Origin of the sequence: Levilinea saccharolytica (genome assembly GCF_001306035.1) — a bacterium.
In the GTDB taxonomy this organism is placed as follows: Bacteria; Chloroflexota; Anaerolineae; order Anaerolineales; family Anaerolineaceae; genus Levilinea; species Levilinea saccharolytica.
Map to the genome: position 1 here is coordinate 57,672 of NZ_LGCM01000002.1, position 57,004 is coordinate 114,675.

General features: G+C 61.0%; 51 protein-coding genes, 1 tRNA gene and 1 other RNA gene (2 of these 53 only partly in view). 36 read left to right on the forward strand and 17 right to left on the reverse strand.

The annotated features are described in order from the left end of the window. Positions 1-350, forward strand: the end of a protein-coding gene (locus tag ADN01_RS00300; protein ID WP_062417981.1) for a long-chain-fatty-acid--CoA ligase. Its footprint begins 1,327 nt before the window's first position; 350 of the gene's 1,677 nt are visible here — the last part of the coding sequence; its start codon lies beyond the left edge, outside the window; it ends in the stop codon at positions 348-350. Here ADN01_RS00300 and ADN01_RS00305 read toward each other — a convergent pair. Then, positions 347-2,326, reverse strand: coding sequence for a sensor domain-containing diguanylate cyclase (locus ADN01_RS00305; protein WP_062417982.1), 1,980 nt, complete (start codon positions 2,324-2,326; stop codon positions 347-349). The genes ADN01_RS00300 and ADN01_RS00305 overlap by 4 nt on opposite strands. A gap of 135 nt (positions 2,327-2,461) precedes the next feature. Between ADN01_RS00305 and ADN01_RS00310 the strand changes: the two genes are divergently transcribed. After that, a complete protein-coding gene (locus ADN01_RS00310; protein WP_082142734.1) occupies positions 2,462-4,345 on the forward strand; it encodes a peptide ABC transporter substrate-binding protein in 1,884 nt (627 codons plus the stop codon). Positions 4,346-4,415: 70 nt separating this feature from the next. Here the strand turns inward: ADN01_RS00310 and ADN01_RS19840 are convergent, their stop codons facing one another. Both ADN01_RS19840 and ADN01_RS00320 read right to left on the reverse strand, forming a co-directional pair. Next, positions 4,416-5,057 carry a PH domain-containing protein gene (locus tag ADN01_RS19840; RefSeq protein ID WP_062417984.1) on the reverse strand — a complete coding sequence of 214 codons (642 nt, stop codon included), beginning with the start codon at positions 5,055-5,057 and terminating at the stop codon, positions 4,416-4,418. 164 nt (positions 5,058-5,221) lie between these two features. Then, positions 5,222-5,803 (reverse strand): FKBP-type peptidyl-prolyl cis-trans isomerase, encoded by a 582-nt coding sequence (locus ADN01_RS00320; RefSeq protein WP_201778601.1) that lies wholly within the window; start codon positions 5,801-5,803, stop codon positions 5,222-5,224. A gap of 104 nt (positions 5,804-5,907) precedes the next feature. On the opposite strand from ADN01_RS00320, the gene ADN01_RS00325 reads away from it, so the two are divergent. Continuing rightward, the gene (locus ADN01_RS00325; RefSeq protein WP_062417985.1) at positions 5,908-6,624 is read left to right on the forward strand and encodes a histidine phosphatase family protein; all 717 of its coding nucleotides are present in this window, start codon (positions 5,908-5,910) and stop codon (positions 6,622-6,624) included. Between the two features lie 3 nt (positions 6,625-6,627). On the opposite strand, the gene ADN01_RS00330 is transcribed toward ADN01_RS00325, so the two are convergent. From ADN01_RS00330 to ADN01_RS00355, 6 genes are read right to left on the reverse strand one after another with little or no spacing between them, the layout of a single operon-like run. After that, on the reverse strand, positions 6,628-7,326 hold the full coding sequence (locus ADN01_RS00330; protein WP_062417986.1) for a hypothetical protein: 699 nt from the start codon (positions 7,324-7,326) through the stop codon (positions 6,628-6,630). Continuing rightward, entirely contained in the window at positions 7,323-8,426 is a 1,104-nt protein-coding gene (locus ADN01_RS00335) for a hypothetical protein (RefSeq protein WP_062417987.1), read from the reverse strand. The genes ADN01_RS00330 and ADN01_RS00335 overlap by 4 nt, the downstream gene beginning before the upstream one ends. 35 nt (positions 8,427-8,461) lie before the next feature. Then, positions 8,462-8,677 (reverse strand): hypothetical protein, encoded by a 216-nt coding sequence (locus ADN01_RS00340; protein ID WP_062417988.1) that lies wholly within the window; start codon positions 8,675-8,677, stop codon positions 8,462-8,464. 21 nt (positions 8,678-8,698) lie between these two features. Continuing rightward, positions 8,699-8,920 carry a hypothetical protein gene (locus ADN01_RS00345; RefSeq protein ID WP_062417989.1) on the reverse strand — a complete coding sequence of 74 codons (222 nt, stop codon included), beginning with the start codon at positions 8,918-8,920 and terminating at the stop codon, positions 8,699-8,701. A 22-nt stretch (positions 8,921-8,942) separates the two neighbouring features. Further along, entirely contained in the window at positions 8,943-10,181 is a 1,239-nt protein-coding gene (ftsZ, locus tag ADN01_RS00350) for a cell division protein FtsZ (RefSeq protein ID WP_082142735.1), read from the reverse strand. 3 nt (positions 10,182-10,184) lie between these two features. Beyond that, on the reverse strand, positions 10,185-11,555 hold the full coding sequence (locus ADN01_RS00355; protein ID WP_082142736.1) for a hypothetical protein: 1,371 nt from the start codon (positions 11,553-11,555) through the stop codon (positions 10,185-10,187). A 96-nt stretch (positions 11,556-11,651) separates the two neighbouring features. On the opposite strand from ADN01_RS00355, the gene ADN01_RS00360 reads away from it, so the two are divergent. Then, positions 11,652-12,566: an SDR family oxidoreductase gene (locus ADN01_RS00360; RefSeq protein WP_062417991.1), complete on the forward strand. Its 915-nt coding sequence runs from the start codon at positions 11,652-11,654 to the stop codon at positions 12,564-12,566. 7 nt (positions 12,567-12,573) lie between these two features. Continuing rightward, positions 12,574-13,983, forward strand: a complete 1,410-nt coding sequence (locus ADN01_RS00365) for a DUF3536 domain-containing protein (RefSeq protein ID WP_062417992.1) — start codon at positions 12,574-12,576, stop codon at positions 13,981-13,983. A gap of 50 nt (positions 13,984-14,033) precedes the next feature. On the opposite strand, the gene ADN01_RS00370 is transcribed toward ADN01_RS00365, so the two are convergent. Together ADN01_RS00370 and ADN01_RS00375 are read right to left on the reverse strand one after the other, a co-directional pair. After that, entirely contained in the window at positions 14,034-17,495 is a 3,462-nt protein-coding gene (locus tag ADN01_RS00370; protein WP_062417993.1) for an alpha-amylase family glycosyl hydrolase, read from the reverse strand. A 106-nt stretch (positions 17,496-17,601) separates the two neighbouring features. Beyond that, a complete protein-coding gene (locus tag ADN01_RS00375) occupies positions 17,602-18,354 on the reverse strand; it encodes a DeoR/GlpR family DNA-binding transcription regulator (RefSeq protein WP_062417994.1) in 753 nt (250 codons plus the stop codon). 126 nt (positions 18,355-18,480) lie between these two features. On the opposite strand from ADN01_RS00375, the gene ADN01_RS00380 reads away from it, so the two are divergent. Genes ADN01_RS00380 through ADN01_RS00390 form a run of 3 tightly spaced genes read left to right on the forward strand, consistent with a single transcriptional unit; the run spans position 18,481 to position 21,340 of the window. Further along, positions 18,481-19,674 carry an MFS transporter gene (locus ADN01_RS00380; RefSeq protein WP_062417995.1) on the forward strand — a complete coding sequence of 398 codons (1,194 nt, stop codon included), beginning with the start codon at positions 18,481-18,483 and terminating at the stop codon, positions 19,672-19,674. Positions 19,675-19,688: 14 nt separating this feature from the next. Further along, positions 19,689-20,351, forward strand: coding sequence for an HAD family hydrolase (locus ADN01_RS00385; protein WP_062417996.1), 663 nt, complete (start codon positions 19,689-19,691; stop codon positions 20,349-20,351). Positions 20,352-20,353: 2 nt separating this feature from the next. Beyond that, complete coding sequence (locus ADN01_RS00390) at positions 20,354-21,340, forward strand: pyruvate kinase (RefSeq protein ID WP_062417997.1); 987 nt, start codon at positions 20,354-20,356, stop codon at positions 21,338-21,340. A gap of 38 nt (positions 21,341-21,378) precedes the next feature. Here ADN01_RS00390 and ssrA read toward each other — a convergent pair. Then, positions 21,379-21,774, reverse strand: a transfer-messenger RNA (tmRNA) gene (ssrA, locus tag ADN01_RS00395). 95 nt (positions 21,775-21,869) lie between these two features. Between ssrA and ADN01_RS00400 the strand changes: the two genes are divergently transcribed. The 5 genes from ADN01_RS00400 (at position 21,870) to ADN01_RS00420 (ending at position 27,944) form a co-directional block, all read left to right on the forward strand. Beyond that, complete coding sequence (locus ADN01_RS00400; RefSeq protein WP_062417998.1) at positions 21,870-22,802, forward strand: magnesium transporter CorA family protein; 933 nt, start codon at positions 21,870-21,872, stop codon at positions 22,800-22,802. 132 nt (positions 22,803-22,934) lie between these two features. Continuing rightward, positions 22,935-23,615 (forward strand): ABC transporter ATP-binding protein, encoded by a 681-nt coding sequence (locus ADN01_RS00405; RefSeq protein ID WP_062417999.1) that lies wholly within the window; start codon positions 22,935-22,937, stop codon positions 23,613-23,615. After that, positions 23,612-26,182 carry an FtsX-like permease family protein gene (locus tag ADN01_RS00410; RefSeq protein ID WP_075070828.1) on the forward strand — a complete coding sequence of 857 codons (2,571 nt, stop codon included), beginning with the start codon at positions 23,612-23,614 and terminating at the stop codon, positions 26,180-26,182. The genes ADN01_RS00405 and ADN01_RS00410 overlap by 4 nt, the downstream gene beginning before the upstream one ends. A gap of 9 nt (positions 26,183-26,191) precedes the next feature. Next, entirely contained in the window at positions 26,192-27,340 is a 1,149-nt protein-coding gene (locus tag ADN01_RS00415) for a lipocalin-like domain-containing protein (protein WP_062418001.1), read from the forward strand. Between the two features lie 184 nt (positions 27,341-27,524). After that, a complete protein-coding gene (locus ADN01_RS00420) occupies positions 27,525-27,944 on the forward strand; it encodes a DUF1801 domain-containing protein (protein WP_062418002.1) in 420 nt (139 codons plus the stop codon). A 142-nt stretch (positions 27,945-28,086) separates the two neighbouring features. Here ADN01_RS00420 and ADN01_RS00425 read toward each other — a convergent pair. Next, positions 28,087-28,160: transfer RNA gene (locus tag ADN01_RS00425), tRNA-Val, on the reverse strand. Positions 28,161-28,250: 90 nt separating this feature from the next. Between ADN01_RS00425 and ADN01_RS00430 the strand changes: the two genes are divergently transcribed. The 3 genes from ADN01_RS00430 to ADN01_RS00440 all read left to right on the forward strand — a co-directional run bounded on the left by ADN01_RS00430 (position 28,251) and on the right by ADN01_RS00440 (position 31,041). Next, entirely contained in the window at positions 28,251-29,024 is a 774-nt protein-coding gene (locus ADN01_RS00430; protein WP_062418003.1) for a fumarylacetoacetate hydrolase family protein, read from the forward strand. Positions 29,025-29,437: 413 nt separating this feature from the next. Then, positions 29,438-30,205, forward strand: coding sequence for a response regulator transcription factor (locus ADN01_RS00435; RefSeq protein ID WP_062418004.1), 768 nt, complete (start codon positions 29,438-29,440; stop codon positions 30,203-30,205). Positions 30,206-30,288: 83 nt separating this feature from the next. After that, positions 30,289-31,041, forward strand: a complete 753-nt coding sequence (locus ADN01_RS00440; RefSeq protein ID WP_160318342.1) for a sortase — start codon at positions 30,289-30,291, stop codon at positions 31,039-31,041. A 120-nt stretch (positions 31,042-31,161) separates the two neighbouring features. Here the strand turns inward: ADN01_RS00440 and ADN01_RS00445 are convergent, their stop codons facing one another. Beyond that, the gene (locus ADN01_RS00445) at positions 31,162-31,863 is read right to left on the reverse strand and encodes a hypothetical protein (protein ID WP_062418006.1); all 702 of its coding nucleotides are present in this window, start codon (positions 31,861-31,863) and stop codon (positions 31,162-31,164) included. A 239-nt stretch (positions 31,864-32,102) separates the two neighbouring features. Here ADN01_RS00445 and ADN01_RS00450 point away from each other — a divergent pair, with 239 nt between their 5' ends. The 10 genes from ADN01_RS00450 to ADN01_RS00495 all read left to right on the forward strand — a co-directional run bounded on the left by ADN01_RS00450 (position 32,103) and on the right by ADN01_RS00495 (position 41,776). Further along, positions 32,103-32,858, forward strand: a complete 756-nt coding sequence (locus tag ADN01_RS00450) for a YebC/PmpR family DNA-binding transcriptional regulator (RefSeq protein WP_062418007.1) — start codon at positions 32,103-32,105, stop codon at positions 32,856-32,858. Between the two features lie 4 nt (positions 32,859-32,862). Next, on the forward strand, positions 32,863-33,354 hold the full coding sequence (gene ruvC, locus ADN01_RS00455; RefSeq protein ID WP_062418008.1) for a crossover junction endodeoxyribonuclease RuvC: 492 nt from the start codon (positions 32,863-32,865) through the stop codon (positions 33,352-33,354). A gap of 12 nt (positions 33,355-33,366) precedes the next feature. Then, the gene (locus ADN01_RS00460; RefSeq protein WP_062418009.1) at positions 33,367-34,182 is read left to right on the forward strand and encodes a TrmH family RNA methyltransferase; all 816 of its coding nucleotides are present in this window, start codon (positions 33,367-33,369) and stop codon (positions 34,180-34,182) included. Further along, positions 34,179-34,754, forward strand: coding sequence for a Holliday junction branch migration protein RuvA (gene ruvA / locus ADN01_RS00465; RefSeq protein ID WP_062418010.1), 576 nt, complete (start codon positions 34,179-34,181; stop codon positions 34,752-34,754). Before ADN01_RS00460 ends, ruvA begins: the two co-directional genes overlap by 4 nt. A gap of 236 nt (positions 34,755-34,990) precedes the next feature. Continuing rightward, positions 34,991-35,914: a hypothetical protein gene (locus ADN01_RS00470; protein WP_062418011.1), complete on the forward strand. Its 924-nt coding sequence runs from the start codon at positions 34,991-34,993 to the stop codon at positions 35,912-35,914. Positions 35,915-35,979: 65 nt separating this feature from the next. Continuing rightward, positions 35,980-36,918: a GNAT family N-acetyltransferase gene (locus tag ADN01_RS00475; protein ID WP_062418012.1), complete on the forward strand. Its 939-nt coding sequence runs from the start codon at positions 35,980-35,982 to the stop codon at positions 36,916-36,918. A gap of 105 nt (positions 36,919-37,023) precedes the next feature. Beyond that, complete coding sequence (locus tag ADN01_RS00480; RefSeq protein ID WP_062418013.1) at positions 37,024-38,400, forward strand: phenylacetate--CoA ligase family protein; 1,377 nt, start codon at positions 37,024-37,026, stop codon at positions 38,398-38,400. A gap of 11 nt (positions 38,401-38,411) precedes the next feature. Continuing rightward, positions 38,412-39,377 carry a carbon-nitrogen hydrolase family protein gene (locus ADN01_RS00485; protein ID WP_160318343.1) on the forward strand — a complete coding sequence of 322 codons (966 nt, stop codon included), beginning with the start codon at positions 38,412-38,414 and terminating at the stop codon, positions 39,375-39,377. After that, positions 39,374-41,446 (forward strand): C45 family peptidase, encoded by a 2,073-nt coding sequence (locus ADN01_RS00490; RefSeq protein WP_062418015.1) that lies wholly within the window; start codon positions 39,374-39,376, stop codon positions 41,444-41,446. Before ADN01_RS00485 ends, ADN01_RS00490 begins: the two co-directional genes overlap by 4 nt. Before the next feature lie 27 nt (positions 41,447-41,473). Beyond that, positions 41,474-41,776: an antibiotic biosynthesis monooxygenase family protein gene (locus tag ADN01_RS00495; RefSeq protein ID WP_062418016.1), complete on the forward strand. Its 303-nt coding sequence runs from the start codon at positions 41,474-41,476 to the stop codon at positions 41,774-41,776. A gap of 74 nt (positions 41,777-41,850) precedes the next feature. Here ADN01_RS00495 and ADN01_RS00500 read toward each other — a convergent pair whose 3' ends face one another. Then, on the reverse strand, positions 41,851-42,756 hold the full coding sequence (locus tag ADN01_RS00500) for an alpha/beta hydrolase (RefSeq protein WP_062418017.1): 906 nt from the start codon (positions 42,754-42,756) through the stop codon (positions 41,851-41,853). Positions 42,757-42,795: 39 nt separating this feature from the next. Further along, on the reverse strand, positions 42,796-43,227 hold the full coding sequence (locus ADN01_RS00505) for a DUF2087 domain-containing protein (protein ID WP_062418018.1): 432 nt from the start codon (positions 43,225-43,227) through the stop codon (positions 42,796-42,798). A 332-nt stretch (positions 43,228-43,559) separates the two neighbouring features. Here ADN01_RS00505 and ADN01_RS00510 point away from each other — a divergent pair, with 332 nt between their 5' ends. From ADN01_RS00510 to ADN01_RS00555, 10 genes are all read left to right on the forward strand, one after another. Beyond that, positions 43,560-44,414: a hypothetical protein gene (locus ADN01_RS00510; RefSeq protein ID WP_062418019.1), complete on the forward strand. Its 855-nt coding sequence runs from the start codon at positions 43,560-43,562 to the stop codon at positions 44,412-44,414. A gap of 108 nt (positions 44,415-44,522) precedes the next feature. Continuing rightward, positions 44,523-45,452 (forward strand): GNAT family N-acetyltransferase, encoded by a 930-nt coding sequence (locus ADN01_RS00515; RefSeq protein ID WP_062418020.1) that lies wholly within the window; start codon positions 44,523-44,525, stop codon positions 45,450-45,452. Positions 45,453-45,473: 21 nt separating this feature from the next. Then, complete coding sequence (locus ADN01_RS00520; protein WP_062418021.1) at positions 45,474-45,857, forward strand: VOC family protein; 384 nt, start codon at positions 45,474-45,476, stop codon at positions 45,855-45,857. 12 nt (positions 45,858-45,869) lie between these two features. Then, positions 45,870-49,904, forward strand: coding sequence for a sensor histidine kinase (locus ADN01_RS00525; RefSeq protein ID WP_062418022.1), 4,035 nt, complete (start codon positions 45,870-45,872; stop codon positions 49,902-49,904). Positions 49,905-49,964: 60 nt separating this feature from the next. Continuing rightward, positions 49,965-50,594: a response regulator gene (locus tag ADN01_RS00530; RefSeq protein ID WP_062418023.1), complete on the forward strand. Its 630-nt coding sequence runs from the start codon at positions 49,965-49,967 to the stop codon at positions 50,592-50,594. 165 nt (positions 50,595-50,759) lie between these two features. After that, positions 50,760-51,155 (forward strand): helix-turn-helix domain-containing protein, encoded by a 396-nt coding sequence (locus tag ADN01_RS00535; RefSeq protein ID WP_062418024.1) that lies wholly within the window; start codon positions 50,760-50,762, stop codon positions 51,153-51,155. A gap of 102 nt (positions 51,156-51,257) precedes the next feature. Continuing rightward, a complete protein-coding gene (locus tag ADN01_RS00540; RefSeq protein WP_062418025.1) occupies positions 51,258-52,136 on the forward strand; it encodes an ABC transporter ATP-binding protein in 879 nt (292 codons plus the stop codon). Continuing rightward, a complete protein-coding gene (locus ADN01_RS00545; protein WP_062418026.1) occupies positions 52,133-53,698 on the forward strand; it encodes an ABC transporter permease in 1,566 nt (521 codons plus the stop codon). The genes ADN01_RS00540 and ADN01_RS00545 overlap by 4 nt, the downstream gene beginning before the upstream one ends. Positions 53,699-53,706: 8 nt before the next feature. After that, positions 53,707-55,245, forward strand: a complete 1,539-nt coding sequence (locus ADN01_RS00550; RefSeq protein ID WP_062418027.1) for an ABC transporter permease subunit — start codon at positions 53,707-53,709, stop codon at positions 55,243-55,245. 202 nt (positions 55,246-55,447) lie between these two features. Further along, positions 55,448-55,777 (forward strand): hypothetical protein, encoded by a 330-nt coding sequence (locus ADN01_RS00555; protein WP_147239023.1) that lies wholly within the window; start codon positions 55,448-55,450, stop codon positions 55,775-55,777. 98 nt (positions 55,778-55,875) lie between these two features. Here the strand turns inward: ADN01_RS00555 and ADN01_RS00560 are convergent, their stop codons facing one another. Then, positions 55,876-57,004: the 3' portion of an MFS transporter gene (locus tag ADN01_RS00560; RefSeq protein ID WP_062418029.1), read on the reverse strand. Its footprint extends 194 nt past the window's final position; the window shows 1,129 of its 1,323 coding nt (coding positions 195-1,323); the start codon falls outside the window, past its right edge; it ends in the stop codon at positions 55,876-55,878.

Here is a 57,004-nt window from a genome sequence, read left to right on the forward strand (position 1 = left end):
ATTTTTACCTGGTGGACCGCAAGAAGGATCTGATCAAGGTGGGCGGCCTGCAGGTTTGGCCGCGCGAGGTGGAAGAGGTGCTGGCGGAACACCCGGCGGTGAGCGAAGCCGCCGCGGCGGGCGTGCCGCACCCCATGCGCGGTGAGGTGGTGAAGGCCTGGGTAGTGCTGAGGGCGGGGGCCGCGGCCAGCGCAGAGGAACTGCGCGAATGGTGTGAGCAGCGCCTGGCATCGTTTAAGACCCCGGTAGAAATTGCTTTTCGTGAGCGGCTGCCGCGCACGCTGGTGGGCAAGCTGCTGCGGCGCGAATTGGTGCGCGAACACCTGGAAGCAGCGGACCAGAAGGTTTAGCCAGTGGTCTCTGAGGGGGCGGAATCGGAGGTGAGGATGGGCATCCACACCTGGGTGCGGTTTCGTCCCAGGGTCTTGGCTTGATACAGGGCCTGGTCCGCGCGCTTGATGAGATCGTCAATGAGCCAGGCGTTTTCATCGCTGCTGGCTACCCCCAGGCTGACGCGCACCTGTACCGGCCCTTCGCTGGTGATCACCTGGGCGGGCACAATGGATTGGCGGATGCGCTCGGCGATGAGTTGAGCTTGTTCCAGGGGGGTTTCGGGCAGCAGGATGATAAATTCCTCGCCGCCAAAGCGCGCCAGAAGATCGGCGGCGCGTAAGTTCTCCTGACAGGCGGCGATGACGAAGCGCAGCACCTGATCCCCGGCGGTATGGCCGAAGGAATCGTTGATCTGTTTGAAATGATCCAGATCCATCATGATCAAGCTGACCGCGTGGCGGTAGCGTTGGGCGCGCTGACATTCCTGAGCAGCCTGATCCAGAAAATAGCGGCGGTTGTAGGCCCCGGTCAGCGGATCGGTGATAGCCAGACGGTGAACCTCTTCGAAGAGGCGGGCGCGTTCGATGGCCACAGCAAAGGGAGCGCACAAAGACTGCACGCGGGTGATATCTTCGGCTGAGAACGGCAGCGAACGCGGACGCATGAGGTTGAGCAGCCCCAGGGGACGGTCGCCGGTCTGGATGGGGAAGGTCATATGCGACCAGTTTTCTGGCTGGTCGGGGAAGAGATGCCGCAGCAAGGCGCAGGATTCCACCAGATAAGGCGGAACAGGGGTGCCGTTATGGAAATTTTCCGACAGGTGGGTGTGGCTGCATGCGCATAGGTGTTCATCGCGGATGTGGGGCGTCAGACCTTCGGGCAGGACGGCTGCCAGAGTGGGGTTTTGGTTGACCTGAAAGAGGATCACCCAGACGGCGTCGGCTTGAAATTGGATTCGAATGACGCCGAGCCCCTCTTGCAGGGTCTGGTTTAAGGTGGCAGCATGGTTGAGCACCGAGGAAAGCGACTGCAGGCTTTGCAGCTCGCTGAGGCGGTTCTCGGCCAGATTGCGGCTGATGCGTTCCATATCCGTCAGGGCCTGGCGCTTGGCTACCTCACTTTTCAGGGTGATGTTGGTTTGGGCGATCTGGCGGCTTTGGGTGAGCAGACGGTAGACCAGGAACGATATAAAAATGGATGAAAGCAGGGCAACGGCCAGGCCGGGGTAGTAACCGGGGGAGGTTTTCCAGCCTGCGGAAGGGGCGGCCGAAAGAGTGAACTGAAGGTTGTTGACTGTGAAGATGTGGCGAATGGGGTTTTGCAGGCGGGTGGGGGAAACGGCGTCCACCAGGCCGCTGTAGGGGGTGAGCTGATCTTCAAAAGTCAGTTCATAGTTCAACCCGTGCTCGCGCAGGTTGGCCAGGCTGCCCACTTGAGTCAGGTCAGAAAAATCAAGGGTGATGAGGACAAACCCCCAAAAATATTCTTGCTGGTCGGGGGTGAGCAAATAGACCGGCTGCCAGCCCATGATGCCAGATTGGCCTGCAGAGGTGCGCACGGGGGCGGAGAGGATCATGCGGTGTTCGTCGCGGGCGGTGCGGGCGGTTTGGGCGTAGGCGGGATGTTCAAACACGTTGATTCCCATGAAACTCTGGCCGCTGTCGGGGTTATAGGCCTGCGAGACCAGCCCGCCGGGGGCCAGATAAATGGAATCAATCCCGCTGTAGATTTTGGTCATGTTTTCGGACAGGGAGGAAAACCCAGGTACCACGCCGTTATTTTGATGGATGAGCATGGAGAGGGCCAAACCCGCCGAAAGGGATCGGTTGATTTGCAGCTGAATCTGGCTGCCGTGAACCTCCAGCAGCTGCTGGAAATCTTTGTTTTGCTCAGCGTGATAGGTGGCCTCCAGAAGCTGCACCACTAGGATCATGGATCCCATGAGGATCAACAAGAGCAAAGCGGTGGCGATATATATAGTACGCTTCTTCATCAAGCAGCCATCCGATCGGCGGGGAGTCATTACCGCGTAATTGGGTCTGAATCGTTATTCATTATGCCATAAGGCAAGGGTAAAAAACAACTGGCAGTTTGGCGGTGGGGGTAGGGAAGCAAGTATAATTGGCCTATGGCTCGTCGAACCCGATGGATTCTTGTGCTGCTCGGCCTAACCGCGCTGGGACTATGCGTTGGCCTGGGTTGGTGGGCTGCGCGTTCGCCCTGGGGGGCCAGAGCGGCAGCCTGGGTGATTTCTCCCACGCCCACGCCCCTGCCCACCTGGACACCCCTACCGACGCAGACTCCCACCCCCACGCGCCAGCCGCCGGTGCGGCTGGACACGGCCACGCCAGCTGCACCCCCAACGCTCTCGCCGCAGGAGTCCAACCGTCTGCGGTTGGCGATGGACCCCGGCGGCGGGGTGGTGATTGATCCGGCCTGGGTGGCGCTGAACAACCACGCCAATGGGCTGCAAATCGTGGAAGAGACCCTGCCCGGGCTGACGCGCATCAACGAGCAGACGGCGCAGTTGGAGCCGGGGATCGCACAGGCCTGGAACGTGTCGCCGGATGGGCTGGTGTACACCTTCTTCCTGCGGGGGGATGTGGCCTGGGTGCGTTGGGATGCCAGCCGCAATCAGGCGTTTCCGGTGGAAGACTGCAACGGCCAGCAGCGTTTTTTGCGGGCGGAGGACTTTCGTTACGGTATTTTGCGCACGTTGAAGGCCGATACGCGCTCGGAAGCGGCCAGCCTATTGGTGAATTTGATCGAAGGGGCAGATTTATACCATCAGGGGGTGGTGGAAGAGGATTACCCGCGCATCAAGGTGCTGGACGATTTGACCCTGGAGGTGCGTTTTACCGAACCCGGCTCACATTACGCTTTGCTGATGGGGTTGGCAATGGTGCGGGCGCAGCCGCGCTGGCTGATTGAGGGGGACGACTGTCACAACGCCAATCCGCAGCAGTGGACCGAAGCGGCGTATTTCCAATCCTACGGGCCGTACTTGCTGAAAGAGTGGGTGACCAACACGCGCATCACGCTGATTGAAAATCCCTACTGGCCGGGACAGGATAATATCCCCAAGCCGCGCATCAGCCAGTTGGAATGGACGGCGATGGATGGGCAGGCGGCGCTGGCGGCTTACCAGCGCGGAGAGATGGACGTGGTCAGCGTGCCGCCGGATGCGGTGGCGGCTGTGCGCGGCGACCCTGAGCTGAGCGCGCAGGCGGGCAGCGCACCAGAGCTGTGTACCACCTACCTGGCCTTTAATTCACAGGCGGCGGTGGTGAAAGACCGGCGCGTGCGGCGGGCGCTCTCTTTGGCTCTCGACCGGCCGGCGCTGACGGCAAAATTCCTGGACGGCTTAGCCGACCCGGCTTTTTGGTTCAGCACGCCCGGCCTGGTGGGGGCGCCTGCCAGCCCAGAGATGTTCCCCGACCTGGGGGTGCGCTTTGATCCGCAGGCCGCTCAGGATGAACTGGCCGGGTATTTGCGAGAATTTGCCCTGCAGCCCGAGGGGGTGGACCTGACGCTGACCTTCCCAGAGGGAGAAACCCAGCGCAAAATTGCCGAGGGACTAGCGGAACAGTGGCAGCAGGTGCTGGGCGTGCGGGTGAAGCTGGACGAAAAGCCGCTGAAGGACTTTCGCGCGGCTGTGGCAGGAGTGCCCGCGCCGCAGATGTGGCGGGGGCTGCACTGTTACCAGTACCCGGATGCCAATGACTTCATCAAAGAAGAGTTTGGCATTGGCGGAGCGGTGAACCCCAACTTTACCGGCATTCAATACTACAACCCGGCTTTTGAGAACGCGCTGAGCGACGCTGCCCGCGAGCTGGATGGGCTGAGGCGCATGGAAGCCTTCGCCGCTGCCGAGCATGTGCTGGTGGATGAAGACGCGGTGGTGATTCCGCTTTTCTGGCATAAGCGCACCATGCTGACCCAACCGTATGTGTGGCGCACGCTGTCGGTGATCGGCGGGCTGGAACACTATGAAAAGTGGGGTTTTCAGTAACGGCGATAAAAAAGAAACGAACCGCAGACGGATGGACGCCTGCGGTTCGCGGTGGTAAGGTGGGGGTAGGTTAGAGCCGCCGCAGCAGATCGGCTTTTTTGGCCTGGAATTCTTCTTCTGTGACCCAACCCTTGTCGCGCATAGTACCCAGACGTTCAATGAGGGCTGGAATATCTTCGCGCGGCGCGGCAGCCGCCGCGGGGCGCAGATTTTCACCGCTGTCCAACTTGCCTTTGGCGTTGAGCATGACGGTTTTAAAGCGGATGGGATCGCCTATTTTGGTAAAACGGTTGACGCCCAGCTCGCTGGCGGTGAGGATTTCGACATCGCCGTAGTTGAAGATGCGCCCAAAGAAGGACTGCACCATTTTGACGTCATTGACCTTTTCCAGCGAAGAATCGGTGACATTTTTATTGATCACGCCGAAAATTTGGATGACGCGGCGGTTGGTGACGATATATTGGTGGTTGTACCAGATGATCACATCCCGCGTCAGGCTGACCAGGGGGATGATGACCAGGAAATAGCCCAGGGCGAAGAGCGGGTTGGGCAGCACGGCCAGCTGAATGCCGGTGAAGACGAGGATGATGACCAATGCCAGGACAATTTCCAAAAAGATTTCCTGGATGAGGCGGAACCAGTGTTGGTGAGTAACCAGCAGGATTTTCTCGTTTTCGCCGAGGAGCTGTTTTAAGTAGGTTTCAAGGGGCATGGCGGCTGCCTTTCACAAGCCAGGGATGTGTGAAACTACGGTCTAGTATATCCAGGCGCGCAGCAAAGGGCAAGACTTTGCCGCCGCAGGATTTGCAGGGCAGCAAAAAGGGCCTGGCATGTGCGGCCAGACCCTGATGTGAAATCACAAGTGAAAACGAAGGGTTACTTCTGATCCTCGTCTTCTTCTTCCTCTTCTTCCCACTCGCCTTCTTCGTCGTCGAAGTAGTCTTCGTCGAGGAGTTCATCGTCAAAGTCGCTGCCGTGCACATGGCCGTGGGCCAGTTCTTCTTCGGTAGCGGCGCGCAAATCCACGACTTTCACCGAGAAATGCAGGTCTTTGCCAGCCAGGGGGTGGTTGAAGTCGAGGCGCACCGAATCGGCGCTGACTTCCACAATGCGCGCGTCCATGATATCGCCGTCCATATCCTTGACCTGAAGCTGGATGTCCACTTCCAGGGGGATATCCGCGGGGAACTGGTCGCGGGGGATGTTGACGACGGCCTCGGGATCCACGGTGCCGTAGGCGTCTGCGGCAGCCACATCCACCTCTTTGCTGTCGCCGATGGTCATGCCGTAGATCTGGCGTTCCAGGCCGGGGATGACGTTCTGGTGGCCGACCAGGAATTCCAAAGGCTCGCCCTCTTCCGAAGAATCCATGATCTCATTTTCCACGGTCAAGGTATAATCCAGGCTAACGACCACATCGTCCGCCACAACAGTAGGTTTGGTTTGATTTGTGCTCACGTTCTCTCCTTATTAATTATGGACGGACTGCGCCGCGCCAAACAAGCGCTTGATTATAACATGGAACCCTAAAAACTGGCGGCGACATTACGCGAGGAGACCTTATGCAGCTGTATTTTATTCGTCACGCGCAATCCAACAACAACCTGCTGTTCTTGCAAACGGGCGAATCGAAGGGACGCAACGAAGACCCTGAGCTGAGCCGCCTGGGGCAAGAACAGGCGCGGCGGCTGGCGGCTTTTTACGCGGCTTTGCCGGTGGGCAGAGAACTCGGCCCCGAGGAGCGCGGTGAGCACGTGGGCTTTACCCACCTGTATTCCAGCCTGATGGTGCGGGCCATTGAGACCGGCCTGGCGCTGTCGCGCGCCGTGGGGGTGCCGCTGGTGGGGTTAAAGGATTTGCACGAAGCAGGGGGGATCTATCTGGATGATTTTGACACAGGGGAGCGCAACGGGCTGCCAGGGAAGAGCCCACAGGAATTGGCAGAGCGCTTTCCGGAGGTGATTTTGCCGGAGGACTTGAACCCACAGGGCTGGTGGAACCGCCCTTTTGAGGCTCGCGAGGAGCGCTTGGGGCGTGCGCAGCGGCTGTTGGATTTGCTCCTGGAGCGGCACGGCGGCACGGAGGACCGCGTGGTGGTGGTGAGCCACGCTGGCTTTTACAATGTGTTCATGCATTTGGTGTTAGGTCTCAATGGGCAGGAGGATTTCTGGTTTGCTCTGAACAACACCGGCGTCACCCGGCTGGATTTTTACGCGGATGAAAGGCGGGTGGCCTATATGAACCGGTTGTGCCATCTGCCGGTGGATCTGGTGAGCTGAGGTTCAGGGGTGAATTTTGCAGCGAGGGGATTGATCGGAGAGGTGATGCCACAACCCCAAGGCGGAGCTCAGATCCACAGAGGTGACGAAATGATCTGAGGTCAGCAAGTCCCAATCAAATGCGCGCGGGCGGTCCTGGGCCGGGATGCTGAGCATATCGCAGATGCCGTTAAGCAGGCTGCGGTCCTGGTCCAGGTGGGCGATGTCACGCGGGGATTCGGGGGTTTGGGAGGTAAAGGCGGCGTTCTCACCCAGCGCCCAGCGGTAGAGGGCCGTGCCAGACTTGTTGTCGAAGATCAGCCAGGCATCCCAGGGGATTTCATTCTCCTGCAGCGCGTTTAAAAAGCCGAGCCTCGGCTGATGGTCGGCGTTGAGGCTGAAATTCTTCTGCAAATCGCGGGCCAAGCTAAGATCTTTTTGGCTGGGGAAGAGGGGTTTGAAGGTGAGGGAGGGCTGTTTTTTCAGCAGGATGATGCTGTACCACACGGAGACCAGACGAGGAGAGGAATCGCGCAGGTCGTTCACCTGAATGATCACCAGGTTGGTGCGCTCCTGAACGCTGGCAGAGGAAGTGGCTTTGGGGGGCAGGGGGGTAGTGGCCGCGGCGGAAGGGCCGCCGAGGCGCAAGGCCAGAAGACCGCCCAACGAGGCGCACACGAAACAGAAGACGAGCAGGACAAAAATGCGAATTTTTGAACTCATGGATCTCGCGGTTGTTTCTCAATGACCCCTTTTTTAATGCGGCCGTGTCGGGCGGCGGCCGCTTCGGGTGCATTGAGGGCAACCCATGAGCGCAGATCCTGGTAAAACGGATGGTATTCGTGCGCGCTGGATAACAACGCCAGGTCTTGGGGAGCATTTGGATCGGCAGTCAGGCTGTGAAAGATGATGACATCCATATAGACCTGAGCATGCGCGAGAACAATGGCTTCCTTCAGCCAGGCGGCCTGGGCACTTTGCCCCTCTCCTGCACCTTCGGACGATTCTATTCTACCAGAAGGTGGGGAAATGCGGGTGATCCACAAGCGTCCATTTTTGTGTTCGTATTGGATCATGATGCGGCGTACATCTTCATAATGACGCAGTTGGAAGGGCTCTTCGTCTTGGGGAATGTCATCCGGGCGGCCTTGCAGATGGGGGTAACGCAGGCTGATGACGGGGAACTGGCGGCCCAAACCCGTGTCGTACATGGCGGAGAGGAAGGTTAGATCGGAGAGATTCTGATTTTGATCGCTGGCAGCCACGGGAACCAAGCCGCCCGCCACCAGCATGGGGGCAGGATCGAGCGATTGGAGCACCGGTTTGAGGACGGCCAGCAGTTCCACATAGGCCTGGGGGTTGGGCGCAGCACCCCAGCCCGCGGCGGTGTTGGCGGCGGGGAAGATTTCGTAGGCGCGAATTTCCTCTGGGTAGCGCTGTACGAGAGCTTCAACCAGCGAACGCACGGCCTGCGCGTCGGGGCCTTTGTCGGTGCGTGCCCAGTCGGGGGCGTTGGTGAGGGACAGCAGCAGGTAAAAATGACCCTGGCGCGCCGCGTTCGCGGCTCGGTCGAGGGCGGCCCAATCGGGCGGTTCATTGGCCGCGGGCATGAAGGCGGCCCAATCCAATTCCACTGCCACCCAATCCAGGCCCAGATCGCCCGCCACCCAGGCGGCAGCTTCCAGATCAGAGCTGTTGAGATGCGCGAACCCCCCCAGACGACCCCCTTTTTGTTCGCCTTCGGCGGAAGCCCGCAGGGTAAGCCCTGTGAGCGCCGCGACCGCCAGGCAAAACAGAACGAGAATTTTCCAGTGGAAACGCATACCAAACCTCCGATCTACAGTCATAAGTGAGATGTCTATTTCGGCCAGAATACCAATATGAGCACAAAGCCGCTTAAAAAGCTGGCTAACCCCGCGAAGGTGAACAGCACGGCGGTGCCAAAAACGCGGCCGTCTTTCCAGGCGCGGTAGAACTTGGGCAGCCATTGACGCACCTGCCGGTTGTTGGATAGGGTGAGAATGATCCAGTTCCAAAAGGCGAGATTGAAGGTTTTCCAGGTTTGACTGAGCATGGCTTGACACTCCTGAGGGAACTAGCTGCGAGAGGTGGTTGTTTTGGTGATTTTTCCGGCGGCGTCCACGATGACCCGCACGGTGTGCGACAGGCTGCGGCCGTCCGGCAGGCTGGCTTTGGCTCGAAAGGTCAGCGAGGACTGCTGATTGGGGTAGGGGCTGACCTTGGGCCGTGCCCCTTTGACTTCGGGGAACTGGCGGTAGACCTGGGCGCAAATGCGGTCGAGCAGGGCAGAATCCATAGGGTGACCTCTGGGCAGCGGCTTAGCGGCGGCGGCGCATGAAGGCGGGCAGATCGAGATTGGCCGCGGAGGCCGGCAGCGGAACGGGGGAGACATCCTCTGGCTCGGGGGTGAAAGGGATCACCGTGCGGCGGGGCAGGGGCTGGGCTTCGGCTGGGTGCACTGCTGGTGCAGAGACGGCTGCTGTTTCGCGTGCGGCGGGCTGGGCGGCGGCTTTGGGGCGCAGCATGGCAGGGTCTACCGGTGTGGCGCCCAGACCGGTGATGATGAGGATCACCTGGGTGCGGTCGCCCATGTTCTCGTCCAGGATCACCCCGGGGATGAGATCACAGTGATTTCCGGTTTCAGCCTGCAGATAGGAAAGGGCTTCGGCAATTTCCTGAAAGGACAGCCCGCGCCCGGCGGTGAAATTGGCGATCATGCCGGTGGCGTGGCCGATGTAGGCGGACTCGAGCAGGGGGTGATTGAGGGCGTTCTGCACGGCTTTGAGGGCTTTGGAGGGGCCTTCGCCGATGCCGATGGAGAGCATGGAGCCGCCGCCCATCTGCATCATCTGGCGCACATGGGCAAAATCAATGTTGATCAGGCCGGTCTGGGTGATGAGCTCGGTGATGCCCTGAATGCCCTGGCGCAGGATGTCATCTGCCAGGCGGAAGGCCAGATCAAGGGACAGGTTCCCGGCGATGGTGAGCAGACGGTCGTTGGGGACAGTGATGAGGGTGTGGGTGTGGGGGCGCAGGCGGGCCAGCCCATCGCGGGCATTGACCTGGCGCCGGCCGATTTCAAAAGAGAAGGGGGTGGAGACCACGCCCACGGTGACGATGCCCATCTCTTTTGCAATTTGGGCCGCCACGGGGATGGAGCCGGTTCCGGTTCCGCCGCCCATGCCGGCGGTGAGGAAGACCATATCCGCGCCTTCGAGGGCTTTTTTGATCTCGCGGGCGCTTTCTTCGGCGGCAGCGTGGCCGACCTCGGGGTTGCCGCCTGCACCCAAGCCGCGGGTGTAAGCCGGGCCGAGCTGCAGGCGGGTGGGGGCCAGCGAGTTGCGCAGCGCCTGGGCATCGGTGTTGGCTGCGATGAAATCAATGCCGGTCAGGCCAAGTTCGATCATCCGGTTAACGGCGTTGGAACCAGCGCCGCCCAACCCCATGACTTTAATGATGGGCTGGTGAGGGGCTTGCAGGGCGGGAGCGGGCGCAGGGGCGGCGGTAGGATTGGCATGAAACGGGGGTTTGAAAGCGGAAGATTGGGTAGGATACATGGGTCACCTCTCTGCCAAGAAGGTTGCAATACTCGTGCCATCAGGCGCGATTCGATCCACCCGGCTGCCGGTTTGGCGCAAACGATCCAGAGCTTCTTCGGGGATGCTTTGCGGGTCGCTGAGCACGGTGACGCGGGCGGCCAGGGCGGCTTCGGCCAGGGAAAAGCCCACGGTGGGACGGAATTTCTTGATGAGCGGCTGAAGGGCGTTGAGCTGCCAATCGGCCACCCCCCATTCGTAGGTGGGCAGCAGCAGGTAATGTTGGATGGGGTGCTGCATGGGCGGAGGAGCTTCACCTTCGGGCAGGTCTTTGCGCTGGGATTGGCTGCGCGGAGCGGGGGCCGGGGCTGGCTGGCGGCGCGACTGCCAGGTTTGCAGAGCGGCGGCGGCAGGCAGGGCAGGCCGGTTTTGGGGGAACCAGGCGTAGGCATCCAGGGGAGAGGCGGCATCGGCCGACAGAAGCCAGAAACAGCAGGCCGCCACCTCATCCGGCAAGGGTTCCAGCGGCGTCTGCGAGTCGCCGGGTTCGGTGGGGGTTTCGCGGGCGGCCAGGCGTGCCAGAGCCAGGTGGATGCGGGTGTGTTGGGCGGCGGCAGGCTCGCCATCCGTGGGGGCGGCGGAGAGACCGGCTTGCAGCAGGAAGATGGGGGCGGCTTTTTCGGTGACGGCCTGGTGGACAGCCAGATACCAATCGAAGATGCGGAAGCCGCGCTGGTCGGGGGTTTTGCTGCTGGCGTAAGCATGCGCCTGGGGCCAACGCTCTGGCCCGCCTGCGCCCCAGTTCAGCGGACGGTTGCCCGCCCAGGCATAGGCCGAAAGGGCCAGGGCCGAAAGCAGGGCTTTGCGCTGGCGGCGCTGGAGGGACTCGAGGGACAGACGCAGGAAGGCCAGATCCCAGTAATCGCCGCCGGGGGTGAGCGGGGGGAAGACGGGAGTCAGGCCGCAGGATTGAGCCTGTTCGGCCAGAGGGATGAAACGGTCGAGAAAAGTTTCCACCAGATCCCCTTGGGCCCAGGCAGCGGCTGGCCAGGAAGCGCGCGTGTTGGGCCGGTCGTAGAAGATCACGGTGCGCACGCCCCAACGGGCATAGGCCGTCAGCAGAGGGGACAGATCGGTTGGGTCGGTTTTTTCGTGTAGGGATAAAGGGAAATGGACGATGGGCTCGATTCCGGCGGCGGTCAGGGCGGTGATGAAGGCTTCGGGGATGGCGTGAGACCCCTGGGATTGCAGCACTATCCACCCGGCCCCCAGGGACTGCAGGCGGGGCAGCCAGGTGTGCAGGTCGGATTCGCGGTAGTGGAGCGTATCGGGGAAATAATGGAAGCCGATGCGGTTGGAACGTTTGGGGGGGAGAGGGGGGAGAGTATTCGTCATATCGCCGGGTCCATTCCACATTTTGTAAGGGTTTTGCAAGATAGGAGCAAGACTCATGCCAGCCTACAGCGGGCTTCCTCTGCTATAATCAACCCCATGATTTTGGTCACCGGTGGAACGGGCTTTGTGGGACGCGCTTTGGTGCGGCAATTGGTGAATATGGGCCATTCGGTTCGCCTGCTGCTGCGCCCCTCGGCGCAGTCTCCCAGTTTGCCTCGGGGGGTGCCGGTGGAGGTGGCCATGAGCAGTCTGCGCGATGAGCGTGGATTGCGGGCAGCCATGAAGGGGGTGCGGGTGGTGTACCACCTGGCGGGGGCTGAGCGCCTGGGGCTGCGCGCGGATCTGGAGGGGGTGGATGTGGAAGGGGCGCAGAATGTGGCGGCCACCGCGGCCCAGGCAGGGGTGGAGCGTATTTTTTATCTGAGCCATTTGGGGGCGGATCGGGCTTCGGCCTACCCGGTGCTGAAGGCCAAGGCGCTGGCTGAAGGCTTGATCCAGGCTTCGGGTGTGCCTTACACCATTTTTCGGTCGGCGCATATCTACGGCCCTGGGGATCAATTTACCACTTCGCTGGCTGGGCTGCTGCGGCTGTCCCCCCTGGTATTCTTCATGCCGGGGGACGGGAGCAGCCTGCTGCAGCCGATTTGGATTGAAGATTTGATCACCTGCCTGACCCTGTCTTTGAGCCTGCCGGAAACGACCAACCATTCGTACGAAATTGGGGGGGCGGAGTACTTCAGCTTTCGGCAGGTGGTGGAAAAGGTGATGGCGGTGACGGGGCTGCGGCGCTATATCCTGGATGTGACCCCGGCTTACCTGCGCTCTGTGGCGGTTTTTTTGGAACAAAGTTTGCCCAGCTTCCCCATTTCGCTGTATTGGTTCGACACTCTGGCGTCGGACCGCATCTGCGGGTTGGATACATTGCCTCGTCAGTTTGGACTGATGCCTTCGCGCATGGGGCAAAATTTAGATTATTTGGTTTCGGGCGGGAAAAAACGCAGAAAAGGATGATGCAAACATGACGGATCTGGCAGTGTGCGTGCACGGACATTTTTATCAACCCCCGCGGGAAGATCCGCTGACGGGTGAAATTCCGCTGGAACCCGGCGCCGCGCCGTACCGCAACTGGAATGAGCGTATTCACGCCCAGTGTTACCGCCCCAACGCGGAACTGGGCAATTTTGAACGGATCAGCTTTAACCTGGGACCGACCCTGGCGCAGTGGATGGCAGAGGAAGACCCGCAGACCCTGGCGCTGATTGTGCAGCAGGAACGCAGCAATTTTCTGCGCTACGGCGTAGGCAACGGTATGGCGCAGTCGTACCACCACACGATTTTGCCGCTGGCCCAACGGCGGGATAAGGTGACGCAGGTGCGCTGGGGGGTGGAGGATTTTAAATACCGCTTTGGGCATGTGCCCCTGGGGCTGTGGATGCCGGAGGCCGGGGTGGATATGGAAACGCTGGAAGTGCTGGCCGAGTGCGGCGTGCAATTCACCATTCTGGCCCCCTGGCAGGCGCGTCAGGTCGTGGATAACCGCTGGCCGTACCGCGTGGCGCTGCCGGGCGGGCAGCACATGGCGGTGTTCTTTTATGATCAGGAATTGAGCATGCGGGTCAGCTTTGACCCGGGGGCCACAGTGAACGGGGACAGCTTTTTGCTCAGCCGCCTGCTGCCGCGCTTTGACCCCAATTTGGAGCGGGACCAGATATTGACCATCGCTTCGGATGGGGAGCTTTACGGCCATCACCAGCCGTTTCGCGACAAATTTCTGCAATATTTACTGACCGGTGCGATGGAACGCACCGCGGTGCAGGCTGTGTACCCGGCCCTGTGGCTCAAAAAATTCCCGCCGCAGACCGAAGTGGAAATTGTGGACGGCACCTCGTGGAGCTGCCACCACGGCATTCTGCGCTGGAGCGGGGACTGCGCCTGCACTCCGCACGCGGATTGGAAAGCGCCGCTGCGCCAGGGGCTAGACCGCCTGGCGGCGATGATTGACGAGCAGTACGAATCGGCTCTGCGGCCGTGGGGGGTGGACCCCTGGGAATTGCGCCACCGCTACATTCATGTGCTGCTGGGGCAAACGACGGTACGCGATCTGGCGGGGGAGATGGCGCGGCGCACGCTGACTGAGGAAGAGGCGCACAAGGTGGAGCTGCTGCTGCAAGCCCAGAATGAACGCCAGCGCATGTTCGCCTCCTGCGGGTGGTTTTTTGACGATTTTGACCGGATTGAGCCGCGCAACAACGTTTCTTACGCGGCCCAGGCGGTATGGATTACCTATCTGGCGACGGGAGTGGATTTGAGCCGTCCGGCGGCAGATCTTTTGGCGCCGGTGCGCAGTTGGCGTTCGGGACTGCGGGCGGATACGGTCTTTCAGCATACACTGGAACGCCACCGCATCAGCCAATGGGCAGCGGATTAAAATGAAAACGGGCGCGGCACACTGCCGCGCCCGTCTGTGTTGGTTGGGGGTTACTTTTGAACCGCGGACAGTAGGGCTGCCACCTGGTAACCGGAAGTTTCTTCGGCGGCTTCCAATTGGTGCAGGATGTCGTGCACGCTGAGAATGCGCTCGACAAATTGGCTGGCGGTGGCCTGCGGATCGGCGCTGGCATCCAGCACGGCCAATAAGCCCATCCATTGGATGAATTCCACAAACGATTCATGGTTGAACCACAAGACATCCTGATAGCGGTTGACGCCCAGGAAGGACTGCACATTGGGGTCCGACAGCCAGGATTCCAGGATCTGCGCCAGGGGCTGATGACCGGTGCGTTCGAACCAACCTTGCTGATGGGTGAGCAGGGAGAGGGCCAGCACCAGGCGGTTGGCCCGCTCGGGGGCCACGCCCAGTTCTTTGTAGGTTTCTGAGAGGATGCGACCCAACTGCCATTCTTCGAACCAGCTCAAGCTTTGGGAGATGCTGTCGGGGCCGGGGATCATCTGCCCCAGGCCGCGTACGAAGACCCAGGAGAACAAGCCTAGCCAACCGGTGGGCTCTTCGATGAGGCCGCTTTGCAGAGCCTGAACCGCGGCGGTGTAGCGGCGCGAACCGGGCAGGGGGTAGCGGGTGGTGAGGATGGGCAGGTGCAGCAGGGTGTCCAACTGGGCGCGCAGCTCTTGCTGAATGGCGGCGCGGCCGGCATCCTGACCGGTGAGATGGGCGATGCCGTCCAGGAGGTGATCCATCTTCTGCGCTGCCACGGCGAACAGATCCTGGGGCAGCTGGGCGTCTTTAACCGTCAGGCGCTGCTGGTACAGGTAGTCCAGATAAGCAGGGTGGGCGATCTGACGGAAGGGGGTCTGCACCGGCTGGAGCAGCAAGGTTTCCAGGGCTTCTTCGATGCTGGGCACGCCGCGGCCTTGAAGGGCTGCGCACAGGTGCTGATAAGAGTGGTGGGCGTTGTCCTGCACCTCGCGGAAATCCATGAAGACGTGCGCCTGGTAGGCGTGCAGGTCCAGATAAAGGCCCTGGGTTTGCACCTCGCGGCTGGGGCGGATGAACTCCAGGTTGGTGACCGAGTCGCGGAAGAGGACGTAGCTGTTGGCGCCGCCGCGCAGGTTCAGGCCTTCGTACAGGCTGCGCTGCACCACGCGGCGTTCGCTGCCCTGCTTTTCAGCGGTGGCGGCGGACATGCGGATCCAGCCCTGGGTGGAGGCGAAGCGGTTGTGATACACCACTAGAGCGCGTTCGCCGCCCAGGCCGTTGGAATAGGCGTAGACGTCTTCGTTGACGCCGCCGGAGGTGAAGAAATCGTAGAGCAGGAAGTGGTCGATGCCCGCGAACAGGGCGCGGCGGTGGAGCAGGGGGAAGATTTCGCGCTCGTGGCGAGCCACCAGGTGGGGGTCTACGGCCTCTTCCCAGTAAGCCCGGCGGAATTCCATGCCGTATTTTTCCGAAAAGCCTTCCACCTGGCCGTGGCCGAACATGGGCAGGCCGGGGAGGGTGGCGAGCATGATGCAGGTTCCGAAGTATTTATCACCTTTGCCAAACTGATCTACCGCGGTGCGCTCATCGGGGTTGTTCATGAAGTTGACGAAGCGCTTGAGGATTTCCGGCTCAAATTCGAGGGTGTTCTTCATGATGGTGCGGTACTTGGCGTTGTCTTCGTTGCGCAGCAGGTTCATGAAGGCGCTGTTGTAGACGCGGTGCATGCCCAGGGTGCGCACGAAATAGCCTTCCATCAGCCAGAACGCCTCTGCCAGCAGCAGGGTGTCGGGGGCTTCCACGGCGGCGCGATCCACCACCTCGCGCCAGAATTCGATCGGCATGAGGGCATCAAACTGCGCGCGGGTGAGGCCGTGTTCGGCGCGGGAGGGGATATCGCCGCCGGAGCCGGGTTCGGGGAACCACAGGCGCTGATAATGCTTCTTGGCCAGGGTCATGGCAGCGTCGAAGCGGATGATGGGGAACTTGCGGGCCACATCCAGAATGGTCTGGATGATGGCTTCACGCACTTCGGGGTTGAGGTAGTTCAACTGGGCGGTGTCGTTCCAGGGCATGCTGGTTCCATCGTTGCCGTGGTACATGAAGCGGGTCTGGCCGCTGGAACGATCGTGCCATTTAAAGACCACCGAGGCGTCTGTACGGTCAAAATAATGATCCTCCAGCTGAATTTCGATGCGCGGATCGGGCGACAGGTCGGGGCCGTTGAAGGAGTAGGAGGGGAAGGGGGAATAATCCAGCGAGACGAAGCGGTCGGGGTGGTAGAGCACCCAGTTGGAGTCGATACCCATGTGGTTGGGGACCATGTCGCTGGCCAGGCGGATACCGCGCTGCCAGGCGCGGTCGCGCAGGCTGCGGTAGGCGTCCTCACCGCCCAGATCGGCGGCGATGGAATAAGAAGATAAGGAATAGGCCGAGGCGATGGCTTCAGGGTTGCCGCACAACTGCTTAATGCGCGCGGAAGCCTGACTGCGTTCCCACAGGCCGATGAGCCACAGGCCGGTGAACCCATAGCGGGCCAGACGGTCGAGTTCTTCATCGGGGATTTGATCGAGGGTGTGGATGGGACGCTTGTAGGTTTTGGAGAGCTGGTCGAGCCACACGTAAGAATTTTTGGCCAGGAGCACCAGGCGGGGCATCCATTCGCGGTCGGGGCTGAAGCGCTCGGCCTCCAGTTCCGCGGCGGAGCGGTCGTAGAGGGGGATGGGGATGGGGCCGGGGCCGAAACCGGCGAAAGACAGCTTTTCTTCTTCTTTCACCAGGTCGAGGCTGGAAAGCAGGCGGTAAAGATAGCGCCCCAAAAGCTCACCCCAGCGGGTGCGGATGAACTCCAACTGGCCGGTGAGGGAATGGGGCACGGCCACGGCGGGGGCGCGCAGCATGTCGATCAGATTCTGCTGGTCGGGGCCGAAGGGAGGCTGGGCATCAAAGAAGGCATGCAGCTCCTGCAGGATGGGCAGGTAGGCGCTTTCGCCTTGCAGGTTCTGGTCGTTGAACAGCTCTTCGTACTCGCTCATGGCGGGATTCTTGTTGGCCACCCACAGCATGAGCATCTCTTCGAGGGCCAGGACTGCATTGGGCTGGCCTTCGCTTTCGCCCTGCAAGTCCTCTTCGGCGCTGACTTCGCGGCGGTACACCGCCACCGGGGGAAATTCCTGGTTGAACTTCAGCAGGGTTTGGTGCACCGTCTGCGCGCCGAAACGTGCGTTGAGATGTTCGAGGGCCTGGCGCATCACCGTGGGGTTGACCTGGCGGCGGTAGAGGGCCATGACGTGGTGCAGGATTTCGTCAATGAGGCCCATAGCGTTGATCTGCCCGGCGAGCACGGCGCGTTCGGGGAAGTGGATCAGGTCGCGGCGCTGGTTCATCTTCTGCGCAAACAGGCGGGCGGCATGAAAATTAGCAAAGAGAACGCTGCCTCTCAACGAAAACAGCGATTGATCCAGTTGATAGCGGTCGCGTGCTTGTCGGGAAATATGGAATTCCATGCCGTCCCTCCGGGAAATTGGTTTGGCTTAACCAGCATGAGCCCTGCCTGATTTGATTATATCAGAGGGCTTTGACACTGCACGCAGAAAACGGCGGGCTTTTTCCTTAGCGGATGACTTCGATCCCCAGGGCCTGATAGGGGGCAACGACCTCATCGGGCACATCCGCGTCGGTGAGGATGGCGGCCAGGTCTTGAATGGGGGCCACTAGGAAATGCGTGACCGTGCCCAACTTTTCAGCGGAGGCCAGGGCCACCACCTCGGCGGCATTGGCGATCATCACACGCTGCACATAGGATTCTTCCAGGTTGTTATTGGTGACGCCGTTTTCGGGATGGAGGCTGCACACGCCCAACATGCACAGATCGGCGCGCATGCGCTGGAGGGTTTCCACCGTGTCGGCGCCGATCGTCACCAGGGAGTATTTATCCAGGCGTCCGCCGACCAGGATGACCTCGACGCCGGGGTGATCGGCCAGGGCAGCCGCGGCGGCGGGGTTGTGGGTGATGATGGTGGCCTGCAGGGTGGGAGGCAGGGCCGCGGCCAGCTGGGTGTTGGTGGTGCCGCCGCCCAGGAAGACGACCATGCCGGGTTGGATGAGGGCGGCGGCCTTATGGGCGATGGCCACTTTGGCAGGCGAGAGGGACCGCTGGCGGTTGGCGTAACTGGTTTCGGCGGGGGAGCGGGGCAGGGCGCCGCCGTGCACGCGCTGCAGCAGCCCTTCGGCGGCCAGCTCGCGCAGATCGCGGCGGATGGTATCTTCGGAAGTGTTCAACTCCTCGCTGAGCGATTTGGCCAGGACGCGGCCGTCGCGCTTGAGCTGGTTGAGAATATACGTGCGGCGTTCCGCGGTTAGCATGAGGACACCTCGCTGGGTAGGGCTGCGGTTAATTGCATGAAATCCCTTGACAATGCACGATAATCAACATAAACTCATGATATATACGTATTTTACACGAAATTGCACGAATGACAAGGATTTTTTATGGGCCAACGTTTTGTGCGGGACTCAATCACCTGGTTATGCTATCTGCTGTTGGGCTATTATGCCTATTTGATGGACATTTTGGGGCCGGTGACGCCCTATTTACGGGATGAACTGCATGCCAGCTACACCCTGGCCAGCCTGCATTTCAGCGCCTTCGCGGTGGGGATGTTGGGGGCGGGGCTGGCGGCGGAGCGGGTGCTGCGCCGCCTGGGCCCGCTGGCGACCATCTGGCTGGGGGCGGCCGGCATGGGCACGGCGGCTTTGGGCCTGGCGCTGGGGCGGAGTCCCTGGGTGACGATTGGGGCGGCGCTGGTGATGGGTTTTTTGGGGTCGCTGACCCTCACCACCATCCCGGGGCTGCTTTCGGCGCGCTACGGCGAACAGCGGGCCATCGCGCTGACCGAGCTGAACGTGGCCGGCAGCCTGGCGGGGATGGCGGCGCCTTTTGCTGTGGGGTTATTGGCGCGAACCGCCTGGGGCTGGCGGGCGGCTGTGCTGGCGGCACCGGTGCTGCTGCTGGGGCTCTGGCTGGGGCTGCGCGGCAAAACCCAGGGGGCTGCGCCGCTTCCGGCCAAGGGCGCAGCTGTGCGCCGCAGTTTGCCGGGGGCATTTTGGCTGGCGTGGGTGCTGATTTTTCTGGTGGTTTCGGTGGAGTTCTGCATGGTGTATTGGGGGGCGAACTTTATGGAACAGGTGGTGGGGCTGAATCGCGCGGACGCGGCCCTGACCGGCACGCTGTATTTGGGCGCCATGCTGCTGGGGCGCTGGCTGGGCAGCCGCATGCTGCGCTGGGCGGCTCCACGCTGGATGTTTTTGGGATCGCTGGCCGCGGCGGCGGCGGGCTTTGGACTGTTCATCGGCGGGGGGACGGCACCTGCCCTGGCGGGTTTCTTCCTGACCGGGCTGGGCGTGGCCAACCTGTACCCACTGGCCTTGTCCTCGGCCCTGGCGGCGGCCGGTGAGGCGGCAGATCAGGGCAGCGCGCGGGCCGCGCTGGCCTCCGGCACGGCCATTTTGGGGCTGCCGCTGCTCTTGGGGGCACTGGCCGACGCGCTGGACCTGCGCACGGCTTTCTGGCTGGTACCGCTGCTGCTTTGCACAGCCCTGGGCCTGTTTGTTTATATTCAACGGCAAAACTACCCCCGGCCTTCTCTGGAAGGTGTAAAATTGGGGGCTGGCAGCAGTAAATGAGACGAGAGGTGAATATGAAGGTACGCGGTGTTTTATTTGATATTGACGGGACGTTGGTGGATTCGTTGGAGCTGTGTTTGCGCGCGTTTCAGGTGGCTTTGCAGGAACTGACCGGCGAATGGCTGCCCGCGCCGCAGATTACGCGGTATTTTGGGGTGAGCGAAGAAGGTATTTTGGACCGTATGGTGCCGCATTTTCCCCAGGCGGAAACGGTGTATTTTCGCGTGTTTGAGGATTTGCACCAGGATCTGCGCGAGGTCTTTCCGGGGATGCGGGAACTATTGACCCGCTTACAGCAGGCGGGCGTCCCGATGGGGGTGGTGACTGGCAAGGGCGCGCGCGGGGCAGAAATTGCCCTGAAGGCGCTGGGCTTGCAGGACTTTTTCCCGGTGGTTGAGGCCGGCAGCCGCCTGCAGGCGGATAAGCCCACCTCCATGCACCTGGCTCTGGCGCGGCTGGGGCTGCGCGCGGAGGAGTGCGCTTATATCGGCGACACGGTGTACGACATGCAGTCGGCAGCGGCGGTGGGCATGCTTCCGGTGGGGGCGGCCTGGGCCAAAACTACCAATTTGCGCGCTGAAGAGCCTGGCGAAGCGCGGGTGATCTTCACGCGGCTGGCGGATTTTTACGCCTGGGCGGAGGAGACCCTGTGTCCTGAAGCGGTGGCGGGAGATTAGGCATGAATTACGAGATTATCGCGTCCCTGGGCCCGGCCAGCGCCGCGCCCGAAACCTGGCGGGCGATGACCGCCGCGGGGGCCAGCAGCTTCCGGCTGAACACTTCCCATCTGGAAGCGGCCCAACTGGACGGCTGGCTGGGAGGGCTGGAAGCCTTCTGCACGCGCGAACAGCCGCACATGCGGGTGATCCTGGACCTGCAGGGCAGCAAGTGGCGTTTGGGGGCGTTTACCCCCTTCACCTTGCAGCCGGGGCAGGAGGTGATGCTGTCGCGCGGGGATGAATGCGCAGAAGGCGGCTGCCTGCCGGTTCCGCACGCGGATTTCTTTGCCGCGGCGGCGCAGTGCGACGGGCGGGTGGCGCTGAACGACGCCCGTATCGTGCTGGAAGTGCTGTCGGCGGAAGCGGAATGCGTGCGTGCGCGGGTGCTGGTGGGCGGCGAGATTGTGCCGCGCAAGGGGATCACCCTGGGCGGCGCCAGCCAGCGGGTGGAACAGCTGGGAGACCGCGACCGGGCGGTGGTGGAACGCACGCGGCACCTGCCCTGGGTGGGGTATGCTGTTTCTTATGTGAAAGATGCAGCGGAAATGCGCCGTTACCGGCAGATTTTCGAACCGCAGGCGCAATTAATTGCCAAGCTGGAGCGGCGCTCCGCGGTGGAGGGGGCAACCGAAATTGCGGGTGCAGCGGACGGGCTGTGGCTGTGCCGCGGCGATTTGGGGGCCGAACTGGGGCTGCGCGGCATGGCCGAGGCCGCCTGGGAATTTGCCCAGGAGGTGCGCATTTTGCCGGTTCCGGCGGCGCTGGCTGGGCAGGTGTTGGAGCACATGACCGCGCACGCCGAGCCGACCCGCTCTGAAATCACCACCATCTACGCGGCGCTGGCTCAGGGCTACCGCGGGCTGGTGCTTTCGGATGAGACCGCCGTGGGGGCGCACCCGGTGGAAAGTGTGCGCACAGCAGCTTTGTTCCGGCGGGAAGCCGAATGAGACTTAAACCAAAAACTGGCGGATCGCCAGTTTTTGGGCAGTGGAGATGGCGGGAATCGAACCCGCGTCCGAAAGAATCGACCCTCGAATATACTACGAGCGTAGTCACTCCGTTAATCTCGCATGCGGCAGGTGGGGTAACAGTCCCCGCCGGTAGCCAGCCACTCGGGCCCGAAAGCCCTGCTTATGCGCGGATTGCGGCATTCCGCGCGGCACTCTGGCATTGTTTCGCCTGCTCCGCGCCGGTCAGAGCGCGGCAGCGGGCAGACGTGGCCCATCGAGGGGCCATGCGCTAGCTCATCGCCTAGGCGGCGAGGGGCATAGCAGCGTAGGAAGTGCGGTTGGCACTTAATGTTTTGTGCTGATTTTACGAGGTCGGCACCTCTCGGCTCGCAATCCGGGGCCAGCCTCTCCCGTCGAAGCCTGTCATCCCCGAGCTACTTGAATTATACCTGATTTTCGGGGGTGAGGGTACAATTAGACTTGCGCGCTTAGGCGGCACATTTTTCAACACTGGGAGGATGTCGGGATGATCACCTTCTTGAAAAGCGCGGAAAATCGCCTGGAAGTGATTGGTGAAGCGATTCAAAACTGTTGGATTCACGCAGTGGATCCCACGACAGATGAAATTGAGCGGCTGACCGCCCTGGGGGTTCCTCAAGATTTCATCACCTACCCGTTGGACCTGGACGAACGCTCCCGTACGGAGCGTGAGGACGATGGAACCACCTTGATCTTGATCCGCATCCCCTTCTACGAAAGCGAAAAAGCGGATGTGCCCTTTGGGACGATTCCCTTGGGGATTATTTTGACTGATCAGTTTATCTTGACTGTTTGCCGGCGGCCAAACGATATTTTGCAGGAGTTTACCAGCGGGCGCATCCGCGGCCTTTCGACGGCCAAGCGCTACCGGTTTGTGCTGCGGCTGCTGCTGCATACGGCCAGTAAGTATTTGCTGGATCTGCGCGAGATCAATAAGACTGTCGATATTTTGGAAGACCGTCTGCAGGCTTCCATGCGCAACAAAGAGGTGCTGGATCTGCTCAAGTATCAGAAGAGCCTGGTGTACTTCACCACCGCGCTGCGCGGCAACCAACTGGTGTTGGAACGCTTGCAGCGCGGGCAGATGTTCCGCATGTACCCGGAAGATGAGGATTTGCTGGAGGACGTCATCACCGAAAACCAGCAGGCGATCGAAATGGTCAACATCTCCAGCAATATTTTGAGCTCGATGATGGACGCTTTCGCTTCGATTATTTCCAATAATCTGAACGTGGTGATGAAATTCCTGGCGTCGGTGACGATTGTGCTCAGCATTCCGAACATCATCACCAGTTTTTACGGTATGAACGTGAGTCTGCCGGGGGAGGAATGGCGCTGGATGTATCTGGCCATTTTGGCGGCCATGGCGGTGACCTCTCTGGTGGTGGTGGCCATTTTTGCCAAGCGCGACTGGTTCTAAGATGTCTTATATGCTCTGTGAATGCAGCAGCCTGGTGAATGCTCGCCGGGCTGTTGTTATTATACAAAGATTTTACGCGGGGCTTCCAGGGGGGTACAATTGGACAAAAGTACTGCGAATTGGGAGCGCCGGATGACATTCTTACGATTGGAAGGGTTGAGCAAAGCCTATACCGAAGGGGGGAAGCGCCGCGTGGTGCTCAACGCAGTGAATTTGAGCGTGGAGCGCAGCAGCCTGACGGCCATTTTGGGTAAGAGCGGCAGCGGCAAGACCACCCTGCTGAACCTGATCAGCGGCATTGACACGGCGGACAGCGGGCAGGTGTGGGTGGAGGGGCTGGAGCTGACCCGGCTGAGCGATCAGGAGCGCACCCTCTTCCGGCGTGAGAAGATCGGTTTTATTTTCCAGTTTTTCAACCTGATCCCAACCCTGACCGTTTGGGAAAACCTGACCCTGCCGCTGGCGCTGAACGGGCGCATGAACGCAGCAGGCAAGGCGCGGGCTGAGCAGCTTTTGGCGGAGGTGGGCCTGGGCGGGCGGCAGGCCACCTACCCCGACCGGCTTTCGGGAGGTGAGCAGCAGCGCGTGGCCATCGCCCGCGCCCTGGTGCACGATCCGCTGCTGGTGCTGGCGGATGAACCCACGGGCAATTTAGATGAAGACAGCGGCGGGCAGATTATGGAACTGCTCAACCGCCTGACGCGCGAAAACGGCAAGAACCTGTTCCTGGTGACGCACAGCCTGGAGGCGGCGGCCTACGCCGACCGGCGGCTGCGCATGCACGAAGGACATTTGGAAGAGGCGGCAGCATGAGGCCGAAGGTGTGGATGCCGGCGGGCTTGTGGCTGGTGGGCTGGCGCTATCTGGCGCGGCACCGCTGGCAGAGCCTTTTGATGGTGCTGGGGATCGCCTTGGGCGTGGCGGTGATGGTGGCGATTGACCTGGCCAACGCCAGTGCCAGCCGTGCGTTTGAACTGAGCACGGAGGCCGTGGTGGGGCGGGCCACGCACCAGATCCGCGGTGGGCCGGAGGGGATGGACGAGGAGATTTATGTGCGGCTGCGGCGGGCCGGGCTGGGCATTCCTCTGGCGCCGGTGGTATCCGAGACGGTGTTTTCAGAGACGCTGGGGAACCGGCCTTTGCAGCTTTTAGGGGTGGATGCCTTCGCTGAAGCCCCCTTCCGCAGCTATGTCAGCGCGGGCGGGGCGCTGCCTGTGGAGTCCTTGAGCACCTTTTTCCTTCAGCCGCGCACGGTGCTGCTGCTGGGCGAAACCGCGGAACGCTACGGCCTGGGGGTGGGCGACCGCTTCCGTGTGGAAGTGGCTGGGCGGCAAACCGAGATGGTCATCGCGGGGCTGCTGGACCCGCCGGATGCACTGACACGCCGGGCGCTGGACGGCGTGCTGCTGGCGGATATCGCCACGGCGCAGGAGGTGACTGGGCGCCTGGGACGCCTGGACAGCATTGATCTGATCGTGACGGAGGGGCAGACAGCGGTGCTGATGCAGGCGGCGGGCATGCTCCCTGCCGGGACGCGCCTGGGGCCGGTGGCTGAGCGCAGTCAGGCAGTGGAGCAGATGACGGCGGCGTTTCAGCTGAACCTTTCGGCTTTGAGCCTGCTGGCGTTGGTGGTGGGTCTGTTCCTGATCTACAATACGATGACGTTTTCGGTGGTGCAGCGCCGTGAGCTGTTCGGCACGCTGCGCTGTTTGGGCACCACGCGGCGCGAGGTGTTCTGGATGGTGCTCTCGGAGGGGGTGACGGTGGGCGTGCTGGGGGCCGCGCTGGGCATGCTGCTGGGGGTGTGGATGGGGCGGCAGACGGTGGGGATGGTGACGCAGACCATCAACGACCTGTATTTTGCCACCACCGTGCGCGAGGTGGGGGTTCCCGCGGCCAGCCTGGTGAAAGGCGGGGTGGTGGGGGTTTTGGCCACCACGGCGGCGGCGCTTTTGCCCGCCTGGGAGGCGGCCAGCGTGGCCCCGCGGCTGGCGCTGTCGCGCTCCGGATTGGAATCCAAGGCGCGCCGGGCGGTGGTGTGGACGGCGCTGGCCGGGATCGGGGCCATGCTTTTGGGGGTGGCGGCCTTTCAACTGCCGGGGAACGGCATTCTGACCGGTTTCGGCGGGCTGACGGCTGTGCTGGTGGGGTTTGCCCTGCTGGCGGCCATCAGCCTGGTGGGGCTGATGCGCGGCGCGGCCCCGCTTTTGGGGCGGCTTTCCGGCTTTTTGGGGCAGATGGCCCCGCGCAACCTGGTGAACGCCCTCAGCCGTACTTCGGTGGCGGTGGCTGCTTTGATGGTGGCGGTGGCGGTGACGATTGGCATGACCCTGATGATCGATTCCTTCCGCCACACGGTGCAGGTCTGGCTGGCCAGCACCCTGATGGGGGATGTGTATGTGTCGGTTCCCAGCACCACCGGCACCACGCCGATGACGGCGCTGGACCCGCAGGTGGTGGAGACGGCGCGGAGCTGGCCGGGGGTGGAACGCATGTATGTGACCCGCTCGACGATTTTGGATGGGGAACAGGGGAATGTGCACGTTTCGGCGATGGACAATCCCGGCATTGAAAACGAGCGCTACTATCAGGCGCTGTTTGTGCCGCGCGGGCAGCTTTGGTCGGCCATGCAGGCCGGGTCGGTGGCCGTTTCGGAGCCGCTGGCGCGCCGCCTGGGCCTGATGGAAGCGGGCGCGGTGCTGCGCCTAAACACCCGCCAGGGCTGGGCGGCGTTTCCGGTGGCGGCGGTGTTTTATGACTACGCTAGCAGCGAGGGCAGCCTGCTCATGTCGCGGGGGGTGTATCAACGTTACTGGGCGGATGAGAGCGTGACGGCTCTGGATTTGCGCCTGGGGGCGGGGGTGGAGGCCGACGGATGGGCGCGCGAGCTGCAAAGCGCGCTGGGCGGCCAGCAGCGCCTGTTGGTGCGCTCCAACCAGACCCTGCGCGCGGATGTGCTGGCGGTGTTTGACCGCACCTTTGCCATCACCCTGGCGCTGCGGCTCTTGGCCACGGTGGTGGCCTTTATCGGCGTGCTCAACACCCTGCTGCTGCTGCAATTTGAAAAACAGCGCGAGGTAGGCATTTTGCGGGCCTTGGGGCTGAGCGGCGGCCAGCTGTGGAAGCTGGTGATGCTGGAAACGGGGCTGATGGGCATGACTGCCGGTCTGCTGGCCATGCCCACGGGCTATGCGCTGGCCCTGGTGCTGGTGTATGTGATCAACCAACGTTCCTTTGGCTGGACGCTGCAATTGGATATTCGCCCGGAGGCGTTTTTAACGGCTTTCGGCTGGGCGCTGTTGGCCGCGCTGCTGGCGGGGATTCTTCCGGCGTACCGCCTGGGGCGCATGCCTGCGGCTGAGGTGATCCGCTATGAATGAGGTCAGACGATGAGACGATGGTGGCTGCTGGTGATGATTGTGGCGGTGTTGGGGGTGTGGCTGGGGCTGCGGCCGCGGACTGTGCAGACGGCGCAGGGCGGGCTGGTGGGGCTGCCCGCCAACCCGGCGGGCTTTGCGCAGGCGGAGCCGGGGCGCACCTTCACCTTTCCTCGTGATCACGGCCCGCACCCGGAGTTCCAGACGGAGTGGTGGTATTACACCGGCAATCTGAAAACCGAGGACGGGCGCGAATTTGGCTACCAATTGACCTTCTTCCGGCGCGGGCTGGCAGCCCTGACAGAGATTCCGGAGCGTGCCTCGGCCTGGGCGGACGGGCAGGTGTACATGGCCCATCTGGCGCTGAGCGACGTGGGCGCGGGCGGCTTTTCGGCTTTTGAGCGCTTTTCGCGCGGGGGGGCGGGGTTAGCGGGGGCGCAAGGTGAGCCGGGTTTCGCCGTGTGGCTGGAGGATTGGCGCGTGGAACAGGTGGGCGAGGGGCGCTACAACATGAACGCGCGGGCGGGTGAGGTGAGCCTGGCACTGACGCTGGAGGACAGCCAGGGGCCGGTTTTGCAGGGGGAGGAGGGCTTTTCCCGCAAGGGGCACGGCCAGGGCAACGCCTCGTATTACATCAGCCAGACGCGCCTGCGCACCGCGGGCACGGTGGGTGTGGGCGGGGAGACTTTTGCGGTGATGGGGGAAAGCTGGATGGATCACGAGTTTTCCACCAGCGCGCTGGGTGAAGGGCAGGTGGGTTGGGACTGGTTCGCCCTTCAGCTTTCGGACGGGAGCGAATTGATGCTCTTCAGCCTGCGGCACGCCGACGACCCGCAGAAGACAGTCTACAGCGGCACGCTGATCCGCCCGGACGGCAGTACGCGGGTTTTGGGGCGGGAAGATTTTTCGTTGGAGGCAACGGACACCTGGCGCAGCCCGCACAGCGGGGCGGAATACCCATCGGGGTGGGTGGTGCGGCTGCCGGAGGAGGGCGTTGAGCTGCGCATTGAACCGAAGATAGCGGATCAGGAGCTGCGCCTGTCCTTTGTGTATTGGGAAGGGGCGGTGCGGGTGAGCGGCAGCCGATACGGTCAGCCGCTGAGCGGGCAGGGGTATGTGGAATTGACCGGCTACGCCAGCAGCATGCAGGGGCAGTTTTAGACCGGAGGGATGCCCTCTGGACTCATTTTTGGGCCGTGAGTATGGGGATTTTGAGGTAATTCTGTATACTGATGCGTAAGGCGACTCGGTCTTATCCCGAACAGCACTAAGGGCAATATGAACCTATGGGTTCGACGCAACATCACGATGTTCGCTAAGTGCAAGTGTTTACAAGGAGACTAAAATGGCTGAGAACAAGACCAAACCGACTTCGGCATCTGTGGACGATTTCATCGCCAATATTGAGAACTCCCGCCGTCGTACCGATGCGTTGGCTGCGCTGAAGATCTATCAAGAGATCACTGGGCTACCTCCCGTTATGTGGGGACCTTCCATTATCGGTTTTGGATCGCTTCACTATGTGTATGAGACCGGGCGCGAGGGAGATATGCCGGCAGCCGCTTTTTCGCCGCGCATAGCTTCCCTGACTTTCTATGTCGGCGACCAATTCGAAGGTGCCGAGAAGCTCTACGCTTTACTCGGCAAATTTAAGAAATCTGTTGCCTGTCTATATATCAATAAATTAGAGGATGTAAATCTTAATGTCCTGACTGAAATCATCGCCAGGGATTACCGCGCGAATTCACCACAGAAATCGGATTAATGGATAACCGTCAAGAGATAAAGTTAGCGCCAGCATATCCAACAGCTCTTTAGAGCGCATGCGAATAATCCCTCCTCATGGGGAGCCTTTGGCCGCCCTGCTGCATGGCTGGTAATTTGGAGTGGTTTTAGAAGTGGGGGTGTGGGCGGAACAGGACTCGAACCTGCGACCCCATCCTTGTAAGGGATGTGCTCTAACCAACTGAGCTATCCGCCCAACGGGGCTTATTATACCCCGGAAAACGGCAAACATGCTACACTAAATCCGGGAAAGATCAAGCCACATCTCAGGTTGGGGAGGACGATCATGCGTTTTATCCGTTATCAGCGCGGCGGTGAAGCCCCGCGTTTTGGCTGGGCCTTTGAGGATCATGTCGGCCCCATCGAGGGGTCGCCGTTGGGCGATTACCGCCGCCTGGAAGCCGATATCCCCATCGAAACGGTGAAGCTGCTGGCGCCGGTGCAGCCGGGGAAAATTCTGGCGGTGGGGCGCAACTATGTGGAACACGCCCGCGAACACGGGGCCGAGGTTCCGGAACTGCCCCTGATTTTCCTCAAGCCGCCCTCCAGCCTGTTGGACCCGGGCGGGACGATTGAACTGCCCCCGCAGAGCAAGCAGGTGGAGCATGAGGCTGAGCTGGCGGTGGTGATTGGGCGGCGCGGGCGCTGGATTTCGGCGGAGGATTCCGCGGCCTATATTCTGGGGTACACCATCGCCAATGACGTGACCGCCCGCGATTTGCAGCGCAAAGATGGGCAGTGGACGCGCGCCAAAGGTTTTGACACCTTTTGCCCGCTGGGACCGTGGATTGAGACGGAGGTGGACATCGCCGATGTGCTGATCACCTGCCGGGTGAACGGCGAGATGCGGCAGATGGCCTCTTCACGCGAGATGGTTTTCTCGGTGCCGCAATTGATTGCCTTTGCCTCATCGGTGATGACCCTGGAACCCGGAGATATTCTGCTGACTGGCACACCAGCGGGGGTGGGGCCGCTGGCGGACGGTGACCGGGTGGAGGTGGAAATTGAGGGCATCGGCATCCTGGTTAACGGGGTGCGCAGCGCGCTGCCGCGTTTTTAGCGAGATCAAAGGGCTGCGATTACAAGATAGTTAGTATTTGGTGTTAAACCGCTCGAAACATGAATAGTTATTAGACAATTCTTGCCTTTAAAACAAGTGGACGGCTCTTGACAAGGCGGTTGAATTTCTCTATACTGAATACAGTACTTTGATAAGGATAAACGACAGGAAGCGTTGAACTTTGCATCTGAATTGGTCGCTTGGCGCGGTGGATGCGTCGGGTGCAAAGGGAGCTGAATAGCGAAACCGGCCTTTGTGTGTGGTCGGTTTTTTTATTGATAGCGCAAGGAGCTTCAGGGTAGGGGGTTGAGTGGAAGGGTTCTAACATATAAACGCAGGCTGAGCATTTGCTTTTGGTTTGATGCAGGTTAGACCTTCTTTTTACTCCAGCATGATGATGCGAGGAGGTATGGATGGATAAGAGCTTTTTAGATCTGCAATTTCGCGACCCTTCCAAAGCCGAGGGGGTTGATTTGGACGCGGTGGACGAAAGCCGCCAGCGGATTCTGGTGGTGGAAGATGAGCCGGATACCGTTTTTCTGCTGAAGCAGATTCTGCGTATCGCAGGCTTCAACGTGCTGAGCGCCCCCAACGGGCACGAAGCCCTGAAGAAGCTGGCGGAATACCAGCCGGATCTGGTGCTGCTGGATATCATGATGCCGGAGATGGACGGGTGGGAAGCGCTGAATCACATGCGCAAGATGAGCAATATTCCGGTGATCGTGATTTCAGCCCTGGGCAGTAAGGAAGATGTGATCCAGGGTTTCTCCGAAGGGGTGGATGATTACCTCGCCAAGCCGTTTTACAACGCCGAGGTGGTGGCGCGGGTGAAGGCAGTGCTGCGGCGGGCCGGCCGACCCCAGGAAGTGAGCCGCCTGGTCTTCCCGCAGGTGGATCTGGAAGTGGATTTGCTGACCCAGGAGGTGCTCTTTCACCGGCAGAGCATCCGCCTGACGCCCAAAGAATTTTCGGTGTTATCGGTGCTGGCCAAGCACTCCCCGGCGATTGTGAGCTATTCGACCATCTCGCAGTCGGTGTGGGGGGAGGACAGCCAGGATACGCGCAAGCGCACCAAGTATCTGGTGTATTTGCTGCGGCGGAAATTTGAAAAGGTGCAGCCGCGGTTTGAGCTGATTTTGAATGTGGACCGACTGGGGTATAAGCTGCAAAGCGAACCGTAGGGGTTTCGGAGGGCGGTTTCTTAATAATTGAGGTGCGTCCGCCGCAGGGCGCACCCTTTCTTTAACGGATGGTTGAGCAGCGTATGAAAGCATGGGTGAGCCGGTACAGCGCATATGGAATGTTAGGTGTGGGGTTGGTGCTGCTGGTGATGGGGGCGGCGGGGCTGGCTCGGTTGATCTGGCCGGTTGATGCACCTTCCGCGGCGGCCGATCTGAGCGGGGGAGACGGCTTTGTGCCTATGGAAGTGCCGGTGAGCAGCCTGGAAAATGCCCCGGGCCTGGTAACGCCCACGGCATCCCCCGCGGCGGCAGGGGCTGCACCGCAGGAGGATGCGGCCGAGGCACGCGCTCTGGCTGCCACACAGCGCGCACGAATCCCCGAAGCGCCGGTTCACCTGCGCATTCCCTCGGTGGGGCTGGATGCGCCGGTGAAGCCCGCCTCGGCGCGCAAGGTGTGGATGGCAGCGCAGCAGTACGAGCAGTGGACCGCGCCGGATGAATTCGCGGCGGGCTGGCACGCAGATTCGGCCCGCCTGGGTGAAATGGGCAATACGGTCTTGAACGGGCACCACAACGTGAGCGGCAAGGTGTTTGAGCACCTGGTGGACGTGAACGTGGGCGAGCAAATCGTGGTCGTGGGGGAAAAGGGCGGGGAATTCACTTTTGTGGTGGTGAACAAGATGATTCTGCCGGAGAAAGCGGCTAGCCCCGAAGAACGCCTGGAAAATGCACGCTGGATCATGACCTCGACGGATGAACGCCTGACCCTGGTGACCTGCTGGCCGGCGGATTCCAACACACACCGCCTGATTCTGGTGGCCAGCCCGCTGAATTGACCCGCTGTTGGAGACCGTGGGGGGAAAACCAAAACGCTGCCGGTGGGGGCAGCGTCTGGCGCGGGAACCGATAAAAACACCGATAACGACCGATAAAAACCGATAAGTCAACTGCCGAAATTACTGGGTAAGCACGATGTAATCGGCAAGATTGAAACGATCCCAGGCCATGTCCACGGTATCGGCTGGAGCCGGAAGGGGGGAGGCCAGCAGGAATAACCGTCCCCAGGAAGGTTCGCTGCCCTGGGCGATGCAGGTTTGCAGCACCAGGCCGCCGCCCGCGCCGTAGGTTTGGTGGAAGAGCTGGCTGCTGGTGAGCAGGCTGCCGCCGTTGAGGGAGCGGAAGTCGGATTGAGGGCTTGTGGGGGTGAGGGCCTGATAACGCTGAACGGCGTTGATCTGGTAATACTGCTGCTGACCGCCGCTGAGGATGACCACCAGAACGTCGCCGACAGTCAGCTGCTCAAAGACAGCACCAGCCAGGTGATTGTGAGCCAGGATGCCGCGCCCGCCAAACTGGCGCGCCAGGGCAAATTCAGTCAGGGTGTCGGGTTGGGAGGAAACGAAGCCAGCATCCCCGGCGGGCTGCTGCACCACGGGGTAGGCCAGTTTGTTTTCCACATACAGACCGGTGATTTGCCCGTCCTGGGCGGGTTCCAAAGCAGCCGAGAACTCATCCAGGGTAGGCAGGGGAGCAACTTCCTCATGCAGCGCAGCGGCCAGCGGTGTCCCTGTGACCGGGATGCGCGCGGCAGGCTGGGTCACCATCAGGTTCACCAGGAGGGGCCACAAGCAGAGGAAGGAGAGTTTTTTCAGGTTCATTCAAATCACTTGGTTATAAACTGATCATTGGTTTGGTTAGGATTTAGTTATATGATAATTTATATACGGTTACTATGCAATAGTTAAGGGCGCAAGCTTGCAAAAATGTAAATTCACTGCCGGGGTGAGGAGAAAATTAGAGAAAAGAGCGAGCCAGAGGGTTTTAAGATAGGCGGGCTTATGGTATAATCATCCGGTAATTCGCAACCTATCCCGGTGAACGTGCTAGGAGAAACAGTATGTCTGGACATTCAAAATGGGCAACCATTAAGCGCAAAAAAGGCGCTACGGATGCAAAACGCGGGGCCGTTTTTACCCGTCTGACTCGAGAAATTGTCATGGCTGCGCGTGAAGGCGGGGGAGACGCCGAATCGAACTTCCGGCTGCGGCTGGCTGTGGACCGGGCGCGTTCGCAGAATATGCCGAAAGAAAACATTGAGCGGGCGATTAAACGGGGTACCGGCGAAAGCAAGGAAGGCAACACGTTTGAAGAGGTGTTTTACGAAGGCTATGCCCCTCATGCTGTGGCGCTGATGATCCAATGCCTGACGGAAAACCGCAATCGGACGGTAGCGGATGTGCGCCACATTTTGTCGCGCTCCGGCGGCAATTTGGGCGAAGGCGGCTCGGTGGCGTGGCAGTTCAAGCGAATTGCTTATTTCTCCCTTCCGGCGGCTGGCTTGGATTTTGATAAGATCTTCGAACTGGCGGTGGAAGGCGGCGCGGACGACGTGACCAGCGACGACGAATCCATCGAAATTTTTGCGCCAGTCGAAAGCTTCAAAACTATCAGCGATGTGCTGCACAAAGCCAAAATCCAACCCGAAGAAGCCGAGCTGCGCATGATCCCCACTCAGGAGATGGAGCTGGATGTTGAGAAAACGCTTCAGGTGCTGCGCACGGTGGAAGCGCTGGAAGAGTTGGACGATGTGACCAACGTGTACTCTTCGCTGCGCATTTCCGAGGAGGCCATGGCGGCTTTGGAGTCGGAATAGGGCTATGTTGGTGGTTGGGATTGATCCCGGCACCGCCCGCACCGGCTATGGTTTTGTGGCCGAAAACGCCCAAGGAGACCTGGAGGCCGTGGCTTATGGGGTCATCGAGACTCCGGCCGGCATGGAACCCGAAAAGCGTTTGCAGATCTTGTATCGCGAATTAAATCAATTACTGCTTCTCCACCGCCCGCAGTCCGCAGGGGTGGAGAAGTTGTTTTTTGACCGCAACGTGACCACGGCGCTGGCGGTGGGGCAGGCGCGGGGGGTGGCGCTGCTGGCGTTGGTGGAAAACCAGGTGGCGGTGTCAGAATATACGCCCGTAGCGGTGAAGCAGGCGGTGGTGGGCTACGGCGGCGCGGATAAAAACCAGGTGCAGCAGATGGTGACGGCGCTTTTGGGGCTGGAAAAAATCCCCAAGCCAGATGACGCCGCAGACGCGCTGGCGGTGGCGATTTGCCACCTGCATTCCAGCCGTTTTGCACGCATGGCAGAATAAGGGCAGGGGCAAATGCAGATCACCAGCAGCGCGAACCCGAAGATCAAAGAAATCCGCAAACTGCGCGAGCGCAAGGCCCGCCAGGAAAGCGGCTTATTTTATGTAGAAGGCCTGCGGCATGTGATGGAAGCCAGCCAGCAGCAGGCTGGCATTGAGACTCTGGTGGTGGCGCCGGAACTGCTGACCAGCGCGGTGGGGCGTGAATTCGCAGCGGCGCAGGCGCGCCAGGGCGTGCCCGTGCTGGAGGTCAGCGCGGAGGTGTTCGCCGGACTGGCCTTAAAAGAAGGCCCGGTGGGGCTGGCGGCGGTGGTGCGGCAGCGCTGGTGGGGGGCCGAGGCGGTGCAGGGAGGCCTGTGGGCGGCGCTGGACGCGGTGGCTGACCCGGGCAATTTGGGCACCATTTTGCGCACGCTGGACGCGGTGGGCGGCGAGGGGGTGATTTTGCTGGATCACAGCACCGATCCCTACGACCCCACGGCGGTGCGGGCCAGCATGGGGGCGGTGTTCACCCAAAAGCTGGTGAAAATGAGCTTTGATGCTTTTGCCGCCTGGAAGCAAGCCGGGGGGCTGCCGGTGGTGGGCACCTCTGACCGCGGGCCGCAGGATTATCATTACCACACCTACCCTGAGGCGATGGTGCTGCTGATGGGCAGCGAACGCCAGGGTTTGCAGCCGCAGCATCTGGCCCTATGCGATGCGTTGGTGCGGATTCCCATGCAGGGGCAGTGCGACTCTTTGAATCTGGCTGTGGCGACCGCGGTGGTGCTGTATGAAATTTACAATCACCGGCGCGATCCACAGGCCGGGCAGTTGGGAGGCGAGCGATGATCGCGAGCGTGAGCGGGGATGTGCAGGCAGTTCTGGAAGACAGTCTGATCGTGGGCGTGGGTGGGGTGGGGCTGCGCGTGTTTGTGACCGCGGCGGTGCGCGCCCAGGTGCATGTGGGCGACGGGGTGTTCTTGTTCACCACCCTGATCGTGCGCGAGGACCTTTTGGCACTGTACGGCTTTGAGACCCAGGAAGAGGAGCGCTTTTTTAACCTGCTGTTGGGGGCCGACGGCGTGGGGCCAAAGCTGGCGCTGGCGGTGCTGTCTACATTAAATGTGGAAGCCATTCGGCGGGCGGTTCTGGCGGAGCAGGCAGATATTTTCAGCCGCGTGTCGGGGGTGGGCAAGAAGACGGCTCAGAAGATCCTGCTGCATTTGCAGGGCAAGGTGGGGGCTGGCAGCGGGCTGGAGGTGATGGCGCTGGGGGATGCGGATGGGGATGTGTTGGACGCGCTGACCGCCCTGGGCTACAGCGTGGTGGAAGCGCAGACCGCCATCCAGGCCATCCCGCGGGACGCGCCGCCGGACATGGAGACGCGCCTGCGGCTGGCGCTGCAATATTTCTCGCGCTGAGACCGAACTTTACACCGACAAACGACAGGTCAGCCCGTACACAAACGGTTGGCCTGTTTTTTTCGTCCCTACAGGGGGGAGGCGCGCTGGCCATCTATGGGGAATGTGGATTTAGAACTGCTCCTGACCAACTGGCCAGCCAAAATCTTAGCCAGGCGACCAAGCCCAGCCTCCACCGGCGTGGGGGGATGATGGGGGGTAAGGGGGGTATCATGGGTCGTGAAAGGAACTCAGCCATGAAGAAAACCATTTTACCCCTCACCCTGCTTGCCCTGACGGCCCTGGCCTGCAACATGACCGTTTCGTTTGCGCCCACCAGTCAGCCGGAGCCTGAACCCACCCGGGTGTCGCCCACTTTAACCTTGCCCGCCGCGCCGACGCAGGCCGTTCCCACGCAGCCGCAGCCGACGAGCGAAGTTCCCAATTTGCCGGAACCCACCGTTCCGCCGCAGCCGCTGAGCGGCTCGACCATCACGTTTCACCGGCTGACGGTCACCCTGCCGCAAACGGTGGCGAATGGGGCCAGCGGCAGTGAAATTCCCCGCAATGACAGCCCCGAGGCGGCTCAATGGCAGAAAACCCCCGGGCATTTGCAGGTCAGCCTGGACGGCTATTACGCACTGCAAGGCAAGACAAACCAGCCAGCGATCTACGTTTTTCCGGCTTTGGAATACGCTGAACTGGCGCCCGCTGCCTTTGAGAGCATCCACCGCCTGCGGAACTATCTCTATGATCCTAACAACGTTCCGGCTCTGGATCAGATGCCTGGTGTGCCGTTTATGAACGCCAAGATCTTGTTCGCTGCGCAGATCCTGCCGCTGTCTTTCCAGAACGGCACAGGCGTGCGCTACATCACCGAATACGCCCAAGGCCCGGTGCAGGCCAATAACACCGACCTGTTCTACAACTACATCGGCGTGACGGATGACGGAAACGACTATGTCGTGGTCATCCTGCCCATCACCAGCCCGGTGCTGGCCGAAAGCGGCGATCTGAACGCGCCCGTCCCCAGCGGCGGCGTACCCTACCCGGACAACGGGCGGGCGGATCCCTATTTCATCGCCATCAGCGACCTGCTCAACGTGCAGCCGGGCGGCAGTTTTTCGCCCAGCCTGGACATGCTGGACAGCCTCATCCAATCAATCTCGATTGCTCCATAGTCCGCAGCCGGAGCGAACCTCCCCCAGCCAGGGGTGCAAGCGCACCCCTGGCAGAAAGGCTACGAATGAAAACAACCCACCGCGATTATTCGGAAGAGAACGGCGATTTCCACCGTCTGGTGCGCTATTTTACAGCCGGCCCGCTTCCCCGGCGGACGCACAGCACCTGGTGCCTGGGCAGGCTGGTGGATTGGAAATACGCCTTGTATGAACGAAAGCGCGCCTACGCCTCGTTTTGCAACGAAAATGCGCACCTGTGGTTTGACGCTTTTGGCGAATTGGCGGGTTTTGCCGTTTTGGAGGGGGGAACGAGCGAATTTCAGATCCTGACCCTGCCGGGTTACCGCCTATTGTATCCAGAGATGCTGGAATGGGTTCTAGAAGCCGGGCGGGAACCACCCGCCCAATACGGCTGTGGTTTTTCAACCGAGGTGACGGAATTTCAGCAGTGGGAAATCGGGGCGTTGGAGCGGTGTGGGTTTCAGCGTGAGGATGAATTCTTCACGCGGCGTTTTGACCTGACGGGCGAATTGGCCCCGCGCATTCCGCTGCTGCCGGGATTTGAGATGGTGGACCTGCACACCTGCCCGGATTACCGCGCTCAGGCTCGCCTGCGCGCCAACGCTTTCCAAAAAAAGGCTGATCTCAGCGAAGCCGAGATGGAAGAACGCCTGCGGTTCTATAACCGCAATCAGAACAGCCCCATTTACCATGCGCCGACTGACCTGTGCGTGCGGGCGGCGGATGGGCGCTTTGCATCGGGCTGTGAGGCTTTGATCAACGCGCCCGGCATGGAGGCAGATATCGAACGGGTGTGCACCCACAGCGATTTCCGTCAGCGCGGCCTGGCTCGGGCGGTGATTTTGGAGTGTCTGCACCGGCTGAAAGACCTGGGCCTGGCGAACGCCTACATCACCGGCTACAGCCCAGCGGCTGTGGGACTGTACGGCTCGCTGGGCGCGGCGGACGAAGTGAGAGCCTATTGCTATGAAATGAAGAACTGAAACTGTCCACCTGACCAGTCCCGAACTCTCCCAAAATGGGGGAGGACGGGGCGGCCAGACCGGTATGATGACTATACCAAAATTCTTTTGACACCGGAGAACCCTATGACCTCATTCAACTTTTTGTCGATTGCCCAGGACGCCCGCCGGGTTACCCGCGGCACGCCGGAGATGCTGGCGGCACGCCAGATGGAACGGCTGAATGAACTGGTGGCCTTTGCGCGCGCTTTTTCTCCCTTCTACGCGGAAAAATACCGCGGCCTGCCCGATATCCTCAGCGACCCCCGCCAGCTGCCGCCGGTGACCAAACCGGAGCTGATGGAGCATTTTGATAAGGTCATCACGGATCCGGCCGTGCGCAAGGCGGATGTTCAAAAATATGTCGCGGATTTAGATAACCTGGGCAAACCTTTCCAGGGGAAATACATGGTGTGGACGACCTCCGGCACCACGGGGATGCCGGGTATTTTTCTAGAAGACAAGAATTGGGACACGGTGATCACTGCGGTGAACGTGCTGCGCATTGGCGGCGAATGGTACAACTGGGGTGTGATCAAGGGCATGATGGCAGCGGGCGGCAAGAGTGCCTCCGTTTTCGCCGGAAACGGCCACTTCTTCGGCGTGACCATGCTGGAACGGCAGCGCCGCAGCAACCGTTCGCGCGCCCAACGCATTCAGCTCATCCCCGTGACTCTGCCCATCGCTGAGATTGTGCAGCGCCTGAACGACCTGCAGCCGGCCATGTTCGCCGGATACGCCAGCGCCCTGGGTCTGCTGGCGCAGGAGCAATTGGAAGGGCGGCTGAGGATTCACCCGGCCATCGTGATCAGCTCCGCGGAACCGCTTTCGGTGGAAAACCGCGCGTTGATCCAGCAGGCTTTTGGCGTGCCGCCGCGCAACAACTACGGCTGTTCGGAAGGCGGGGTGATGGGGTACGAGTGCCGCCAGGGGCGGATGCACCTGAACGCGGATTGGGTGCTTTTTGAGCCGGTGGACGCCGCGTACCAGCCGGTGCCCGCCGGGCAGCTTTCGGACCGTACACTGATCACCAACCTGGCGAACCGCGTCATGCCCATCATCCGCTACGAATTGGGCGACCGCGTGAGCCTGGCGGAGGAGCCGTGCGCTTGCGGGATCACCCTGCCGGTGGTGAACGTAGAGGGACGCACCGATGAGATCCTGCGGTTTGCTGCACCGGAGGGAAAGACCATCCCCATCCTGCCGTTGGCGCTCTGGTCGGTGATCAAAGAAACGCCCGGCGTGCTGCGGTTCCAGGCCATTCAGACCGCGCCGGAACAGATCGAAATTCGCCTGGAAGCCAAAAACGCCGCGGAGGACGAACCCACCTGGGAACGGGTGTTCGCCAATACCCGCGCCTTTTTTGCCAGCCAGGGACTGAGCCAGGTGACCATCACGCGGGCGGCGGAAGCGCCCATGCGCGACCCCAAGAGCGGTAAATTTCGCAATATTTGGAAGAAATGAAGGAGGCCAACATGAAAACCGTAACCCTCGCGGCGGCTCAGATGATCAGCCAGGACGGCTGCATCTTGGATAATTTGGCGCGCGCTTCGCACATGGCTGCACTGGCCAAAACTCAGGGCGCAGCGTGCGTGCTGTTTCCGGAATTCATGCCCCAGGGCTACCGGCTGACCCCGGAATTGTGGGACGCGGCAGAATGCTTCGACGGCCCCACCGTGCACTGGCTGGGAGAAACCGCGAGGAATCTGGGTGTTTATGTGGGGACCAGCTTTCTGGAAGCCAAAAACGGACATTTCTTCAACACCTTTGTTCTGGCGGAACCTTCGGGCAAAATCGCCGGCGCGGTGCGCAAACGAAGCCCTTCGATGTGGGAAGCTTACTTCTTCAAAGGGGAACGGGGAAACCCCTATGTGGATACCGATCTGGGGCGGATCGGGGTGGGCATCTGTTTTGACAACCACACCTACGAGGTGGCCAGCGCCATCCAGCAAAGCGGGATTGACCTGATGCTGATGCCGCACTCTTACTGCACCCCCACCCAGACGACCAAAATGACCTCTCAGGCGGACATTGATCAGCTCAACGGCCGCCCTGGTTTGGTGGCGCGCCTGTATAACCAATGGTTTGGCGTGCCGGTGCTGATGTGCAACAAGAGCGGACCTTGGAACTCCCCTGTGCCTGACACCACCCTGGGCGTGCCGCAGGGCTTCCGTTTTTCGGGGCGTTCCACGCTGCTGGACGCGGATGGAACCCTGGCCGCTCAGCTTGGTGACGAAGAAGCCGTCCTGGTGGGAAGTGTGACCCTCGACCCGGCGCTGAAAAAGCAGACCCGCCCGGCCAAGTACAGCCGGTATATCTACCCTGGCTCACCGGGGCGCGAAATTATCCGCCTGATGGAGTGGCGCGGCAGCTTATCCTACCATTTTAGCTCGCTGCGGAAACAGAAAGCCTCAACGGTTCGCATGGAGAATTTTGGATGACACCCCACGACCCCAAGAAAAAGGAAAGTTACTTTGATGGAATCAAACAGGCCGCGCGCTTCATGGCGTTTGCCAACCGCAACGGGCAGGCGCTGAAAGCGCGGGGTCTGGTGGAAACGGCACGCACCACGCTGGCCCTGGCGAACATGGAACTGGCCAAAATGGACTGCCGCCATCATCTGCAGACCCGCCGCATCTGGGAGTTTGATCAGGTGATGGTGTCTTTGACCCAGGGTAAGTGGTTTGCAGCCCGCGCCATGCAGTCGGGCGATAAGGCGGATTGGTCGGATGCGCTGGTGCAGCTCCGGCAGACCAACGCTGAGGCTAAGAGCCTGCACCATGCACTTCTTTCGGGCAGTGAGGAACCTCTGCCGATTTCGGAACGCCCCTTGGCGCAGCGAAACAGCGAAATTCTCTTCGCCGGAGACGTGCCGATTGTACCGCCGGTCAACCCGATCATCCTGCTGCAAGGGTCTGATTTTGAGATGGGCCGCCAATATGCGCGCCAGGTGGTTGAGATTTTTGGAAAATGGGTGTTCGCCCGGCAGGCTGGACGGCCCTTCAGCGAGGCGGAAAAGCTGGAATTGAGCCGGTGGGAAGCGCAAATGCAGCAGCACGCGCCGGAAATGATCGGCTTCTGCCAGGGGTGGGCGGCTGGAGCGGTGGAAGCCGGTGTGCCGATGAGCTATGAAGATGTACTCAATATCTGGACCGGATGCCGGCCCCCGGCGCGGGACTATTTCGGCCTGGACGGCGGTTTACCCGATGATCTTTATCCGCCCGCCTGTTCTGGGCATGCCGCCTGGGGACGCGCTACGCGCGATGGGCGCCTGGTGTGCGGCTCTTCCGGCGACCATGATTGCGGCTATATGGCCACCCTTGTGATTTACCCCGAAAGCGGCTATCCATTTATCTACACCCCCTTTTCCGTCACCGGCGATTTGCCCAAGATTGGGCCGGTGTACATGATGGGACATCCGGGGATGAACAATCAGGGATTGGCGTATGTCCATCACGGCGGGGCGCCCAAGATGATCGAAGCCCCTCAAAGCTGGGGGTACGGCATTCGCCTGGGCACAGCGGTGTTCCACATCCTGCGCTTCGCCCGCTCGGCGGAGGAGGCCCGCCAGATGGAAGCCTCATTCCCGATCGGCGACGTCGGGGATTTCTCCGGCGTGGGGTATCCTGGGGGATTTTGGGCAGATGAGCAGGGTGGGTTTGTCACCGAGAGCCGGCAGGAGCCGGAAATTATCCGCACGGCGGGGCAGATGGGCGAAACCGATTTTCTGCTGGCCAACAACAGCGCCCTCAGCCGCGCGGCAGAAGCGGCGGCATGGCTAAAAGCCCAGCGTCATAATTGGGATTGGGATGAACACGCCGGATGGTACCCCAAGACGCTTTCGTTTGGAACTGGGCTGAGCGCCGTCGGTCAGGAGGCGCAAACCCAAAGCCTGTTTGCTTATATTTACCTGAACAGTTTTGGGCGAAACCGCTACGCATTTGAACAGCTGAACGCCGGACTGGGGCAGATTGACGCGGATTTCATGCGGCGGCTGTACCGCACGGCTGGCAGCCTTCCGGAAGGGGATTGGAAGCACGTCACGCAGCAGTGGCGCAAGACCGGCGCATGGGGCGAATATGCCAGCGGGCACGCCTCGAACGCTCTGGTGGCAGTGATGCAGCCTGAGCGCGGTGAGGGGGGACGCTACGCGCTGTGCGTGGGCACGGCCAAGCGCGGCCTCCCGCCGCATTCACCCACCGGTGCAACGCCGATTTACGGCGAAACCAACGCGTTTTGGGAAGTGCGCCTGGCTTCCAGCCCGTCCGCGTTGACTGCGGCTGCCCGCCAGACCGCGGAGCAGGACGCAGCCGCTGCCCGCGCTCGGTTGGAGAAATTGAATCCGCAGGATGCGGCTGGCGCCCGCCTGCAGGCTCTGCTCGATGCGGCTGAAGCAGATCTTGCTCGGCCTATGCCTGTGGATGGGGAGGCGGCGGATTATGCCAGGGCGGTGCGCGCCTATACCCGCGCGCAGGTACGCGCCCGGCAGATTGTGGATGCATTGGAATAAAAAACAAATCTAAACCAGGAGAATCTCATGATCACCGAAATCATCCAATACAAGCTGAAGGAAGGCGCGGATGAGGCGCAGTTCCTGTTGGAAGCGGAAAAATACTACGCCTACTTCAAGGCCACGTTCAAGGGTTTCATTGACCTGGAGTTTAACAAAGGGGAAAACGGGTGGGTGAACATCATGCACTGGGAGAGCATGGAGGCGGTGCGCGCCTGCGGCGAGGTGCTGCGCAGTGGGCCGCAGGAGATCGCCGGTTATGCTGCGCTGGCCGACCGGGCATCGACCCAATTAACTTTTCTGGAACAGGTCCGTAATTTTCAGGGCTGATCTTGCGCGAGCTACGATCTGACCCTGGGAATCAAAAACCGCCGTGTGGAATTCCACGCGGCGGTTTTGTGTTTTCAGGAAGCGGTGTGCTTTTGGACAAAAGCGCGGATTTCACGCATGGCGTACTTGGCCTCTGGAATGAAATCCGGCATTAAGGGGTAGCAATGGGTCTGTCCCTCGCCCACGATCAGGCGTACTTCCACGCCCGCGGCTTTGGCTTTTTCAGCAAAGCGCAGGCCGTCATCCAGCAGGCCTTCATCCGTGCCCACCGTGATGAACAGCGGGGGCAAACCCTGCAAGCTGCCGTACAAGGGTGAGATGTAGGGGTGGGTGGGGTCGCCGCTGCCCACGTAATACTTGCAGCACCAGGCATTCATATTCTCTGGCTCGACGGAGCCTTTGATCCCGTTAGGCTTGCCGGTCATGGCCAGATCGGTGAGGGGGGAAATGGCTACCCCCGCCGCGGGCAGCCGGAGCCCTTCGCCCTGGGCGGCCAGGTCTTTCAGGGCCAGCAAAGCGGCCAGACACAGACCGCCGCCCGCCGATTCCCCGGCGATGAGGATTTTTGTAGAAGGCTGGATCTGGGTCAGCATCCAGCGGTAGGACGTGAGGGTATCCTCCAATGCCGCTGGGTAGGGGTACTCTGGGGCCAGGCGGTATTCGAACAAGAGCAGTTTCAGCCCGGTGCTGAGGGCCAGTTTGGCGACCAGCGCGCGGTGATCAGAACAGGAACCGGAGATATAGCCTCCGCCGTGGGTGTAGAAAATGACGGCTTCTTCTCGCGGCGCGGCGGGCTGAAGCCACTCGGCGGAGAGATGCGCCGGAAGCCCGGGGATTTTGACAGGCACCACCTCCAGCCCTTTGGGCATGGGGGCTTTGGCTGCACCGGCTTCACAGTAATCTCGCCAGACCGGCACGGAGGTGTTTTCGTCCCAAACGCGAATATTCAATGCATCCAGGGTGCGCAGGTTTCGGCGCATCAACCTTTTGATGAATCGACTTTGTAAACTTTCCATGATTTACGTCCCTTTGGCCTTCTGTAAATAGGCCTGTTTTCTGCGCTCCACTTCTTCGCGCGCCGATTGCAGGATTTCGGCGGTGCTGAACTGGTCAATGGCCGGGTCAAATTCCGCCAGGTTGACGCCGCACGGGCGCACTTCATAACGGCTGCCCACCGCATCGCGGCTGAGGTAGCCCATGTCTACCATCCAGCGGCGCAGCGAAACCCGGTCAATTTCGGCGGCCGCGTTCACCATGTCCAGCCAGGCTTGCAGCGGGTCGTTAAGCTCTTTTTCGGTCAGCGGCCCGGCCGTGCCGATGGACAGGGCGGCGCTTTTGAGTAGAATATGTTGATCGGTCAGGTCTTTGGGAATATTCAGCAGGCCGCGCAGGCAGAGGTGAACCAGACGCTTGGTGAATTGTTCCGCGGTGATATGGATTGTTTCTGACATTGGAGCATCCTTATTCTTGTATGGGTCAGTACGGCAGTATTTCCTTTATTCTAATGCCGTTCCGATTTATCCTCCCCCGCCGTTGGTTTCATCTCTTCCAGGCCATTTGACCCAACCTGAACCTGGCCGATCAGTCAGAATCCCGCAGCGCAGCTCCGGCGGGCTGCTTGTGGGAGGATGTGCGGCGGAGGGCGAGGCGCGCAAACCTGTCCATGTGGCCAGGGGCAGACTCCCACTGGGGTGGGGGAGCGCGGCGGGAAGCCGGAATAAAATGAGAACATGGTGGAGATGACCCACGCCGCCGACCATTTTCATCTTAAAGGATTGTAACCATGAAGCCCAACAAACTGAAACGAACCCTGACGCTGATCGGTACGGCCTTATTTGTCTTGATCTTGGGGTACACCGCTCTGCGGCCTTTCCATTTGCGGTGGGGGGCCAACGCAGAGGATCTGGCGCGCAGCATGCCCGGCGACCTGAGCGGGGCGCGCTGGACGCGCGCGGTGAGCATCGCGGCGGCGCCGGAAGTCATTTGGCCGTGGCTTTTGCAGTTTGGGCAGGGGCGGGGCGGGTGGTACAGCTATGACTGGCTGGAAAACCTGTTGGGGTTTGACATTCACACGGCTGATCAGATTGTGCCCGAATTCCAGAACCCGCACGTGGGCACGCCCATTTGCATGTCGGGCAGTGTGTGCCCCAGCGCGGTGCATGTGATCGAGCCGTACCAGTGGTTTGGATGGCAGGCTGCTGGCGAGGACGGCCGGCCGGTGTGGACCTTCGTGTTTGGGCTGTTTCCTGAAGATGAAACGCTTACCCGCCTGGTGGTGCGGGAAAGTTTTGACCCCACCTTCATGCCCGCGGCGGCAGTGGTCGCCATGGAAATCCCGGATACGGTCATGGAGCTAAAAATGTTGGATACGCTCAAGGCCCGCGCGGAAGGCCGCGCTCCCTCTGCGGCGGTGACGCTCTTGGAAATCCTCAGTTGGTTGACGGCTCTGGGGATTTTCGGGACGGCGGGGGTGCTGTATACCCGGCGCGCCCAGGGGCTGCCCTTCCTGGCGGTGAGCCTGGCCGCGGTGGTTGTGCTGGTGCTGATCAGCTTTCTGTTCCTGCCGCTCTGGCTGCGCGGCCTGCTGGACCTGGGCCTGCTGGCGGGGCTGGTGGTGAGCCTGCGCCGGGCGGCCTGAACGCCCCGCAAAGACGCGGCGCTGCCGCAGAATCCCTGGCCGGTTGACCAGGGGCGGACTCCCCCCAGGGTGAGGGAGGATTCGAAAAGACGAAGGTAAGATGAAACTATGAAACTCACACTGCGTAAATATCAACAAGATGAGGATCACTGGAAGATTCGCGCTTTCCTGCGCGATGTGTTCCTGGCCAACCAGCGCCGCGAGATGAGCTGGCCGCTGTACCGTTGGGATTACTGGCGCTGGCATGTCAACGAGAACATCTTCCGATTCGACCTCTCGGCCGCGATTTTTATGTGGGAAACCAACGAAGGCCGGTTGGCGGCGGTGCTCAACCCGGATGGGCCTGGCGAGGCTTTCTTGCAGGTGCATCCTGAATTTCGCAGTTCTGAGCTGGAAGTGGAGATGATTTCCGCGGCGGAAATCCAATTTGCCACCACGCAGTCTGACGGACGTCAGCGGCTGATCGTGTGGGCACATGAAAACGACCCGGAGCGGCAGGCGCTGCTGCAGCGGCGCGGGTACACGCGCGGCACGTGGCTGCCCGAACATCAGCGCCGCCGCGATCTGCGCGACCCCATTCCTGATTTCCAACCAGCGGAGGGATTCACGATCCGCGCGTTGGGGGATGTGAACGAACACCCGGCGCGCAGTTGGGTATCCTGGAAGGCTTTCCACCCGGATGAACCGGATGAAAAATATCAGGGGCATGATTGGTACGCCAATGTGCAGCGCGCCCCGCTGTACCGGCGAGACCTGGATCTGGTGGCGGCGGCTCCCAATGGTGAATTTGCGGCGTTTTGTACCCTGTGGTTTGACGATGTGACTCGCACGGCTGCTTTTGAGCCGGTAGGCACCCACCCTGATTACCAGCGCAAGGGCCTGGGCAAAGCCCTGATGGCCGAGGGCCTGCGCCGCGTGCGCGGCCTGGGTGCAACGCTCTGCACGGTGGGGTCGTATTCCGAAGCCGCCGGGGCGCTCTATGCGTCTCTGGGATTTACTGCCTATGATTTGTGCGAAGCCTGGGTCAAAGAATGGTAAGATTCCTGCATTGAGGCTCGCATGCGTATTGAACACATCGCCTTCTGGACGAACCAACTGGAAACCCTGGTCTCTTTTTACGAATCCTATTTTAACGCCACCGCTCAACCCAAATACACCAATCCAAAAACCCACTTTGAATCTGTTTTTTTGACATTTGAAAGCGGGGCGCGGATCGAGCTCATGCGTAAACCTGGGCTGGGCGCCCGCCCAACCGAAGCACAGCCGCCAGGGTATGCTCACCTGGCCTTTTCTGTGGGGTCTCGCGAAGGGGTGGAGCGCCTGACTCAGCGGCTGGCTGCCGACGGCCATGCGGTGATTGGGCAGCCGCGCGTGACCGGGGACGGCTACTACGAGAGCCTGATCCTGGATCCGGACGGCAATCGGATTGAAATCACCGTGTAACCGGGGAGATTTATGCGCCGCTTCATCTTCTTTCTGCCCATTCTGATGATCCTGGCTGTCCTTCAGCCGGTTTCCGCCCAAAGCGGCGGCACTACCTTTGCCCCTGGCGCGCATGTGCGCTTTGAACACCTCACCATTGACGACGGCCTTTCACAAAACGCTGGTCTGGCCTTGCTGCAAGACCATCAGGGGTATCTGTGGATTGGCACGCAGGACGGATTGAACCGCTACGACGGTTACACTCTGACCCAATTTAAATATGACCCAGAGGAACCGACCAGCCTCAGCCACAACAGCATCATCGCCTTGTATGAGGACGCGGACGGGTTTTTGTGGGTTGGCACCTGGGGCGGCGGCCTGAACCGTTTTGACCCCGCCTCACAGACCTTCACGCGCTACACCCCAGACCCCGCCAAACCCAACGCGATCAGCAGCGACATTGTGACGGATATCCTCCGCGATGCGCAGGGCGTTTATTGGGCGGCCACTTTTGGCGGGCTGAACCGCTTTGACCCGGCCAGCGGGACGTTCACCCCGTACCGTCACGACCCCAACGACCCCGCCAGCCTGGCGAGCGACACCCTCTCGGTGCTGCTGCCTGGGCCGGACGGCAAGATTTGGGTGGGCAGCGGGGCTTTCAGCACGCCTGGGGCGGGTTTGAGCCTGTTTGACCCGGCCGCGGGCACGGCTCAACGCCTGGAAAAAACGGGCAGCTGCCTGGCTTCACCCAACGTTGCGGATCTTTTGGCCGACCCGGACGGAAGCCTCTGGATCGCGTACGGCGGCTATGGGGTGGCGGGCGGTGGATTAGACCATTACAACCCGCAGACCGGGGCCTGCAAACATTATGACATTACCCCTGCTCCGGGCGGTCAGATCACGGATAACAACCTCACCGATCTGGCCTTTGACCGCGACGGCGCGCTGTGGGCGGCCAGTTGGTCGGGCGGGCTGTGGCGCTTGTCAGCGGATGGGCACCTGACCAGCATCCGTCACAACCCCGCCGATCTGGAAAGCCTGTCCAGCGATAACACTTTCACGGTGCTGCCCGACCGCTCCGGGGTGATCTGGGTGGGCACGCTGAGCGCGGGCATTAATAAGCTCAACCTGGATACTCTGCAATTCCGCACTTACCGCCACGACCCATCCAACCCCAACAGCCTGCCCAGCAACCACACCAGCGCTTTCGCCGAAACCAGCGACGGCATCCTGTGGCTGGGGAGCATTGAAAGCGGCCTGGTGCGCTTTGACCCGGCCAGCGGTGAATTCAGCGCCTTCCGTTCTGACCCGGAGGATCCACAGAGCATCTCCGGGGATATGATCCTCAGCCTGTGGGCGGATGCAGACGACACCCTGTGGGTGGGCACCCTGGGCAGCGGCCTGAACCACTTTAACCCTCGCACGGGTATTTTTACCCATTATCAAAATGACCCTGCCGACCCCCACAGCCTGCTGGAAAACCAGGTGACGCATATCATCCGCGACCGGGCGGGACGGCTGTGGGCGGCGAATTTTTCCGGCCTCTCCCGGTTTGATCCTGCTGCCGGGGGCTTTGTGAACTACCCCTTGCCTGCGCCGCCGGTGTGCCTGGGCCTAGTGGGAGATGAATTGTGGGCAGGCACCTGGGGCGGCGGTCTGTACCGGCTGAACCTTGCGGACCCGGCCAGCCTGGACCCGGCGGCAGCGGTGTTTACCAGCCTGAAACACGACCCGACCAACGCCAACTCGCTCAGCAATGACGGCGTGTGGACCATTCTGCAAACCCCAGACGGCATGGTTTGGCTGGGAACTCAAGCAGGCTTCAACCGCTACGATCCGCAGACAGGGCAGTTTAAGATCTACATGGAGAAGGACGGCCTGCCCAACCCCTCAATCCTGGGCATATTGCGCGATTCGCAGGGCTTTTTGTGGCTGACCACCAATCACGGCGTGGCGCGCTTTGACCCGCAGGCAGAGACCTTTCAGTTGTATGAAAAAAGTGACGGCCTGCAAGGCAACGAATTCAATTCCAACGCCTATTTTCAGAGCCGCAGCGGCGATTTCTACGTGGGAGGCGTTGACGGCTTCAGCGCGTTCGACCCGCTGCGGCTGCAGCGCGACAGCCTGCCACCGCCGGTGGTCATCACCCAGTTCTCGGTCTTCAACACCCCTCAGACGTTTAACCCGCGGGAAAGCATTCGCCTGAACTACGACCAGAATTTCATCTCGTTTGAATTCGCCGCTCTCGACTTCCAGGCTCCGCACAAGAATCAGTATGCCTATAAATTAGAGGGCTTCGATAAGGATTGGGTGCAGGCCGGGACACGCAACTACGCCAGTTACACCAACCTGCCGGGCGGAAATTATTCTTTTCGCGTGCGCGCTGCTAACAGCGACGGTGTGTGGAATGAGACTGGGGTTTCGCTGCCGCTGACGGTCACGCCGCCTTTCTGGCAGACCTGGTTTTTCCGCGTGGGGTTGGCGGTGGGCCTCCTGGCGCTGGTGGCGGCGGGATTTCAATGGCGGGTGCGGGCGGTGCGCGCGCAGAACGCCCAACTGCAAGCAGTGGTGGATGAGCAAAAGCTGGTAGAGGCGAAATTGAGGGAGTCTGAGGCGCGTTTTCGGGCCATGTACGAAAACGCCGCCATCGGCATCAGCCTGATCGCCCCCGATGGGCGCGTGCTGAGCGTGAACCCCGTGCTGGAAAAGTTGGCCGGCCGCAGCGAAGAGGAATTGATGCGATTGGGCGGTCAGGGGATCACCTATCCGGACGACCGCGATATCGGCCGGGTGGAGCTGGGTGAAATCTTGGCCGGGAAGCGCGATTCGTTTCAGGCGGAAAAGCGTTACGTGCATAAGGACGGCCGGGTGCAGTGGATGCGCCAGAGCATCTCGGCTGTGCGGCAGGCGGACGGAAAGCTGTTGTATCTGGTGGTAATCGCCGAGGATATTGACGAGCGAAAACGCGCCGTGGAAGAGCTGCGCCAATCGGAAGCGCGCTTTAAGGCCATCTTTGAAAACTCCGCCGTGGGGATGGGGCTGATGTCGCTGGACCGCATTGTGTTAGATTCCAACCCGGCGATGACGGCGATGGTGGGGTACACGCGGGAAGAATTGGTCGGCAGCAGCCCAGCGATGGTGACGTACCCAGAGGATTTCCCTTCGTCCACCGAAAGTTTTCAAAAGCTGCTGTCCGGTGAGATGACCCATTACGTGGCTGAGCGGCGGTATGTGCGCAAGAACGGCGAGGTATTCTGGACACAGATTTCAATGAGCCTGGTGCGCGATCCGCAGGGCAAGCCGCTGTATCTGGTGGGGCTGCTCAACGATATTGACGCCCAAAAACGGGCGGCTGAGAGGCTGGCCGCGCAGGAAGCCGAACACCGCCGCACCCTGGAACAGCGCATCGCGGAGCGCACGGAGGAACTGAACCTGGCCAATGAACGCCTGCGGGAAAAGGCCGCGCAAGATGCGGTCATTGCCGAGCGCACCCGCCTGGCGCGCGATTTGCACGACGCGGTGACGCAGACCCTGTTCTCCACCACCCTGATCGCCGATGTGCTGCCTGAGATTTGGGCGATGAACCCGGATGAAGGCCGCCGGCGGTTGGAGGAAATTCGCCAGCTGACGCGCGGCGCGCTGGCAGAAATGCGCACGCTGCTGGTGGAACTGCGCCCTAACGCCCTGGTGGAGGTGCCGCTGCCGACGCTGCTGCGGCAGCTGACCGAGGCCCTGTCGGGCCGCTCGCGGATCAACATTCAGCTCAGTGCTATGGGGGAACGCAAGCTGCCTGCGGATGTGCAGGTGGGGCTGTACCGCCTGGCGCAGGAGGCGCTGAACAATGTGGTCAAGCATGCCAAGGCCAGCGAGGCGGTGGTGACTCTGCGGTGCAGCGAGGAAACTGTGCGGCTGATGGTGGCGGATAACGGCGTGGGCTTTGACCCGTCCACGGTGACGGCTGACCACCTGGGCTTGAAGATTATGCGGGAACGCGCCGAGGCGATCGGTGCAAAATTGACCATTTACAGCGAACCCGGTGAGGGGACGCAAATCACCGTTGTGTGGTGATGGATCGACGGGAAACTGAGAACCAATTGAAAAACGACTGCCAAAGGGAAAGGGCTGCTTATGTCTGACATCATCCGCATTATGCTTGTAGACGACCACGCGGTGGTGCGCTCCGGGTTGAGCGCATTTCTGAGTGTGAACCCCGATTTGGAACTGGTGGGGGAGGCTGAAAACGGCGAACAGGCCGTTGTACGCGCGGGGCTGCTGAAACCAGATGTGATCCTGATGGATTTGATGATGCCGGTGATGGATGGGGTGGCGGCGACGGCAGCCATCAAGAAGCAGTATCCCCACATTCAGGTCATCGCCCTGACCAGTTTTCAGGAAGATGAACTGGTGCAGAACGCGCTGCGGGTGGGGGCGATTGGTTATTTGATGAAGAATGTCAGCGCCCGCGAGCTGGCTGCTGCCATCCGCGCGGCCAAAGAAGGCAAGGTGACGCTTTCACCCGAAGCCACCCAGGCCCTGGTTCACTTTAGCCAGCAGCCTCAGGAGGCTGAAATCCTCACCGAGCGCGAGCGCGAAGTGCTCAAGCTGATGGTGGAAGGCCTCAACAACGCTGAAATTGCGGAGCGGTTGGTGGTCAGCCTCTCGACGATCAAATACCACATCAGCAATATCCTGATGAAATTAGGCGTCGATAACCGTGTGGCAGCTGTGACCACGGCGATGAATAAGAAACTGGTGTGATATCAGACGGCTTTGGATGCAAGCAACGGGTTCCTCTGCCGCGAGGGACCCGTTATTTTGCGGGACAGGGCAGAACTACCCATCCGGCCAAGGCCGTACCCAACTCTCGGAGGGGGCAGGAAAAAGGCCAGGGGCCTACACTTAAAGCAGAAAGAGAGATGCGATATGAACCGAATTCTGCTGGCTCACCCACTTCCTACCTTCCGTTCGGCCCTGGCGCTGCTGCTGGAGACCCGCCTGGATGTGCAAATTATCGAGCAGGTGAACAGTATGGAGGGCTTATTGTGCGAAGCTGCGGCTGTTCAGCCCGACTTTGTGATCCTGAGCCAGGAATTGCTGGGTGGGCCGGTGTGCGCGCGGTTGACGGCGCTGCGCCAGCAGGCCCCGTATGTGAAAATATTGGTCGTGTGCGCCCGCCCAGATGCGGACCTGCCGGTGGATTGCACCGACGCCGTTTTTTGCCATACCGACCTGCCTGAAACCATCGTTGCCAGCATGCAGGCGTTGATCCAGTTTTCCAGGTCAAAGGGAATCTGCCAGGGCAGCAGCTCGATCCCGTGAACCCGCGACAGGGGAATGCCGCCGCAGGGTTAAGGACCGCGCCCGCTGGATCAACCGCTTCATGAATCAAAAAACAAAAAACATGACGAAACGGAAAAAACAATGAAACTCACCATCACGAATCTATCCAAACAATACCGCCGCGACTTTTTTGGGCTGAAGGATTTCAGCCTGGAATTGACCCCCGGCATCACGGGTTTGCTCGGCCCCAATGGAGCCGGGAAATCCACCCTGATGCGCATTCTGGCAACAATCAACCAGCCCACCTCGGGCACGGTCTTGTGGAACGATGTGGATATCGTAAAGTCGCCGGATACGCTGCGCGCGGTGCTGGGTTACCTGCCGCAGGATTTTGGGATTTACCCCAATCTGAATGCAGTCGAGTTCCTGGAATATATGGCCGCGATTAAAGGCCTGGACAGCAAAGCCGCCCGGCGCCGCATTGAAGAACTGCTGCAGGTGGTCAACCTGGTGGAAGCGGCCAAACGACCCTTGGGCGGCTATTCGGGCGGGATGAAACAGCGTGTGGGCATCGCCCAGGCCCTGCTCAACGATCCGCAGCTGCTGATTGTGGATGAACCGACCGTCGGCCTGGACCCGGAGGAACGGGTGCGCTTCCGCAACCTGCTCACGGATCTGTCTGGGGACCGCATCATTATCCTGTCCACGCACATCGTCTCGGATGTGGAGGCGGCTGCCTCTGAAATTGTGATGATTAACCGGGGGCGTAAACTTCAGCACGCTGCACCGGAGCAACTTTTGACCCTATTGGACGGCAAAGTCTGGCAGTGGGTGATCTCAGCGGATAAGCTGCCTGAACTCAAACGTGAATATCTTGTCAGCGGGGTGCTGCGCCGTGAAAACGGGATGCAAGTGCGGGTGGTGAGCGAAACTGCGCCCGCGCCTCAGGCAGAATGCGTGGCACCCAGCCTGGAAGATGTGTATCTGCGCGAGGTCAGCCAGGAGGGGGCATCCAAATGAGAAACTTGCACAGCGTGTATCACCTGGCCCGGGCCGATTTTTTGGAACGGACGCGCCGCACCAGTTTCCTGGTGATGGTGGGGCTGGTGCTGTACCTCGGTTATCTGGTCAACATAGGTCAAGTGACCCTGCGGCTGGAAACCTACCGCGGTGTGTTTAACTCGGCCTGGGTGGGCAGCATGATGACCCTGGTGGTCAACTTCCTGCTCGGCTGGTTTGGCTTTTATCTGGTGAAGGGGGCCATCGCCCGCGACTACCAGACCGGGGTGGGTCAGATCATGGCGGCCACCCCGCTCTCACGCCCGCTGTACCTGCTGGGCAAATGGCTGAGCAATATGGCCGTGCTGGATTTGATGGTGTTTGCGCTGATGATCGCCGCTCTGGTGATGCAGCTGATTCAACGCGAGGACGCCGTCATCCACGTGTGGGCGCTGATATCCCCGTTTTTGCTGGTGGCGCTGCCTTTCATGGCCCTGGTGGCGGCGATTGCGGTGCTGTTTGAGTGCATTTCCTGGCTGCGCGGCAGTTTTGGCAACCTGGTGTACTTTTTTGGCTTCATCATGGGCATCGCGCTGGTTGCCATTATGTTTGGCGAAGCCGTGCCGGTGTTGGATTGGCTGGGCTTTGGGGTGTTTAAAACCAGTATGGCGCAGGCGGCCAAAGCCGCCTACCCTGATTACAGCGGCGGCCTGGCTCTGAGCCTGGTTCCAGCCAGCGGCAATATCCAACCGTTTCACTGGGCGGGGGTGACCTGGACGCTGCCGCTGCTTCTGCCGCGCCTGGGGATTTGGGCCCTGGCGCTGGGGCTGACCCTGGCCAGCTCTGTGGTTTTTGACCGATTTTCTCAAGCCGGTATGCCCCGGCGGAAAAAATCCGCATCCCCAGCGGCCGAGGTGCCTGCGACGGCGGCAGCCCCCGCGGCTGCACAAAAAAGCATCAGCCTGACCCGGCTGCCAGCTGCCTCTGCCCGGTTTTCGCTTGGGCGTTTGTTCCTGGCCGAATGGCGCTTGACGGTGCGCGGGATGCCCTGGTGGTGGTATCTGGCCGCGCTGGGGCTGATCGGCGGGTCGCTGGTTCTGCCGCTGGAAAACCTGCGGAGCTGGGTGCTGCCCGCTGCGTTGATCTGGCCGCTGCTGGTGTGGAGCGGGCTGGGCTGCCGTGAGGCGCGTTATGCCACCGGGCAATTCGTTTTTTCTGGGCCGCGGCCGCTGCGGAGCCAACTGCCGGCAGCCTGGTTGGCCGGGATGAGCCTGTCGCTGCTGATGGGCGGCGGCGCGCTGCTGCGCTTTGCTCTGGCCGGGGACTGGACGAGTTTCACCGCTCTGGCGGCCGGGCTGCTGTTCATCCCCTCGCTGGCGCTGGCGCTGGGCGTTTGGACGGGCAGCAGCAAGGCCTTTGAGGTGGTGTACGCTGTCTTTTGGTATCTGGGCGTGCTGAACGATGTGCTGGAGCTGGATTTCACCGGCCTGCACGCTTCGGGCCACTGGCCGATCTACCTTTTCTTGAGTCTGGCCTTGTTCGCCCTTGCCTTTTGGGGGCGAAAGCGGCAGCTTCAACACTGAGTGACCGCATGAACATCCTCTATGCCATTGTCCGCGCTGATTTTCTGGAGCGAGTTCGCCGCTACAGTTTCCTGATGATGCTGGGGCTGGTGGTCTGGCTGGGATACGCCAGCGCCAGCCAGCAGATCATCCTGCGGGTGCCGCCCGATTACGTAGGGGAGATCAACTCCCATTGGGTTGGCGCGCTGATGGCCATGACCGCCACGCTCTTTTTGGGCTGGTTTGGGTTTTACCTGGTCAAAGGCTCGGTGGCGCGCGATTACGAGACCGGCGTGGGGCAGATCATGGCGGCCACACCGCTGACTCGTCCGCTGTACGCCCTGGGTAAGTGGCTGAGCAACCTTGCGGTTCTGGGGGTGATGCTGCTGATTCTGCTGGCTGCCGGGGTCGTCATGAATCTGGCGATGGGCGCGCCCCTGGACCTGTGGGCCATATCTGCCCCGATTTTGCTCATCGCGCTGCCTTGCCTGGCGCTGGTCGCCGCCCTGGCTGTGCTGTTCGATACCATCCCCTGGCTGCGCGGCGGGCTGGGGAATTTGGTTTACTTTTTCGCTTTTATCCTGAGCCTGATCCCCAGCATTGAAGGCGAAACCTACCAGCCTCTGCTGGATTTTACCGGCTTTCGGCTGATCGGCGACCAGATTGCACTGGCTGCGCTGCGCGCCTACCCCGAAAGCCAGGGCGGGTTTGCCTTTTCGTTCACCAGCGGTCTGGTCCCTCGCTATTTCCCGTATCACGGCATCCCCTGGACGGGCGAGATGGTGCTGTGCCGCTTGTTCTTTGTTTTTGCGGCGCTGATGCTCACCCTGCTGGCGGCGGTTTTCTTTGACCGCTTCAGCCCATCTCGCCTCAAACCGCCCAAAAAGCGCAATGCCCCCCAGGTGGAGCCGGAGGCAGCTGTGGAGCGCGCCGCGCGCCCCAACCCCCGCCTGACCCCGCTGAGCGGCGCGCGGGCCGGTTTCCGGTTTGATGCGCTTTTCACCGCCGAGTTGAAATTGTTCTTGAAAGGTCAGCCCTGGTGGTGGTATGCCGCCGCAGGCGGCTTGATCCTGGCTCAGCTGCTGAGCGACCTGGATTCCACCCGGATGCTGCTGGCCGCGGCCTGGGTGTGGCCGATCCTGCGCCTAAGCCAAATGGGCTGCCGGGAGGCGCGCTGCGATATGCGCCAACTCTTGTTCTCGGCCCCGCGGCCGCTGCTCAACCAGCTGCCTGCGTTGTGGCTGGCGGCTATTGCCGTGCTGGCGCTGCTGGGCTCCGGCGCGTTCATCCGCTTTTTGGCTGCGGGTGCATGGGCCAGTCTGCTGCCCTGGCTGGCGGGCGCCATGTTCGTCCCTTCGCTGGCGTTGGCCCTGGGCGTGCTGACCGGTTCCGGGAAACCCTTTGAAGTGATCTATGTGCTGTGGATGTACGGGGTGATGCAGCGGGTGCCCGCCTTTGATTTTGTCGGTACCAGCCCGCAAAGCCCCTGGTATTTTTATGCCCCATTGGCGTTGGGTCTGACGGCTGCGGCCTTCCTCATCCGGCAAATGCAGATGAAAAGCCGCTGAGGCAGACCAGGGATAGACCTATCCACCCGGCCAGTGCTCAACTCCCCCCGCGATGGGGGAGTTTTTTATGGCATTCGGATATAACTGAGGCAGATCAATTGCCACGGATAAGGAAATAATCATGAGAAAGACCGCCAAGTTTACTTTCCTTCTGATGATACTGCTGCTCCTGGCCGGCTGTACGGGACCGAAAAATGTTTCGATGTCACCCGCCGAACCGCAGGGCTGGCTGACTCAGGGTTGGCGCAGCGCCGCGCTGGCGCCGCAGAATTTGGGTTCCACCGCGTTGGCGCAAAGTCTGGAGTCCCTTCTGGCAAAACCCATTCACCTGCATGGCGTGGTGGTGACTCCCAAAGGGGTGTTCGCGGTGGACGCCGATTACCCGCAAGGTTTTCGCTCCAATCGTGCTGGAAAACACGAGAAATCTGCTTTTCAGGTTTCGTATCAGGGCGGCGAGGTGGGGATCACGCTGCGAAGCCTGGACTCCGGCGGGGTTGCGCTGATTTACTCTGGAATTCAATGGCCTTTTTGAAGTAGGCGATGAAAGGGCAAGGAGCTGTTTGAGCGGAAAATACGACAGAGCAGCCCGAATTTTTGGCTGCCCTGTCGTGGTGATCCAAAAAGGTGAGATCAGGCGGCTTCAGCGATCATGCGCTGTTCATCTTCCTCCGCCACGCGGATGCCGCGTTCAATATTCACCCGGCTGAGCAGGAAAATGCCCACGGCAAAGAAAACCACCAGCGAGGCGATGCTCAGGCGGCTTTCGCCCATCAGGGTGGAGACCACGCCGAAGAGGAAAGGCCCGGCAATGTTGGCGAACTTTTCAAAAACGCTGAAGAAGCTGAAAAATTCGGCAGATTTGCTCTTGGGCATCAAGCGCGACATGAGCGAGCGGCTGAGGGCCTGGCTGCCGCCCTGCACGGTGGCGACGGCTGCACCCAGCGTCCAGAACTGCCATTCGTAGCGCAGGAAGTAACCCGCGATGGCAATGACGGTGTAGATGCCGAGGGAGAGGTAGATGGAAGGGCGCACCCCCAGCTTTTTGGAGAGCCATCCAAACAGAATGGCAAAGGGGGCTGCCAGGAACTGTACCATCAGCAGGGTGCCGATGAGGGTGTTTTGAGTGATACCGATCTCGGCCCCATAGGCGGTGGCCATGGTGATGATGGTGCCGATGCCGTTGGCATACACCCAGAAGGCCAGCAGGAAGAAGGACAGGTCGCGGTAGCGGCGGATCTCTTTGAAGGTGTTTCCCAGGCGGCTGAAGGCGGCCTGGATGGGGCTAAAGCCCTCTTCTCCGCGGATGATGCGCCGCTCCGGCTCGGAGACGCGGCGCAGCAGCGGGAAGGTGAACACCAACCACCACACGGCGACGGTGACAAAGGACAGGCGCGTCATCAGCTGGGTGATTTCGCCCTCTTGCTCGGCGGGGAAGAAGCTGGGGACGAAGAGGATCATGGCCAGGTTGATCGCCAAGAGGATGCCGCCGCCGATGTAACCCATGGCGTAGCCGCGGGAGGAGACTTTGTCAATCTCATCGGGTCTGGCCACATGCGGCAGGAGGGCATCGTAATACACCAGGCTGCCGGCGAAGCCGATGTTGCCGAACAGGAAGAAGAGGGAAGCCAGCAGCCAATCGCCGGTGCGTACGAAGTAGAGCAGGGCGGTGCTGGTGACACCGATGAGCATGAAGATGGTCAGGAAACGCTTTTTTGAACCGCGGAAGTCGGCCATGGCCCCCAGGACGGGGCTGATGAGG

Coding starts and splice junctions, on each gene's coding strand:
- ADN01_RS00450 (WP_062418007.1), top strand. CDS start 32,103: ATGTCTGGACATTCAAAATGGGCAACCATTAAGCGCAAAAAAGGCGCT.
- ADN01_RS00430 (WP_062418003.1), top strand. CDS start 28,251: ATGCGTTTTATCCGTTATCAGCGCGGCGGTGAAGCCCCGCGTTTTGGC.
- ADN01_RS00370 (WP_062417993.1), bottom strand. CDS start 17,495: ATGGAATTCCATATTTCCCGACAAGCACGCGACCGCTATCAACTGGAT.
- ADN01_RS00365 (WP_062417992.1), top strand. CDS start 12,574: ATGACGGATCTGGCAGTGTGCGTGCACGGACATTTTTATCAACCCCCG.
- ruvC (WP_062418008.1), top strand. CDS start 32,863: ATGTTGGTGGTTGGGATTGATCCCGGCACCGCCCGCACCGGCTATGGT.
- ADN01_RS00390 (WP_062417997.1), top strand. CDS start 20,354: ATGAATTACGAGATTATCGCGTCCCTGGGCCCGGCCAGCGCCGCGCCC.
- ADN01_RS00335 (WP_062417987.1), bottom strand. CDS start 8,426: ATGCGTTTCCACTGGAAAATTCTCGTTCTGTTTTGCCTGGCGGTCGCG.
- ADN01_RS00435 (WP_062418004.1), top strand. CDS start 29,438: ATGGATAAGAGCTTTTTAGATCTGCAATTTCGCGACCCTTCCAAAGCC.
- ADN01_RS00470 (WP_062418011.1), top strand. CDS start 34,991: ATGAAGAAAACCATTTTACCCCTCACCCTGCTTGCCCTGACGGCCCTG.
- ADN01_RS00445 (WP_062418006.1), bottom strand. CDS start 31,863: ATGAACCTGAAAAAACTCTCCTTCCTCTGCTTGTGGCCCCTCCTGGTG.
- ADN01_RS00530 (WP_062418023.1), top strand. CDS start 49,965: ATGTCTGACATCATCCGCATTATGCTTGTAGACGACCACGCGGTGGTG.
- ADN01_RS00555 (WP_147239023.1), top strand. CDS start 55,448: ATGTCACCCGCCGAACCGCAGGGCTGGCTGACTCAGGGTTGGCGCAGC.
- ADN01_RS00480 (WP_062418013.1), top strand. CDS start 37,024: ATGACCTCATTCAACTTTTTGTCGATTGCCCAGGACGCCCGCCGGGTT.
- ADN01_RS00525 (WP_062418022.1), top strand. CDS start 45,870: ATGCGCCGCTTCATCTTCTTTCTGCCCATTCTGATGATCCTGGCTGTC.
- ADN01_RS00485 (WP_160318343.1), top strand. CDS start 38,412: ATGAAAACCGTAACCCTCGCGGCGGCTCAGATGATCAGCCAGGACGGC.
- ADN01_RS00545 (WP_062418026.1), top strand. CDS start 52,133: ATGAGAAACTTGCACAGCGTGTATCACCTGGCCCGGGCCGATTTTTTG.
- ADN01_RS00510 (WP_062418019.1), top strand. CDS start 43,560: ATGAAGCCCAACAAACTGAAACGAACCCTGACGCTGATCGGTACGGCC.
- ADN01_RS00345 (WP_062417989.1), bottom strand. CDS start 8,920: ATGGATTCTGCCCTGCTCGACCGCATTTGCGCCCAGGTCTACCGCCAG.
- ADN01_RS00515 (WP_062418020.1), top strand. CDS start 44,523: ATGAAACTCACACTGCGTAAATATCAACAAGATGAGGATCACTGGAAG.
- ADN01_RS00495 (WP_062418016.1), top strand. CDS start 41,474: ATGATCACCGAAATCATCCAATACAAGCTGAAGGAAGGCGCGGATGAG.
- ADN01_RS00520 (WP_062418021.1), top strand. CDS start 45,474: ATGCGTATTGAACACATCGCCTTCTGGACGAACCAACTGGAAACCCTG.
- ADN01_RS00325 (WP_062417985.1), top strand. CDS start 5,908: ATGCAGCTGTATTTTATTCGTCACGCGCAATCCAACAACAACCTGCTG.
- ADN01_RS00340 (WP_062417988.1), bottom strand. CDS start 8,677: ATGCTCAGTCAAACCTGGAAAACCTTCAATCTCGCCTTTTGGAACTGG.
- ADN01_RS00360 (WP_062417991.1), top strand. CDS start 11,652: ATGATTTTGGTCACCGGTGGAACGGGCTTTGTGGGACGCGCTTTGGTG.
- ADN01_RS00550 (WP_062418027.1), top strand. CDS start 53,707: ATGAACATCCTCTATGCCATTGTCCGCGCTGATTTTCTGGAGCGAGTT.
- ADN01_RS00505 (WP_062418018.1), bottom strand. CDS start 43,227: ATGTCAGAAACAATCCATATCACCGCGGAACAATTCACCAAGCGTCTG.
- ADN01_RS00400 (WP_062417998.1), top strand. CDS start 21,870: ATGATCACCTTCTTGAAAAGCGCGGAAAATCGCCTGGAAGTGATTGGT.
- ADN01_RS00490 (WP_062418015.1), top strand. CDS start 39,374: ATGACACCCCACGACCCCAAGAAAAAGGAAAGTTACTTTGATGGAATC.
- ADN01_RS00535 (WP_062418024.1), top strand. CDS start 50,760: ATGAACCGAATTCTGCTGGCTCACCCACTTCCTACCTTCCGTTCGGCC.
- ruvA (WP_062418010.1), top strand. CDS start 34,179: ATGATCGCGAGCGTGAGCGGGGATGTGCAGGCAGTTCTGGAAGACAGT.
- ADN01_RS00355 (WP_082142736.1), bottom strand. CDS start 11,555: ATGACGAATACTCTCCCCCCTCTCCCCCCCAAACGTTCCAACCGCATC.
- ADN01_RS00420 (WP_062418002.1), top strand. CDS start 27,525: ATGGCTGAGAACAAGACCAAACCGACTTCGGCATCTGTGGACGATTTC.
- ADN01_RS00405 (WP_062417999.1), top strand. CDS start 22,935: ATGACATTCTTACGATTGGAAGGGTTGAGCAAAGCCTATACCGAAGGG.
- ADN01_RS00440 (WP_160318342.1), top strand. CDS start 30,289: ATGAAAGCATGGGTGAGCCGGTACAGCGCATATGGAATGTTAGGTGTG.
- ADN01_RS00475 (WP_062418012.1), top strand. CDS start 35,980: ATGAAAACAACCCACCGCGATTATTCGGAAGAGAACGGCGATTTCCAC.
- ADN01_RS00500 (WP_062418017.1), bottom strand. CDS start 42,756: ATGCGCCGAAACCTGCGCACCCTGGATGCATTGAATATTCGCGTTTGG.
- ADN01_RS00380 (WP_062417995.1), top strand. CDS start 18,481: ATGGGCCAACGTTTTGTGCGGGACTCAATCACCTGGTTATGCTATCTG.
- ADN01_RS00375 (WP_062417994.1), bottom strand. CDS start 18,354: ATGCTAACCGCGGAACGCCGCACGTATATTCTCAACCAGCTCAAGCGC.
- ADN01_RS19840 (WP_062417984.1), bottom strand. CDS start 5,057: ATGCCCCTTGAAACCTACTTAAAACAGCTCCTCGGCGAAAACGAGAAA.
- ADN01_RS00540 (WP_062418025.1), top strand. CDS start 51,258: ATGAAACTCACCATCACGAATCTATCCAAACAATACCGCCGCGACTTT.
- ADN01_RS00385 (WP_062417996.1), top strand. CDS start 19,689: ATGAAGGTACGCGGTGTTTTATTTGATATTGACGGGACGTTGGTGGAT.
- ADN01_RS00310 (WP_082142734.1), top strand. CDS start 2,462: ATGGCTCGTCGAACCCGATGGATTCTTGTGCTGCTCGGCCTAACCGCG.
- ADN01_RS00330 (WP_062417986.1), bottom strand. CDS start 7,326: ATGAGTTCAAAAATTCGCATTTTTGTCCTGCTCGTCTTCTGTTTCGTG.
- ADN01_RS00305 (WP_062417982.1), bottom strand. CDS start 2,326: ATGAAGAAGCGTACTATATATATCGCCACCGCTTTGCTCTTGTTGATC.
- ADN01_RS00460 (WP_062418009.1), top strand. CDS start 33,367: ATGCAGATCACCAGCAGCGCGAACCCGAAGATCAAAGAAATCCGCAAA.
- ftsZ (WP_082142735.1), bottom strand. CDS start 10,181: ATGTATCCTACCCAATCTTCCGCTTTCAAACCCCCGTTTCATGCCAAT.
- ADN01_RS00415 (WP_062418001.1), top strand. CDS start 26,192: ATGAGACGATGGTGGCTGCTGGTGATGATTGTGGCGGTGTTGGGGGTG.
- ADN01_RS00410 (WP_075070828.1), top strand. CDS start 23,612: ATGAGGCCGAAGGTGTGGATGCCGGCGGGCTTGTGGCTGGTGGGCTGG.